The organism is Lacrimispora sp. 38-1 (assembly GCF_049890855.1).
Taxonomy (GTDB): Bacteria; Bacillota; Clostridia; order Lachnospirales; family Lachnospiraceae; genus Lacrimispora.
Genome location: NZ_JBANEW010000048.1, coordinates 1 through 50,626, shown reverse-complemented (window position 1 = coordinate 50,626; position 50,626 = coordinate 1). Strand labels below are relative to the sequence as shown.

At 40.8% G+C, this 50,626-nt stretch carries 50 protein-coding genes, 1 tRNA gene and 3 pseudogenes; 19 read left to right on the top strand and 35 right to left on the bottom strand.

All coding sequences use genetic code 11. From position 1 onward, the window contains the following. Positions 1 to 563 (bottom strand): annotated as a pseudogene (locus tag V7D18_RS10835) (hypothetical protein); the annotation flags it as partial. Positions 564 to 603: 40 nt separating this feature from the next. Beyond that, the gene (locus tag V7D18_RS10830; RefSeq protein WP_426154227.1) at positions 604 to 1,938 is read right to left on the bottom strand and encodes an FAD-dependent oxidoreductase; all 1,335 of its coding nucleotides are present in this window, start codon (positions 1,936 to 1,938) and stop codon (positions 604 to 606) included. Between the two features lie 173 nt (positions 1,939 to 2,111). On the opposite strand from V7D18_RS10830, the gene V7D18_RS10825 reads away from it, so the two are divergent. After that, positions 2,112 to 3,464 carry an EAL domain-containing protein gene (locus V7D18_RS10825; protein ID WP_426154225.1) on the top strand — a complete coding sequence of 451 codons (1,353 nt, stop codon included), beginning with the start codon at positions 2,112 to 2,114 and terminating at the stop codon, positions 3,462 to 3,464. A gap of 64 nt (positions 3,465 to 3,528) precedes the next feature. On the opposite strand, the gene V7D18_RS10820 is transcribed toward V7D18_RS10825, so the two are convergent. The 13 genes from V7D18_RS10820 to V7D18_RS10760 all read right to left on the bottom strand — a co-directional run bounded on the left by V7D18_RS10820 (position 3,529) and on the right by V7D18_RS10760 (position 18,326). Then, entirely contained in the window at positions 3,529 to 3,978 is a 450-nt protein-coding gene (locus V7D18_RS10820) for a CBS domain-containing protein (RefSeq protein WP_104436368.1), read from the bottom strand. Positions 3,979 to 4,088: 110 nt separating this feature from the next. Continuing rightward, positions 4,089 to 4,844, bottom strand: a complete 756-nt coding sequence (locus tag V7D18_RS10815; protein ID WP_426154222.1) for a peptidoglycan DD-metalloendopeptidase family protein — start codon at positions 4,842 to 4,844, stop codon at positions 4,089 to 4,091. 40 nt (positions 4,845 to 4,884) lie between these two features. After that, the gene (locus V7D18_RS10810) at positions 4,885 to 5,805 is read right to left on the bottom strand and encodes a SpoIID/LytB domain-containing protein (RefSeq protein WP_426154220.1); all 921 of its coding nucleotides are present in this window, start codon (positions 5,803 to 5,805) and stop codon (positions 4,885 to 4,887) included. Between the two features lie 102 nt (positions 5,806 to 5,907). Continuing rightward, entirely contained in the window at positions 5,908 to 8,361 is a 2,454-nt protein-coding gene (locus V7D18_RS10805; protein ID WP_426154218.1) for a glycogen/starch/alpha-glucan phosphorylase, read from the bottom strand. 21 nt (positions 8,362 to 8,382) lie between these two features. Then, entirely contained in the window at positions 8,383 to 11,496 is a 3,114-nt protein-coding gene (gene ileS, locus V7D18_RS10800) for an isoleucine--tRNA ligase (RefSeq protein WP_426154216.1), read from the bottom strand. A 451-nt stretch (positions 11,497 to 11,947) separates the two neighbouring features. After that, the gene (locus V7D18_RS10795) at positions 11,948 to 12,493 is read right to left on the bottom strand and encodes an accessory gene regulator ArgB-like protein (RefSeq protein WP_426154214.1); all 546 of its coding nucleotides are present in this window, start codon (positions 12,491 to 12,493) and stop codon (positions 11,948 to 11,950) included. Between the two features lie 13 nt (positions 12,494 to 12,506). After that, a complete protein-coding gene (locus V7D18_RS10790) occupies positions 12,507 to 12,653 on the bottom strand; it encodes a cyclic lactone autoinducer peptide (protein WP_117420181.1) in 147 nt (48 codons plus the stop codon). 87 nt (positions 12,654 to 12,740) lie between these two features. After that, on the bottom strand, positions 12,741 to 13,397 hold the full coding sequence (locus V7D18_RS10785; RefSeq protein WP_426154212.1) for a 3-oxoacid CoA-transferase subunit B: 657 nt from the start codon (positions 13,395 to 13,397) through the stop codon (positions 12,741 to 12,743). Positions 13,398 to 13,399: 2 nt separating this feature from the next. Continuing rightward, positions 13,400 to 14,056 (bottom strand): CoA transferase subunit A, encoded by a 657-nt coding sequence (locus tag V7D18_RS10780; RefSeq protein WP_426154210.1) that lies wholly within the window; start codon positions 14,054 to 14,056, stop codon positions 13,400 to 13,402. 18 nt (positions 14,057 to 14,074) lie between these two features. Then, complete coding sequence (locus tag V7D18_RS10775) at positions 14,075 to 14,818, bottom strand: acetoacetate decarboxylase (protein ID WP_426154208.1); 744 nt, start codon at positions 14,816 to 14,818, stop codon at positions 14,075 to 14,077. 29 nt (positions 14,819 to 14,847) lie between these two features. Further along, positions 14,848 to 16,032: an acetyl-CoA C-acetyltransferase gene (locus V7D18_RS10770; protein WP_426154206.1), complete on the bottom strand. Its 1,185-nt coding sequence runs from the start codon at positions 16,030 to 16,032 to the stop codon at positions 14,848 to 14,850. 234 nt (positions 16,033 to 16,266) lie between these two features. Further along, positions 16,267 to 17,574 (bottom strand): ATP-binding protein, encoded by a 1,308-nt coding sequence (locus V7D18_RS10765; RefSeq protein ID WP_426154204.1) that lies wholly within the window; start codon positions 17,572 to 17,574, stop codon positions 16,267 to 16,269. Positions 17,575 to 17,582: 8 nt separating this feature from the next. Then, positions 17,583 to 18,326, bottom strand: coding sequence for a LytR/AlgR family response regulator transcription factor (locus V7D18_RS10760; protein WP_426154202.1), 744 nt, complete (start codon positions 18,324 to 18,326; stop codon positions 17,583 to 17,585). A gap of 856 nt (positions 18,327 to 19,182) precedes the next feature. On the opposite strand from V7D18_RS10760, the gene V7D18_RS10755 reads away from it, so the two are divergent. Beyond that, positions 19,183 to 20,646, top strand: a complete 1,464-nt coding sequence (locus V7D18_RS10755; RefSeq protein ID WP_426154200.1) for a nicotinate phosphoribosyltransferase — start codon at positions 19,183 to 19,185, stop codon at positions 20,644 to 20,646. A gap of 228 nt (positions 20,647 to 20,874) precedes the next feature. On the opposite strand, the pseudogene V7D18_RS10750 reads toward V7D18_RS10755, so the two are convergent. From V7D18_RS10750 to V7D18_RS10730, 5 genes and pseudogenes are all read right to left on the bottom strand, one after another. Further along, positions 20,875 to 21,190, bottom strand: a pseudogene (locus tag V7D18_RS10750) (DNA helicase RecQ); the annotation flags it as partial. Positions 21,191 to 21,229: 39 nt separating this feature from the next. Then, on the bottom strand, positions 21,230 to 22,183 hold the full coding sequence (locus V7D18_RS10745) for a DUF4062 domain-containing protein (RefSeq protein WP_426154229.1): 954 nt from the start codon (positions 22,181 to 22,183) through the stop codon (positions 21,230 to 21,232). Positions 22,184 to 22,458: 275 nt separating this feature from the next. Then, positions 22,459 to 22,705, bottom strand: a pseudogene (locus V7D18_RS10740) (transposase); the annotation flags it as partial. Positions 22,706 to 23,068: 363 nt separating this feature from the next. After that, on the bottom strand, positions 23,069 to 23,251 hold the full coding sequence (locus V7D18_RS10735) for a DUF6472 family protein (RefSeq protein WP_426154198.1): 183 nt from the start codon (positions 23,249 to 23,251) through the stop codon (positions 23,069 to 23,071). Positions 23,252 to 23,263: 12 nt separating this feature from the next. Further along, on the bottom strand, positions 23,264 to 24,322 hold the full coding sequence (locus tag V7D18_RS10730) for an acyltransferase (protein ID WP_426154196.1): 1,059 nt from the start codon (positions 24,320 to 24,322) through the stop codon (positions 23,264 to 23,266). 146 nt (positions 24,323 to 24,468) lie between these two features. Here V7D18_RS10730 and V7D18_RS10725 point away from each other — a divergent pair. After that, positions 24,469 to 24,540: transfer RNA gene (locus tag V7D18_RS10725), tRNA-Glu, on the top strand. Positions 24,541 to 24,788: 248 nt separating this feature from the next. Beyond that, the gene (locus V7D18_RS10720) at positions 24,789 to 24,989 is read left to right on the top strand and encodes a cold-shock protein (protein WP_426154194.1); all 201 of its coding nucleotides are present in this window, start codon (positions 24,789 to 24,791) and stop codon (positions 24,987 to 24,989) included. 217 nt (positions 24,990 to 25,206) lie between these two features. Here V7D18_RS10720 and V7D18_RS10715 read toward each other — a convergent pair whose 3' ends face one another. Together V7D18_RS10715 and V7D18_RS10710 are read right to left on the bottom strand one after the other, a co-directional pair. After that, positions 25,207 to 25,629: a flavodoxin gene (locus V7D18_RS10715; protein ID WP_426154192.1), complete on the bottom strand. Its 423-nt coding sequence runs from the start codon at positions 25,627 to 25,629 to the stop codon at positions 25,207 to 25,209. A gap of 32 nt (positions 25,630 to 25,661) precedes the next feature. Further along, on the bottom strand, positions 25,662 to 26,216 hold the full coding sequence (locus V7D18_RS10710; RefSeq protein WP_426154191.1) for a DUF3793 family protein: 555 nt from the start codon (positions 26,214 to 26,216) through the stop codon (positions 25,662 to 25,664). 584 nt (positions 26,217 to 26,800) lie between these two features. Between V7D18_RS10710 and V7D18_RS10705 the strand changes: the two genes are divergently transcribed. Genes V7D18_RS10705 through V7D18_RS10640 form a run of 14 tightly spaced genes read left to right on the top strand, consistent with a single transcriptional unit; the run spans position 26,801 to position 37,020 of the window. Next, on the top strand, positions 26,801 to 27,085 hold the full coding sequence (locus V7D18_RS10705; protein WP_426154189.1) for a hypothetical protein: 285 nt from the start codon (positions 26,801 to 26,803) through the stop codon (positions 27,083 to 27,085). A gap of 53 nt (positions 27,086 to 27,138) precedes the next feature. Then, positions 27,139 to 27,441, top strand: coding sequence for a hypothetical protein (locus V7D18_RS10700; protein ID WP_426154188.1), 303 nt, complete (start codon positions 27,139 to 27,141; stop codon positions 27,439 to 27,441). Between the two features lie 24 nt (positions 27,442 to 27,465). Then, positions 27,466 to 29,196 carry a motility associated factor glycosyltransferase family protein gene (locus V7D18_RS10695; protein WP_426154187.1) on the top strand — a complete coding sequence of 577 codons (1,731 nt, stop codon included), beginning with the start codon at positions 27,466 to 27,468 and terminating at the stop codon, positions 29,194 to 29,196. A gap of 30 nt (positions 29,197 to 29,226) precedes the next feature. Next, positions 29,227 to 29,391: a hypothetical protein gene (locus V7D18_RS10690; protein WP_426154185.1), complete on the top strand. Its 165-nt coding sequence runs from the start codon at positions 29,227 to 29,229 to the stop codon at positions 29,389 to 29,391. Between the two features lie 30 nt (positions 29,392 to 29,421). After that, positions 29,422 to 29,730 (top strand): hypothetical protein, encoded by a 309-nt coding sequence (locus V7D18_RS10685; RefSeq protein ID WP_426154183.1) that lies wholly within the window; start codon positions 29,422 to 29,424, stop codon positions 29,728 to 29,730. 14 nt (positions 29,731 to 29,744) lie between these two features. After that, positions 29,745 to 30,041 (top strand): hypothetical protein, encoded by a 297-nt coding sequence (locus V7D18_RS10680; RefSeq protein ID WP_426154181.1) that lies wholly within the window; start codon positions 29,745 to 29,747, stop codon positions 30,039 to 30,041. A gap of 15 nt (positions 30,042 to 30,056) precedes the next feature. Beyond that, positions 30,057 to 30,281: a hypothetical protein gene (locus tag V7D18_RS10675; protein ID WP_426154179.1), complete on the top strand. Its 225-nt coding sequence runs from the start codon at positions 30,057 to 30,059 to the stop codon at positions 30,279 to 30,281. Next, positions 30,278 to 31,258, top strand: coding sequence for an NAD-dependent 4,6-dehydratase LegB (locus tag V7D18_RS10670; protein ID WP_426154177.1), 981 nt, complete (start codon positions 30,278 to 30,280; stop codon positions 31,256 to 31,258). The genes V7D18_RS10675 and V7D18_RS10670 overlap by 4 nt, the downstream gene beginning before the upstream one ends. Positions 31,259 to 31,280: 22 nt before the next feature. Further along, on the top strand, positions 31,281 to 32,429 hold the full coding sequence (locus V7D18_RS10665) for a LegC family aminotransferase (RefSeq protein WP_426154175.1): 1,149 nt from the start codon (positions 31,281 to 31,283) through the stop codon (positions 32,427 to 32,429). A gap of 21 nt (positions 32,430 to 32,450) precedes the next feature. Continuing rightward, complete coding sequence (locus tag V7D18_RS10660) at positions 32,451 to 33,497, top strand: nucleotidyltransferase family protein (RefSeq protein ID WP_426154173.1); 1,047 nt, start codon at positions 32,451 to 32,453, stop codon at positions 33,495 to 33,497. After that, positions 33,494 to 34,141: an acetyltransferase gene (locus V7D18_RS10655; protein ID WP_426154171.1), complete on the top strand. Its 648-nt coding sequence runs from the start codon at positions 33,494 to 33,496 to the stop codon at positions 34,139 to 34,141. Before V7D18_RS10660 ends, V7D18_RS10655 begins: the two co-directional genes overlap by 4 nt. Continuing rightward, complete coding sequence (gene neuB / locus V7D18_RS10650) at positions 34,134 to 35,141, top strand: N-acetylneuraminate synthase (RefSeq protein WP_426154169.1); 1,008 nt, start codon at positions 34,134 to 34,136, stop codon at positions 35,139 to 35,141. Before V7D18_RS10655 ends, neuB begins: the two co-directional genes overlap by 8 nt. Next, positions 35,138 to 36,301, top strand: a complete 1,164-nt coding sequence (gene neuC / locus V7D18_RS10645; RefSeq protein ID WP_426154167.1) for a UDP-N-acetylglucosamine 2-epimerase — start codon at positions 35,138 to 35,140, stop codon at positions 36,299 to 36,301. Before neuB ends, neuC begins: the two co-directional genes overlap by 4 nt. Next, positions 36,301 to 37,020: a cytidylyltransferase domain-containing protein gene (locus tag V7D18_RS10640; RefSeq protein ID WP_426154165.1), complete on the top strand. Its 720-nt coding sequence runs from the start codon at positions 36,301 to 36,303 to the stop codon at positions 37,018 to 37,020. Before neuC ends, V7D18_RS10640 begins: the two co-directional genes overlap by 1 nt. Positions 37,021 to 37,022: 2 nt before the next feature. Here the strand turns inward: V7D18_RS10640 and V7D18_RS10635 are convergent, their stop codons facing one another. From V7D18_RS10635 to V7D18_RS10600, 8 genes are all read right to left on the bottom strand, one after another. Continuing rightward, complete coding sequence (locus V7D18_RS10635) at positions 37,023 to 37,859, bottom strand: pyridoxamine kinase (protein WP_426154163.1); 837 nt, start codon at positions 37,857 to 37,859, stop codon at positions 37,023 to 37,025. A gap of 34 nt (positions 37,860 to 37,893) precedes the next feature. Further along, positions 37,894 to 39,036 carry a M20/M25/M40 family metallo-hydrolase gene (locus tag V7D18_RS10630; RefSeq protein ID WP_426154161.1) on the bottom strand — a complete coding sequence of 381 codons (1,143 nt, stop codon included), beginning with the start codon at positions 39,034 to 39,036 and terminating at the stop codon, positions 37,894 to 37,896. Between the two features lie 148 nt (positions 39,037 to 39,184). Beyond that, complete coding sequence (gene cysK, locus V7D18_RS10625) at positions 39,185 to 40,117, bottom strand: cysteine synthase A (RefSeq protein WP_426154159.1); 933 nt, start codon at positions 40,115 to 40,117, stop codon at positions 39,185 to 39,187. 183 nt (positions 40,118 to 40,300) lie between these two features. Further along, positions 40,301 to 41,485: a MalY/PatB family protein gene (locus V7D18_RS10620; protein WP_426154157.1), complete on the bottom strand. Its 1,185-nt coding sequence runs from the start codon at positions 41,483 to 41,485 to the stop codon at positions 40,301 to 40,303. Further along, the gene (locus V7D18_RS10615) at positions 41,478 to 42,632 is read right to left on the bottom strand and encodes a trans-sulfuration enzyme family protein (RefSeq protein WP_426154155.1); all 1,155 of its coding nucleotides are present in this window, start codon (positions 42,630 to 42,632) and stop codon (positions 41,478 to 41,480) included. Before V7D18_RS10615 ends, V7D18_RS10620 begins: the two co-directional genes overlap by 8 nt. Before the next feature lie 129 nt (positions 42,633 to 42,761). Further along, a complete protein-coding gene (locus V7D18_RS10610; RefSeq protein WP_426154153.1) occupies positions 42,762 to 43,670 on the bottom strand; it encodes a LysR family transcriptional regulator in 909 nt (302 codons plus the stop codon). A gap of 73 nt (positions 43,671 to 43,743) precedes the next feature. Beyond that, positions 43,744 to 45,051, bottom strand: coding sequence for an O-acetylhomoserine aminocarboxypropyltransferase/cysteine synthase family protein (locus V7D18_RS10605; protein WP_426154151.1), 1,308 nt, complete (start codon positions 45,049 to 45,051; stop codon positions 43,744 to 43,746). Between the two features lie 122 nt (positions 45,052 to 45,173). After that, positions 45,174 to 45,626 (bottom strand): HIT family protein, encoded by a 453-nt coding sequence (locus V7D18_RS10600; protein WP_426154149.1) that lies wholly within the window; start codon positions 45,624 to 45,626, stop codon positions 45,174 to 45,176. Positions 45,627 to 45,783: 157 nt separating this feature from the next. Between V7D18_RS10600 and V7D18_RS10595 the strand changes: the two genes are divergently transcribed. Then, complete coding sequence (locus V7D18_RS10595; RefSeq protein ID WP_426154147.1) at positions 45,784 to 46,425, top strand: superoxide dismutase; 642 nt, start codon at positions 45,784 to 45,786, stop codon at positions 46,423 to 46,425. Positions 46,426 to 46,496: 71 nt separating this feature from the next. On the opposite strand, the gene V7D18_RS10590 is transcribed toward V7D18_RS10595, so the two are convergent. From V7D18_RS10590 to V7D18_RS10570, 5 genes are all read right to left on the bottom strand, one after another. Further along, positions 46,497 to 47,066, bottom strand: coding sequence for a Fic/DOC family protein (locus V7D18_RS10590; RefSeq protein WP_426154145.1), 570 nt, complete (start codon positions 47,064 to 47,066; stop codon positions 46,497 to 46,499). After that, positions 47,067 to 47,399, bottom strand: coding sequence for a type II toxin-antitoxin system RelB/DinJ family antitoxin (locus V7D18_RS10585; protein ID WP_426154143.1), 333 nt, complete (start codon positions 47,397 to 47,399; stop codon positions 47,067 to 47,069). It abuts the gene before it with no gap. Between the two features lie 407 nt (positions 47,400 to 47,806). Next, on the bottom strand, positions 47,807 to 48,697 hold the full coding sequence (locus V7D18_RS10580; protein WP_426154141.1) for a metallophosphoesterase family protein: 891 nt from the start codon (positions 48,695 to 48,697) through the stop codon (positions 47,807 to 47,809). A 358-nt stretch (positions 48,698 to 49,055) separates the two neighbouring features. Continuing rightward, positions 49,056 to 49,754 (bottom strand): SHOCT domain-containing protein, encoded by a 699-nt coding sequence (locus tag V7D18_RS10575; protein WP_426154139.1) that lies wholly within the window; start codon positions 49,752 to 49,754, stop codon positions 49,056 to 49,058. A 78-nt stretch (positions 49,755 to 49,832) separates the two neighbouring features. Beyond that, a complete protein-coding gene (locus tag V7D18_RS10570) occupies positions 49,833 to 50,534 on the bottom strand; it encodes an SHOCT domain-containing protein (protein ID WP_426154137.1) in 702 nt (233 codons plus the stop codon). Positions 50,535 to 50,626 lie beyond the last annotated feature (92 nt).

Here is a 50,626-nt window from a genome sequence, read left to right as displayed (position 1 = left end):
CGGCACGGGGGCATCTCAGGACATTTCATTACCGCGGGAGAGACTGCCTGCTCCGGGCATTTCATTGGCTTATGGGGCATCTCAGGACATCTCATTACTGCGGGAGAAACTGCCTGCTCCGGGCATTTCATTCGGCACGGGGGCATCTCAGGACACATCACGGCTGGAGAGACTGCCTGTTCCGGGCATTTCATTGGCTTGGGAGGCATCTCCGGACATCTCATCATCGCAGGAGAAACGCCCTGCTGAGGACATTTTACCGGCATCTGGCATACCGGTTTTTCCGGACATTTCATTGGCGCGGAAGCAGCCGCCCTCTCCGGACATTTTACGGGCTCCGGGCAGTGTGGATTATCCGGGCATTTCATGGATCCATAGTAAGAGGGACATCTGGATAAATCCTGCTGTGTCATTGGAATCGGTGCTGACGGATTTTGTAAGTTCTTTGCAGGACCGGAACCCAGAGGCATATCCGGACGAATCACTGTACCCGGACACACGGACATATCAAGTTCCATCGGGGAAGACCAGCCGGAACACCGTTGTTTCGTATTACCATCCATAGGATGTTTGACTCCTTTCATACTTGAAAAGTTTCTAATATCAATCTATGAATGGAATACTCTGTTGTGCAGGATTAGAAGATATTTTTCCGTTTATTTCAAAAGAAGATCCATGACATGGACATTCCCAGCGCTTGTCATGACGGTTCCAGACTAAACGGCAGCCCATATGCGGACAGTTAACGGCGCCTTTTAAAACTCCGCCGGAAAGTCCCTTTACAGACTTAAGGCTGTGAGAAACCAGCGTACCTGCTCCAGCCCTGATGTGATGCCTCCGGGGCGTAAAAACCTCATCAAAAGGAGTTTTCTTACCCAGAATCTGCATACTGAGTATTTTTGCAGCAGCCATGGAAGTGCTCATGCCCCATTTGCCAAATCCGGTCGCCACATACCAGTCAGGCTTGAAAACGGAATAAGTGCCTATATAGGGGATTCCATCAAGAGTCATGCAGTCCTGGGCAGACCATTTTCTAACTTCCTCTGCCTCTGGGAACAGATGCTTTGCTGTCTGCTTCATGACCATATATGGATTTTCTTTTGGAATGCTTCCAGTTCTGTGGCTGCCATATCCCATAAGCAGCTTATCTCCTGCATTCCGAAAGGAATAGGATTTGGAATCAACTCCCAGATACATTCCGTGAACAGATGGAGCAGAACCCAATTCCATTACATAGCTTTTCTCCTGGTACATTTTTGCAAAATAAAATCCCGGAACATTGATAAATGGATAATGAGTTGCAAATACTACCTTTTCCGCTTTGACCACTCCTCTGTCAGTCACGACTTCGTGTCCCTGTACCTTCAAAACTCTGGTCCGTTCATAAATTGGAAGTCCTGATGAAATATCTCTTAAAAATTCCAGAGGATGAAACTGTGCCTGTCCTGTAAACCGGACTGCTCCAAAAACCGGAAAAGGAAGACTGGTTTCTCTTACAAATGATGCCGGAAGGCCAAGCCGTTTTGCACATTCCGCTTCTTTTAAGAGCTTTTCTGATTCCTGTACAGAATAAAGATAGGCATCTGTTTCTTCATAATGACAATTAATGCCATATCGTCTGATCAGCTTTCCATACTCCTCTACTGCCAGCTGATTGGCTCTTCCGTAAAGTCTTGCAGTCTCTTCTCCCACTGTTTTTACCAGTTTTCCATAAATCAGATTATGCTGGGACGTGATCTTTGCTGTGGTAAATCCAGTCTGACCGATTCCGATCCGGTCTGCCTCCAGTACCATCACATGAACACCATGCCTCTGTAAATAAAAGGCAGTTAAAATCCCTGCCATTCCTGCCCCGATCACCACCACTTCTGTCCTCCTGTTTCCAGGCAGAGGATTTCTCCCCGGTATGCGGGCTGTTTCCGTCCATATTGAATTCATTATTTTTCACCTCTGTTATTTGCCTTTCCACCGCTGTATCTGTGTGCATATTTCCTATTATTCTCACAATTGACAGAAGTAATGCCTGTTTTTTTGTTTCCAATTATTTCTTGCTTTCCTACCTTATATATAATAAAATAATACCAGACAGCCAAGAACAGGAGGCAAGCCCAATGCACTGGTTTCAAAAAAAAGATATTAGAATTCCAGATGATAATCTGGCGCTTAAGCTGGAACAGAATCGTGATTTTACGGTTAAACTGGAACGAGATGCCTGCTTAAAGCATCTCAGTCATGCACTCGGCTCGAATGAACGGGGTGTTGTTTTAAAACTATACATAGAGAATTTTAAACAGCTCAACCAGTTGTTGGGCTACGAATACTGCGAAAATCTCCTGAATCAGATTCTTGCCTATTTGAAGGAAACCTGCGGGAACAACGTCTATCATTATATCGGTGTGGAATATATGGTCATTTTAGACCAGTTTTCCCAGGGCCAGGCCATGTCTCTGGCGGACGAAATCGCGGGAAGATTTGATCGTGCATGGAAGATTGACGGGACAGACTGCTTATGTTCCGTGCAGATGGGACTGTGTGCATATCCAGGTCATGCAGTTACCTCTGAGCAGATGCTCAAGTGCCTGGATCTGGCAGTGACAAAAGCCGGTGAGGGCGGCCCCAATCAGGCAGTGATTTTTGACAGTAACTTACAGAACCAGCTTCTGCGGCGCCAGGCCATCGCTCTGTATTTAAAGACCGCCCTTGAAAAAGAAGAAGTGGAAATCCTTTACCGGCCCACCTTCTCCACTGAGGCGGATACATTTACCAGGGCAGAACTATCCATGCGTATTTTTATTAAGGGCCTGGGGTTAATCGGAGCCAGTGAATTTATGTCTGTGGCAGAGGATTCCGGGCAGATCCGGGCTTTGCTTTATTATGCCCTGGAAAAGGTCTGCCAGTGCATCAGGCAGGCAGAAGATGCCGGCTGCGAATTTCAATCCATTACACTTCCCGTATCTCCCGTTCTTTTTTTACAGGAGGACTTTATTGACGAGGTTACACGGGTTATAAAGGCTTACCGTATTCCCCGGGGGAAGCTTGCTTTAGAACTGAAAGAAAGCACACTGACTATGGGATATTTAAACTTCAACATCATGCTGCAGAAGCTTGCAGATATGGGAGTGGAACTGATACTGAGTGAATTCGGCTCCGGATGTTCCAGTATTTCAGCCAGCCTGGATCTTCCCGTTCACACAGTGAAGCTGGAGCGCCTCTTTATCTGGCAGCTGGAAACCAATGAGAAATCCAGACATATCATACAGGGTCTGATTCGGATAGCGAACGATCTTAATCTGTCCATAATTGCAGAAGGCGTGGAAACGGAAAACCAGGTTTCTGTCTTAACAGCAGCCGGATGCAGCTGCCAGCAGGGATTTTATTATTCTCATCCATTAAAGCAGGAAAACCTGATCCGGATTTTGGGTAAAAACAGAGAGGAATCCGCTTCTTACCTTTCTGAACAATAGATATTGGGGGATGAAAAAAGCGTTTCCGGTCACTAAACCGGAAACGCTTTTACTTAACATCTGCTTAATTACTTACTATAGTCCTGACCTTGATCTCGTCGGACTTTTTCACTTCCTGGGACTTCTTGTAAAAGTAGCGTATGATATCCTTACGGGTTACTAACCCAATAAAATTCTTCTGATCATCCACCACCGGTACAAAATTCTGGTTTAAAGCCATATCAACCAGGTCTTCCATCGTGGAATCTGCAAAAACGGGGCGGTTATCCGATCTTCTGTCAATAGCGGCTACCGTCACATTCTCCGCTTCCTTCAGACTTAAATTGAATTTATTCTTTATTCCCCAGAGCATGTCCCCTTCGGTTATGGTTCCAACATATTTGCCGTTCCTGTTGATTACAGGTATGGCGGAGTATTTGTGATACTCCATCTTCTCCAGCGCCTGACGCAGAGAATCATCTTCGTAAATATAAGCCACTTCATTCTTAGGTGTTAAAAAAAACAATATGTTCATAGCCACACTCCCCGTTTGATGTACGGACTTAGTATAGCAGATGACTCTTAATGACGTATGAACAAATTATTATTTTTTTATAACTTTTTCCTAATATTTCATGAGTATGATCATTGCATATAATCAATAGGATCAATGGCCTTGTCTTCGTGGGTCAATTCAAAGAATATGTTGGCTCCTTCTACGGAATAATACTTAGTGGGTTCTGCAATATAACCCAGTACCTGGCCTTCTTTCACATATTCATTGGCTGTTACTTTCAGTTCTTTTAACTGACCGCAGACAGCAGTGTACTTGTTGCCCATGTTCAAAACAACGTAGTTGCCAATTTCTTCATTGGAACCAATTTCCTGCACTTTTGCATTGGCAGGTGCGACTACCGGTGTACTTACATCTCCCTGAATTACCACGCCCGGATTGCATTTATACTGATCCAGGGTTGGGAAGTAGATGGTTGTATCCATGCTGTAGTCCAAAATAACGTTTCCGCGTACCGGCCAGGTCATTCTGGTGGAGTCGTTAAAATTAAGTGCCAGTGACTTAGCTGCATTTTTGTCTGCTGCGGCTTTTGCTGCCTGTGTTTCTCTTTCGGCTGTGGCTTTGGCTGAATCAACAGCCTGCATTTCATCTTCAACATTTTTTGTCGCATTGGAATCTCCTGCAACAGCTACCTGTGTATCCTGGGGGACTGATTCTTCAACAATCATATCGCTCTGATCCGGTACTTTCAGATAAGGGCTTTCTCCTCCACCATTTCCTCTTTGAACGGTAATGACTCCTGCTGCAGCTACTATAGTCAGCAGGCCTAGAACCAACAGGACAAGGAATACTTTATCCTTGAACAATTGACTTATTTTCTCCTTCACGTTTATCACCTCGATAATATTCTTACCAAGAGTGAAAGAGTTATTCAGATTTCAAAACAATATTTTTATAAAAATAAGCAAGAATTTTTTCAGCCGTCCATCCTTCCTCACTTTTACATTTTGCCCCGTACTGGCTGAAGCCGTATCCATGTCCGATTCCCCGGCAGACAGCTCTTACTCCGCCTTCATAATCCTCAAATTCATAGGAAGGAGACGGCAAGGAAAGAGCATACTGAACTTCATCTCCGGTGAACGTGCGGGTGCCGATCTGGATTTGTAACACGTACCCGGAATCATCTCTTTGAACAATTTGAATGCTCTGGGGAATCTGATCTGCCTTTACAGAACCATCTCCTGAAATCTTATTGATTTTATCTGCAAAATCATCTTTGCTGAACTGGACAATTGTTAAAAAGCCCTCTGCTTCCACATCTTTTTTGCATTCCACCGGCTGTAAGTATGGATGATTTTCATCTCCTGCCCTTGTCATTCCGCTGCTGGCACGGTGAAACAGCGGCTCAATTAAGTTTCCGTTGCAGGTAATAACAGTGCCTGCGGTAGAACGCACCGCTTCCTCAACCGCCTGATAGCTGGTGACAAAGGCTTCGCTTCCCCACATCTTTTCCATCTGCTTCTGCTCTAAATAATCCATATGAAGATCAGATTCTTTCACTTCCTTCTGGCCATTCATTTTTCCGTAAATGTAGGTCCTGGCTATAATCGCCTGGGCCCGGAGCGCTTCTTTTCCGTAATCAGCCGGCATCTGCTTTGCTACCACACCAGGAAGATACTCCTCAACATCCATGGCAGTCTCCCCGCCCTTTCTGTCCAGTATCACACGTTTTCCGCTGAGTGTAATGGGCATTTCTTTTTTCTCCTCCACTTTCCCTGTCCACGCCAGAGTAATGATATATGGAAATAAAAATGCCAGTATACATGCCATTAAAATCTTCTTTCCCATGTTCCCGCCGCCTTTCTTCTTGTCTCAAATCCTTGTTCAATATATGCGAAAAAGCGCCCCGGAATCACTTCCGGAACGCTTTTCCTGTAACGTTCATCTATTCTATAGTTCTACTTTTACCTTTTCTAAATGCCAGATATCATGAACATATTCAAGAATGGTACGGTCTGAGGTAAATTTACCGCTGTTTGCCACATTTAAAATGGCCGCTTTTGCCCACCAGGACTCATCCCTGTATGCCTGATCGATCCGCTTCTGGGCTTCCCCATAAGAAGGAAGGTCCTTTAAGATAAAATACGTATCGGCCCGGTCACTGCTCATGGTATTAAGCAGGGAATTATAAATATCGCGGAACAGCTCCGGATCCTGGGGCGAATAATAACCGTTGATCAGCTGCATCAAAACTCTGCGGATTTCATAATTATTGTTGAAAATCTCCATGGGATCGTATCCGCCTTCCCGCTCATAACGGATTACCTCATCAGAAGTCATGCCGAAAATAAATGCATTCTCCGCTCCCACTTCCTCAACGATCTCCACATTGGCGCCATCCATGGTTCCAAGAGTCAACGCACCATTTAACATGAATTTCATGTTGCCGGTTCCGGAAGCCTCCTTGCTGGCTGTGGATATCTGCTCACTGACATCCGCCGCAGCAAAGATGATTTCTGCATTGGATACTTTGTAATCTTCAATAAATACAACCTTTATTTTTCCGCCGATGCTTCTGTCCTGGTTGACCACCTCTGCCACGGAATTAATCAGCTTGATGGTAAGCTTTGCTCGGCGGTATCCGGCAGCAGCCTTGGCTCCGAAGATAAATGTCCTGGGAACCATATCTAAATTAGGATTATCCTTCAGCTGATTATACAGATACATCACATGAAGAATATTCATCAGCTGGCGTTTATACTCGTGAAGACGCTTCACCTGTACATCAAATATGGATCTGGGGTCCACCTCTATGCCGTTATGTTCCTTAATATATTTCGCCAGCCGGACCTTGTTCTGGTATTTGATATCCATAAATTCCTGCTGACACTTTGGATCATCTGCGTAAACAGCCAGGCGGTGAATATGAGGCAGATTGGTAATCCACTCATTTCCGATTTTCTTCGTCACCCACTCTGACAAAAGAGGATTCCCATGTAAGAGAAAACGCCTCTGGGTAATACCGTTGGTCTTGTTATTGAATTTCTCCGGCATCATCTCATAGAAATCCTTCAGTTCCTGATTCTTTAAGATCTCCGTATGAAGTCTGGCTACACCGTTGACAGAAAAGCCACCCACAATGGCAAGATTGGCCATCCGCACCTGACCGTCATAAACGATGGCCATTTTGCGCACCTTATCCTGATTTCCCGGATACATCTCACCGATCTTCTGCTGAAATCGGCGGTTGATCTCTTCCACGATCTGATAGATTCTTGGAAGGAGCCTGGAAAACAGCTCGATGGGCCATTTTTCCAGAGCCTCTGACATAATGGTGTGGTTGGTATAAGCACAGGTCTTAGTGGTAATCTCCCAGGCTTCATCCCAGCTTAATCCATAGTTATCAAGAAGAATCCGCATCAGCTCCGGAACAGCCACGGTCGGGTGGGTATCGTTTAACTGAAACACGTTTTTCTCATAGAATTTATGAATGTCATCGTGGTTTTCCATGTACTTTAAGACTGCTCTCTGCACACTGGCCGAGATAAAGAAGTACTGCTGCTTCAAGCGCAGCTCCTTGCCTGCATAATGGTTGTCATTGGGATAGAGGACTTCAACAATGGTTTTTGCCAGGTTCTCCTGCTCCACAGCTTTTTGGTAGTCCCCTTTATCAAAGGAATCCAGACTGAAGGTGTTAATAGCCTGCGCATCCCAGATGCGCAGAGTATTTACCACATTATTTCCATATCCTATAATGGGCATGTCGTAAGGAACTGCAAGGACGGACTGATAACCCTCCTGTACAAAACGTTCCTTTCCATTCTCACGAACCACCTTTACGTATCCCCCGAACTTAACCTCTGTGGCATACTCTGCCCTGCGGATTTCAAAGGGATATCCGTTTTTCAGCCAGTCATCAGGAATCTCAACCTGGTAACCGTTCTCGATCTTCTGTTTGAACATACCGTAACGATAGCGGATTCCGCAGCCGTAAGCCGGATATCCCAGTGTCGCCAGTGAATCGAGAAAGCATGCCGCAAGGCGGCCAAGCCCTCCGTTTCCAAGAGCCGGATCCGGCTCCTGGTCTTCAATTGCATTTAAGTCAAACCCAAGTTCCTCTAACACTTCCTTCACATCCGGCTGTGCCATGAAACTTATGATGCTGTTGCCCAGAGCACGGCCCATTAAAAACTCCATGGATAAATAATACAGGGTTTTCACATCCTGCTTTTCGTACTCTTTGTGGGTTGCGATCCATTCATCGATGATCACATCCTTTACTGCATAGGCGACTGCCTGGTACATCTGCTCTTTCGTTGCCTCATCTACTGTTTTACGAAACACGTTCTTCATATTAAACAAGACACTCTTTTTAAAGGTTTCCTTATCAAATCCCATACTCATTTCACAAGACCTCCTGACTGTTTACTGGATCTTCTCCACGCCTAAGGTTACATTCTCGCCGTTAATATTCCATTCCTTCACATAGCCGGCCGCTTTGTTTAATATGATATCGTCTGCAAGGACCTCGTTCTTAACGTCATTTTCATGAGCCTTTAAAATACTCTCGATTTTCTCATTGTCTTTGCTGTATACGATGATATGGTCAACGACCTCAAAACCGGCTTCTTTACGCATGGTCTGGATCTTACTGATCAGCTCGCGGACAAATCCTTCTGCTAAAAGCTCCGGAGTTAAATTAGTATCCAGAACAACGGTAATGCTGTTGTCTCCCTCTGATACATATCCTTCTGTCTGCGCTGTGTCAATGAGTAAGTCTTCTTTGGTAAGCACCACTTCTGTTCCGTCAAAATTAAAGGTAAGAGCACCTTTTTCATTCAGGGTATCCATGGCCTCATTGCCGTTTATTTCTGCCAGGGCATTTTTAATGCTGCCTAACTGCTTTCCGTACTTCGGACCAACCGTCTTTAACTGAGGTTTAAAGCTGTAAGAAGTGAAGTCTCTTACATCATCTTTAAATACCACCTTTTTCACATTCAGCTCTTCTTCAATGATTTCCTGATAGAAGACAGGAAGTGCATGAGGAGCTTTTACAAACATCTGGCCGATTGGCTGGCGGTTCTTGATATTTGCAGTATTTCTGGCTGCACGGCCCATGACTACGATTTTTAAAACTTCATCCATATCTTCTTCTAACTGTTTGTCAATGAAGTTTTCTCTTGCCACCGGATAGTCGCAAAGATGAATGCTTTCCGGTGCAGAGGAATCCACACTGCAGACCAGATTCTGATAAATCTGTTCTGTCATAAACGGAATAAGAGGAGCGGCAATCTTGCTCACATCCACAAGGGCAGTATAAAGTGTCATATAGGCGTTGATCTTATCCTGCTCCATGCCTTTGGCCCAGAAACGCTCTCTGCTTCTGCGCACATACCAGTTGCTCATATCATCTACAAATTCCTGCAGCGCTCTTGCCGATTCCGGAATCTGGTAATTACCCAGGTAAGAATCCACCTGTTTTATTAACGTATTTAACTTGGATAACAGCCATTTATCCATAACCGGCAGCTTCTCATAATCCAGTTCGTATTTTGTGGGGTCAAATTCATCAATATTCCCGTAGAGAACAAAGAATGCATAAGTATTCCACAAAGTACCCATGAATTTACGCTGTCCTTCCATGACCGCTTTTCCATGGAACCGGTTAGGAAGCCAGGGAGCGCTGTTCACATAGAAATACCAGCGGATGGCATCGGCTCCGTATGTCTTAAGTGCTTCAAACGGATCTACTGCATTGCCCTTGGATTTGCTCATCTTCTGTCCGTTTTCATCCTGCACATGGCCAAGTACGATAACATTCTTATATGGTGCCTCATTAAAAATCAGAGTTGAAATGGCAAGAAGGGAATAAAACCAGCCTCTTGTCTGATCCACCGCTTCTGAGATAAAATCTGCCGGGAACTGTTTCTCAAATAAATCTTTGTTTTCAAACGGATAGTGATGCTGCGCAAATGGCATGGATCCGGAATCGAACCAGCAGTCAATTACCTCCGGCACACGCTTCATCTGTTTTTTGCACTTTGGACAGGCAATGGTAACTGCGTCGATATATGGACGGTGAAGCTCAATTTCATCCGGGCAGTTGTCAGACATACTCTTTAATTCCTCAATGCTGCCGATGGAATGCTGGTGGCCGCATTCGCATTCCCATACATTTAAAGGAGTTCCCCAGTAACGGTTTCTGCTGACACCCCAGTCCTGAACATTCTCCAGCCAGTCGCCGAAACGGCCTTTTCCAATGCTCTCAGGAATCCAGTTAATGGTATTGTTGTTGCGGATTAAATCATCTTTTACAGCCGTCATCTTGATAAACCAGGATTCTCTTGCATAGTAGATGAGTGGAGTATCACATCTCCAGCAGTGAGGATAGCTGTGTTCAAATACAGGAGCCGCAAACAGCAGTCCTCTCTCTTCCAAATCTGTCAAAATCAGCGGATCCGCTTTCTTGCAGAACGTACCTGCCCATTTGGTTTCTTCTGTCATCTCTCCTGCGCCGTTTACCAGCTGAACGAAAGGAAGATCGTATTTTCTTCCGACCTTGGAGTCATCTTCACCGAAAGCAGGGGCAATATGAACGACACCGGTACCATCTGTTAAGGTAACGTAATTGTCGCAGGTAACATAGAACGCCTTCTTGCTTGGTTTTACAAAATCAAAGAGGGGCTCATATTCCTTAAATTCCAGATCTTTACCCACAAACTTCTCTAAAACCTTGAATTCTTCTCCCAATACCTTCTCACAGAGAGCCTCTGCCATATAATAGGTATAAACACCGCTTTGTACCTTAACATATGTTTCAGACGGATTGACACAAAGTCCTACGTTGGAAGGAAGTGTCCACGGAGTTGTGGTCCATGCAAGAATATAGGCATCTTCATTTTTCACTTTAAATCTTACAATGGCGGAACGTTCTTTTACATCTTTATATCCCTGCGCAACCTCATGGCTGGATAAAGGAGTTCCGCAGCGGGGGCAATAGGGTACGATTTTAAAGCCTTTGTATAAAAGTCCTTTCTCCCAGATCTGTTTTAATGCCCACCATTCGGATTCAATAAAATTGTTATCATAGGTAACATAGGGATCGTCCATGTCTGCCCAGAAGCCGACTGTCTTTGAAAAATCTTCCCACATGCCTTTGTACTGCCAGACACTTTCCTTACAGTACTTGATAAATGGTTCCAGACCATATTCCTCAATCTGCTCCTTGCCGTCAAGTCCCAGCTTCTTTTCAACTTCCAGTTCTACCGGCAGTCCGTGGGTATCCCAGCCTGCTTTACGGGGAACATCATACCCTTTCATGGTACGGTATCTGGGAATCATATCTTTTATAACGCGGGTTAAAACGTGGCCGATGTGAGGCTTCCCGTTGGCGGTAGGCGGTCCGTCATAGAAGGTATAGGTTTCTGCTTCCTTCCGGTTATCCATGCTCTTCTGGAACACGTCATGTTCTTCCCAAAACTTTTCAATCTCTTTTTCTCTCTCCACAAAATTTAAATCTGTAGGGACTTTTCTGTACATCTTTATAACCTCCATTTAAATTTTTAATCAAAAAAACCTCCATCCTGTAATCAGGACGAAGGCTGCTCTCATTCTTCGTTATACCACCTAATACCGCATACTATCATATGCTGTTCTTTAACGCAGAAATTACGTCCTGACCTACTAAATGTATTCAGCCGGAAACTCCGGAGTGATGTTCGAATCCATCATACTCTCACCAGGTTTCCACCCTCCCCGGCTCTCTGTAGATTTCATATGGTTCTACTGTCTCCATCAAAGTCTTTCTTCTTATTATAAGGAGGTTAACACCTTATATGTCTACTAATTATAGGGATCAAAAAAAGAAATGTCAAGGTTATTTTTGTATTCCGCTGCCGCAGACTCCTTTTATCAGCGTTCCTTCTATATTTAAAGGAGCCATTGCTCCATAAGTGACTGAATCACTTATTTTGCAACGGCCCCTCCTGCATTATGAAAGTACCAGTAAAAATGCCGCTGCCAGGACCCCGCATCTGATAAGATTTCCCATGTAATAGAAATGCACCGCGGTCAGTGCCAGGCAGCCTGCATTGGCCAGAAGCAGCAAATATCTTGCTTTTCTTCTGAAATGTACCACTTCTTCCCGGTCCAGTTTTTTATTTTCATTATCTACCGGACTCTTAAAAAATATAACCGCGTCAGATAAAGCGAATGCTCCCCACAAGAGGACCTGGTCGATTTCAGCTTTTGATATAAAAAGAATTATGGCTATATAGCAACAGGAAAATATGTAACATCCCATTTTAGTCTTCGCATGATAACCGCCTGCACTTCTTCTAAGCGGTATAAGGGTACAGCCAATCACGATTAATTCCGGTACCATTTTAAAGCAGGCAGCAATGCATAAATAGGAAATACAGTGGACTGTTTTTAAAACCAGACACTCTATTCCGAACTTATATAGATCTGCCTCTTTCGCATTGATCATTTCATTGGATACCAGTTTTTCTACAAATGTTTCTTCCCATCTTATCATCTGGATTTTCATCCTAGAATTTTCTTAACTTTTTCGCGTTGTCCGGTAATTTAGGCTGGTAACCGATAAAAAAGCAGGAACTGTTAACCTCTGTTTTTGCGGAATTTAAAATGGCCTTTGATGCTATTTTAAATGATAATTTTTTCAATTCGGATCTCATAGGAATGCCTTCTTTCTATTTTTTTATTTTTATTACTATATGACCGGTTATTCTGTATTATACGATTTTTGAGACCGTTACAGGATTTTATACATGAATCACCTTTAAATCCGGGGATACGTTCAGATGGGCTTCTGTTGCATTCTGGACATCTTCTACTGTCAGACCCGGGGCAATTTCCTTTAACAACAGCCCCTTGTCCGGAACCACATCGATCACAGCCATATCCGTGACAATGGTCTTTACCACATTCACTGCAGTCAGCGGAAGCTTACATTTTTTCAGTATTTTGGGAGCCCCGTCTTTGTTTACATGTTCCATGGCTAAAATCACCTTTTTCGCTCCAACCACCAGGTCCATGGCGCCTCCCATTCCAGGTACTTTTTTGCCCGGAATCATCCAGTTGGCCACGTCACCTTTCTCATCAACCTCCAGAGCCCCCAAAACGGTAACATCTACGTGGCCTCCGCGGATAATGCAGAATGAAAACGAGCTGTCAAAATAGCTTGCGCCTTTTACGGTTGTGACGTAATTTCCTCCTGCGTCAATACAGTCAAGGGTTTCCTCCTTCTGATCTGCATTTGGTCCTACTCCCAGAATTCCATTTTCAGCCTGCAGCATAATATGTATATTGTCCGGAATGTAGTTTGCCACCATAGTAGGCATCCCGACTCCAAGATTTACAACATCCCCGTCTTTTAGTTCCTTCGCAATTCTTCTTACAATGGATTCTCTCTTATTCATACTTAATGGCCCACCTTTACAATTTTATCAATAAAAATTCCGGGAACCGTCACGTCATTGGGATCAATTTCCCCCGCCTTTACGTATTCATCCACCTCTGCGACGACATAATCCGCGGCGGTAGCCATCACCACATTAAAGTTGCGGGAGGAGCCGTTAATGATCAGATTTCCTGTTTCATCCGCTTTTTGGGCTTTAATAAATGCCACATTTGCCTTGAGCGGCATTTCAAGCAGATAATTCTTCTCACCGATCTCTATTTTTCTCTTTCCTTCTTCAACAACGGTACCTAAGCCAACCGGTGTTAAAACCCCGCCCAGACCGGCGCCGCCTGCACGTATTTTTTCAGCAAGAGTGCCCTGTGGAAACAGCTGGACCTTTGCTTCTCCAGTCATGAGAAGCCTTCCGGTTTCCGGATTGGAACCGATGTAGGAGGCAAAAATCCGCTTTACTCTTCCGCTCTTTATCAGTTGATAGATGGATAGCTCCTTTGTTCCGGTATCATTGGATATAATGGCAAGGTCACTGGCCGTACTGGTATTTAAAAGTGCATTTACCAGTTTTTCAGGATGGCCTCCCGCAAGAAATCCCCCAATCATAATTGTATCCCCATCTTTTACTTTTTTCACCGCTTCCCCGGCTGATATTAATTTGTTCATATAAGATAGCCCCCTTTCTTATTCACTCAGGTAATCGTGGATCACGCGTCCATACGGTAAGGTTAAATCTGAAATGATATGTGTTCCGCCCATGCAGGCTCTAACGGGTAAATCTGCCACAGGAGCATTAACATGGGGAACCAGATGAAGTCTTGCAGGCCCGGACCATGCCTCCTTTACCAGAATGTCCTCCAGATTGTAAGCCACCAGCTGGGCAATCTTCGGACTGCCGTCTGCATCCGGAATCAGTTTTAAATTAACCTGCATTTTTCCCAGATTCTGTGCAACTGCCTTTTTATCAAGAACATTATATTTAAATGTCATGGTCCCCATTGCCACAAGGATGTTATTATAAATTAAGGTGCCGGTTAATGTCTCAGTATCTTCAACCCTGAGACAGGGCTGTCCCCACTTCTTTGGAAATCCCCAGATTTCACGTCCTGCAAGAATGGCAGGACCGTTATTTAAATACATTTGTGCGGTAAAATTACAGGCTTCCCCATGGAACGTACAGGGAATTACAATCCCGCTTTCTTCATAGGCGCCCAGACCTGAGGAATCAGGCATCCGGATCCATTCGTATAAAACAAGATTGCTGCCATCTGGTTCCAACGGTTCCGGCACGGCCTCTTTAATCAGATCCGGGTCTGATTCATAGCTGACTGTAAAATATTCCCTGTTTATAAAACGGCACGGAGGGCGTCCATAACTGGCGCTTGCTGCAGGCATGGACTGCAGGGAAATAATCGTTTCTGATTTCATGAACATCTTCCTTTCTATGTAAAAATTGTTTATAAGTAAGCATTCTCAACCAGCATGGCAATTCCCATACCTCCGCCGATGCATAACGATGCCACACCCAAATGAGCGGATCTGCGCACCATCTCATGGACCAGAGTAACCAGTACCCGGGCACCGCTTGCTCCAAGAGGGTGTCCGATGGCAATTGCACCGCCGTTCACATTCACCTTTGATTTGTCAACACCAAGCTCCTTTGTTACTGCCACGGACTGTGCCGCAAATGCTTCATTTAACTCCAGTAAATCGATATCATGAATGGTTAATCCCTGTTTTTCCAAAAGTGTGGAAACTGCCTTCACCGGTCCAATTCCCATATATGCAGGATCAACACCAACCAGCGAATAACCTTTTATATAGGCCATTGGTTTTAAATCATACTCTCTGCATTTATCTTCTGAGACCACAAGCACTGCTGCCGCACCATCACTGATCGGGGAAGCATTTCCGGCAGTGACTGTTCCGTCTGTTTTAAATACAGTTCTTAACCCGGAAAGCTTTTCCATTGTGGTATCTGCTTTGATGTGTTCATCTTCTGAGAAACAGATTTCTTCCTTCTTCTTTTTGACCGTTACCGGGACAATCTGATTATCAAAAATCTTTGCTTTTTTTGCTTCTGCTGCCTTCATATGGCTGTTATAGGAAAACTCATCCTGCTCTTTCCTGGTCACTTTGTATTTTTCTGCTATATTTTCTGCCGTAATTCCCATATGATAATGATTTATGGCACATGTGAGCGCATCCGTAACCAGACTGTCCACCAGCTCTCCATTTCCCATTCGGTAACCATTTCTTGCTTTCTTCAGAAGATAAGGTGCGTTTGACATACTCTCCATTCCACCAGCTAAAATGATGCTGTTTTGTTCCGCCAGAATAGAATCGTATGCCAGCGCAACCGTATGAAGTCCGGAGCCGCAGACTGTGTTCACGGTAGATGCAGGTATCTCAACCGGAATACCCGCGTTTAATGCAGCCTGTCTGGCAGGGTTTTGTCCAATTCCTGCCTGAAGCACATTACCAAGATATACCGCATCAATAAGAGAGCGGTCTAATTTACTTTGATCAAGACAGGACTGAGTGACGGCTGTTCCCAATTCCGAAGCACTTAAGGTTGAAAGAGTACCGTTAAAGGAACCGACAGCAGTTCTTACGGGGCTTACTAAAGCTATTTTTTTCATATTATTTGCTCCTTTCTGTTCTCATTTCTTGTTTACAGCCACATTCTCCTACTTCTTCTTCTGATTTTCAACAAAAGTCGCACAACTTACAGTTTTTATGTATAATCTACAAAATTTTGAGTGTTTCAATAATGAAACACTCATAGTAATAAATTTCTGGCAGCGAAAAGAAAGCACTCCCAATTGATTTTTATAAACCAGTCAGGGTGCTTTCATTTCAGCAGATGATACAATTTAATTGAAAATTATTTTACAGGAAAATATCCTGTTTTCTTCTTCCAATACCATACTTCCATTATACTTTTTAATTACATTTTCCACATTCAAAAGACCAATTCCATGATTTTTACCTTTCTTTGATACCGGCTTGCCATGATGCCACTTTTCTATGGGAACAGTGCTGTTGGAAATATTTATAACTGTAAAATCATGATACTTATCAAGTTTCATTTTAATAAATCTGTCCCCGGGTACCAGATCGCATGCATCAATGGCGTTGTCCAGCAGATTTCCAAATATGGTTGTCACTTCAATCGGCTCCATAAAAGAAAGATCGACAATACCTATTTCCAGATTGAACTCTATTTTATGGTAAATGGCTATTCTCTTCTTATCATTTAATATGACATTTAAAATAGGATTATTGGTATATTCCTCCAAAGACAGCGGAATCAGCATTTTTCCTATTTCCTTCGCGTAAGTAAGTGCTGTTTTATGCTCATTTGCCTGATACATCACCTCGATCAAGTTCAGATGCTTATATACATCGTGCAGTATTTTAATAGACTCATTATACTTTTCTTTCTGCTCTTCATAAAACTCATACTGCAGCAAAGACTGCTGCTCCAGCAATTTTAATTTCACTTTTAACTGGTTGTTTTCTTCTACAAATCTTGCCAGATATAAAAAATACAGATCTGAAAATAAGATACACCCTATATTAATGAGTATCAGTATATGTTCTGTTTTACTTGTTATTTTCGGTATTACCACAATGATTACGGCTAAATTGGCCATACTGAATAATATAATTATTATTTGTATTAAGCATTGGTTAATTGTGTACTTTACGGTGAAATCCTCCCGCCAGAGTCTCGTAATGACCAGATAATAAAAGATAAGGACAACTAACTTTGAAAAAGTAATTTCCATACTTTTTATCATAATTGACTGAATATTGTGAATCTGAAATTTCAGTAGTATGTATTCCAGCATTTCCACGCCCACAGTTTCGCAGACAGATAATATTAAGATCAAAACCGGTATTTCAAACAACCGGTATATTAATTTTTTGTTGTTATTTCGGTATAAAATATTATTTATTAAACTAAACAGTACAATCCAGATCACTATATTAAGGACTGGCTGCCCCAATCCATTTACCATTACAACCATAAGAAATGCGGCTGTTTTCAATAACATGTTAAAAAAGCGGTTATTAAATTTCGGTTCATTTCTTTCTTCTATAAATTGAAATAGAATAATGATATTAATCATACATGAAATGAAGGTTCCGAATGTAAGAATCATATAATTTTCCATTTTTTCTCCTATACATTACTCTGTATGAATTTATTCAGTTTTTTCCTGAAATCCGCTGATTTTTTCTGGGAGACAGGAAGCTTATCATTATTATTTAACAGAACTTCGTAACCTTTTATATTTTTTATATGTCTTAAATTAACCAGAACACTTTGATGGCAGGCTTCAAAATTATACTTTTGCATCCTTTCTGCCAGATTTTTCATTTTATCTATAAAAAAATATTCTTCATTTAGAAGTTTAATTTTTATTTTTCTATTTATATATTCGAAGTAAAAAATATCATTTACTTCAAAACTTTTTATTCTGCTTTCTAATTCTCCTGCTTCTGTGACTTCTAAAATCTCAAAATTTACAATCTCTATTTTGCCATGTTCTTCCTGAATATATTGTATAATTTCCTGAAGCTGACGTTCCACATTGTTTTTTGTAACAGGTTTTTCCAAAAAAGCAAATGCATGAACATAATTGACGGCTTGTCTGCAAAATTGTTTATAACTGGTGGTATAGATGACTTTGACATTTCTGTTCATCTCCCATATCGTCTTACCAACCTGAATTCCATTGATTCCGGTTAAGGCAATATCAAGAAATATCAAATCAAACTTTCCCTCAAAACGAAGTAACTCTTCTCCTGACTTAAAAATATTGATCTGAAATGGAATAGATCCTGATTTCATATAACTTTTAACAAATTTCGCAATTCTGGCAGAATCTTTTTTATTATCATCACAAATGGCGATAAAAAGCATTAATACCCTCCTCTCTAAAACGCTTTCATTCTATATCCTTTTTATGTGTATTACAACCCAACTGCCAAAATTGTACATACTGAGTACTAATATTTGCACATTCACCTTTAAATCGTAACTTTTATAAAACAAAAACAGAGCGGGTACCGAATCCTTTCCTCAATTCGATACCCGCTCTACACGTTTTCATCCATTCGTTACTTAATACCTCTCTTTAGATTTTTGGTGGTGCTTTTCTGGATGATTCTCTATATGAACTTGTTTTCGCTTCCCTTGCTGATCCCTTGTGCAATATCAATTATTCTGCATCTTATTTTCATTCTTCTATGCTGTCATGGAACCATTGGGTTTCAATCACTGGAAAGAACCAGCGAATAATTCTTAATATTGTCCTGACCAGTCATAGGCACATCAATGAATTGCCGGATCGTTCTGCCATGTTCCACATCAGTGAATCTGCTGGAATCGTCTGGCTGATTATAATGCGGGGAAACCTCTTATCTTTTGCCTGAGCGCTTTGTCAGTCAACAGGCGATACTACTGTTTTTGGTGGAATCGACCTCCTTTGGCTCTTTCTTATGAATTATTTTTAAAAATCAGGTGTAACTGAATATCTTTTGTAGATGATATTATTATAAAACATAGCGCCGAATTTTGCAATATATTTTAGATAATATTTATTATTTATTTTTCAATTGTAAAATTGTATATGTTTATTCTGATAATTATGTTTTTTAAAACATTTTAATTGTTTATTCTTATTTTGTCGATATTGTTATTTTTTTGTCAATGCAATTGTATTTTTGTAAACATATGGTATAATGTGCGAAAAGGATTTGTAAAAAGGAGAAAAACTATGAGCCAGCGCAATTTAACTTTATTAACAGATCTCTATGAGTTAACCATGATGCAGGGTTACTTCAAAGAGAAAGATGCCAACGAGACCGTAATCTTTGATGCTTTTTACCGCAGTAATCCAGGCGGAAACGGTTACGCAATCTGCGCTGGTCTGGAACAGGTAATTGAATATATTAAAGAACTGGAATTTAACAGTGCGGATGTGGACTACTTAAGATCTACCGGACTGTTTGAGGAAGACTTTTTAGAATATCTGCTTCATTTTAGATTTTCAGGCGATATCTATGCCATACCGGAAGGAACCGTCATATTTCCTCGGGAACCCCTGGTAAAAGTCATCGCTCCCATTATGGAAGCACAGTTAGTCGAGACGGCACTTCTCACCATCATTAACCATCAAAGCTTAATTGCCACAAAGACTGCCCGTGTGGTGTATGCCGCTGAAGGTGACGGGGTAATGGAGTTCGGTCTGCGCCGCGCTCAGGGTCCTGATGCGGGAATCTATGGCGCCCGTGCCGCCATGATCGGAGGCTGTGTGGGCACCTCCAATGTCCTCGCAGGAAAGATGTTTAACGTTCCGGTTAAGGGTACACATGCCCACAGCTGGATTATGAGCTTTCCTGATGAACTGACTGCATTTCGCAGCTATGCGAAGCTATATCCAAAAGCATGCATTCTGCTTGTGGATACGTATGATACGCTTAAATCCGGTGTTCCGAATGCCATTCAAGTATTCAAAGAGATGAAAGAGGCTAATATTCCTCTGACCAGCTATGGAATCCGGTTAGACAGCGGAGACCTTGCCTATCTTTCTAAAAAAGCCAAGAAAATGCTTACGGAAGCAGGTTTTCCTGATGCCATTATTTCCGCCTCCAACGACCTTGACGAAACCCTGATCAACAGCTTAAAGATCCAGGGTGCAGCCATCAACTCCTGGGGAGTGGGGACAAATTTAATTACTTCCAAGGATTGTCCTTCTTTTGGAGGAGTCTATAAACTGGCGGCTGTACTGGATCGTAAAACCGGAGAGTTTAATCCGAAAATAAAGCTTTCAGAAAATGCTGAAAAGATTACAAATCCGGGCAATAAAGCCATCAAACGTATTTACAGCAGAGAGACCGGCAAGATTATTGCTGATTTAATCTGTCTGGAGGGCGAAGTATATGATGAAAACCACTCTCTTCTTCTCTTTGATCCCATTGAGACCTGGAAAAAAACACACCTTGCCCCAAATACTTATACCATGAGGGATTTACTGATTCCTGTATTCCAGGGTGGAGAATGTGTCTATGAGTCTCCTGCCGTTATGGATATCAAGGCTTATTGTAAAAAAGAGCTTGATACGCTCTGGGATGAATCCAGGCGTCTGGTAAATCCTCATGAGGTCCACGTTGACTTATCAAAGCCGCTCTGGAACATGAAAAACCAGCTGCTGGACAATTACCATTTTCAGGAATCCTGATTTTATTAAGATAAAAAAGCTGTATCTCCGGCGTAATGAATTCCCTATCGCTGGATGTGAAGCCGGAGGCATACAGCATCCCCTCAGAAGATTTGGTAAGATTACATGTTCATGGTCATGCCATGGTTTTCCGATTGGGAAGGATCGTCCGGCTCCATAGGACCTTCCGGCATGGCGCCCGATTCCGAAGCGGCTTGTTCCCTCTGACGGCGGGTCTGCCGCGGGGCTCTTTGTTACCAACCGCTTCGATGCTACATAAATAATGGGATATCGCCCTTCCCGTGCATAGGTCAGAGCCTTGATTTGTTGTTAACGAACTGTTTAGATATGCGGCGTGAATGCCAGCCTGATTCAGAGTTGTTACCTGATCTTTCATCAATGAAATCAATGGAGATATAACAAGCAGGTATCTGAAAACACAAGATCCGGTTGGCATGATTCCCAGAGCGTCCCGTCCTGCTAAAATACTGTCAATTAATTTCTTCTGCCCCTCACGAAAGCTGTCATAACCGAAATAATGTTTTAATGTTTGAAATTTATTTATTTAGAATATGTATCTGCTCCTTTTCTTTAGTTTCTGTATTTAATATAACTTATTATGCTCTATCATATTTAGCACCTGTTCTTTTGTGTACTTATTTTCTTTCAAAATCTCTAAAATATTATTTTGTATTTTATTATAGTTACACTCTAATTGATGATACATATGAGTTGTTATATACTTAACATTGTCTCCAATGATAACTTTTGTAATTCTATCTCCATCTACTGATACATAAATATCTTCTTCAACTTTATATATATCACTGAGCTTTTTAACATTTAAAACAAATTTTGGTGATAATTTTATTCCAAACTCTCTTAAATCTAAAGCATAAGAATTATCCATAATTGTTTCATAGACAAGATTTATAAAATTTATATCTTTATCTCCTACTTTTTGAGATAACTGTTTCGTAAAGTATTCTATTTTGTTGGTTGTTATACGCAATTCATCAAATAATTGTTTTACTTTTTTCGTTTCTATTGTTTCCGTTAAAAAATTGAACATCATACTAGCCCATTGTTTTTTTAAATTATCTTCAATATGTTTATAATTTGAAAATGTAAAAAAACCATTATTTGTACAGTTTTTTCTTACTGAATCAATAAAATTGAAGATTTTTATATTGTCTACACTTGGATAAATTATTTTACCACGTGTGTTATAAATATTTTTTTGATATACAACATGTTCTCCCCAAACATTATCTTCAACAAATGTAATAACCGGTATTTTAAATTTAATCGCTTCATCATATTCTTTGTTTATTATGGATTTATCCGTGTCTTTATATTTCCCGCTCAATCTGCCGCCTATTATTAAAACAAAAATCTGACAAGTAGATACTTCTTGAATACGAGTTTTATGTGCATAATCTGAATTATAAAAAATATTTCTGTCTTCACTTAAAATTGTTTCATATCCCATATTAGTAATGAAATATTTTAAATTTTCCTTAATAAATCTCAAATCATAGCAAGTGGAACTAAAAATACTCTGGGTATAGCCATATTATTTTCTCCTTTGTAAAAACAAAATTCAGCATATTTTTGTAATATTACTTGTTTATTATTTTTATTCAAGAAATACTTTGGGCATCAAAGTATTGACACTAAATTAATTATAATACGTATTGTAATCTAAAAACTAGTAACTATCAATCCTAATTTTTCAAAATACGACATTTTTTGCATTTACTTTAACCTTTTGGTCACCATATATGTTGCCATGGAAACTAGACTTATACATGAAAATAATAATAAAGGAGTATATCCTCGACACCAAAAATGTCTATTTCCATACTTATAATTTAAATTTGCATGTCGTTCGAAAATCATTAGCATACTTTTTCTTTTTCTCTATTATTTCTACACCTTTTCTCTTACATAACATACTCAAAATATTTGCTATATCTTGTTTTAATTCTCCATATGCTATTTTTCTTCGATATTTTGGCGCAAATACAATATAGTATTTACATTCCCATTTTGAATGTGATAAACTATTCATATCCATTTGGATAACCTCCTTTGATTAATTTGTGCGGTTGTGAACCCACACTTATTATATCACTGGAGGTTTTTTACTTGAAGCTGAAGCTGACTGTGGTCACACCTGCATAGCAGGTGGTTTATTAAAAGACTGCCATACAACGAAAAAAACGGCGGTCCTCTACAGACTGCCGTTTTCCTTTTATTGTTCACATTCTGGTCACAATAATGTTACAAGCCGGACAAACTCTCTTCATATTTTACCGATATACTGAAATCATCAGAAAAAGATGTTGCCAACATACTTTGAGATAAGAATTTTTTTCATAATTGCCGGTATTCCTCGTAAGGGATACCGGCTCCTCCCTTTTTAAGGAGTATTTATTTTTTACATCTGCTTCTTCACTACAGAATAATCGTCACCATATTTAAAGTGAGGACAGCTTTGATGGGAATCACTTAGAAAACGCATCATTTCATCCTCGTCTAAATTTATTGCACACTCGTAATATTCATATTCTTCATTGTATTGATAATACATACAATATTCACAACTGCTTTTCTTTGCCATTATTTTTCTCCTTTATCTGTCATTTCCCCGTTTCCATATCAGTTTTGGAATCCTTTTTAACAGTTTCAGAACCGTTTCATCCAGTAACCAGGCCACGACCAGAGATATGAAAAATGTCAGCGCCGTCAGGCATAGGATTTTAGGAATATAAAAATGTCTGATCCAGGTTTTTTCTATAATTACAGCGGATAATTGTCCCAATACCAGATAATGGATTAAATACACGGAGTAACTGTGTCTGCTGATAAATCCGCATGCTTTTGTTATTAATGGAAATGATACGTTTCCATAAAACTCAAAAAACAGAAAGATGGATGAAGCCATGGCTATCACAGCAGGAGCCAGATCATGAATTCCCGGCGTATAGGAAGGCGTAAAACACTTCTGAAACATCGTCAGCGCAAATCCTGCAAGACCTGCTGCTGCAAAAGGCAGATAGCTACTGTTATGATATAATCGCTTTAAGGAATACCCCAGCACAAAGTAAATCAGCCAGCCTTTAAATATCATATACTGAAAAGACTCTTCCGCGAAAAGCCCAAGCGGACCCATATAGACCAAAAGGCTTTGAATAATCAGCATCACGGTCAGAAAAATCTTTAGCTCATGGTCATTCATGGCACGGAGCATACGTGCCAAAAATGGTGCGCATATATATAACGCAAGAATCACATACATAAACCACATATGGGGAGCCATAGGTGTGGTTTCCGTCAGCCATCCCAAAAACCAGGCTTTCATATGTTCAAAGGCAGTGAGTTTTTCCTGCCCCAGATATACGTTATAATAGAAGTAATAGATCCCGGTATAAAAACCAAATGGTACGACAATGGTTCGAATCCTGTTTTTATAAAATTCCAGAATGTTCTCTGTGCCATGATCAAGGATAAACAAACCGCTGAGCATAAAATAGATACCTACAAAGGACAAAAGCACAGGCATGAAAGCAGCAGAAAAAAACCACTGTTTGTCATTGGCTGCTTCAGCCGGAATGGAATGCACCATAATAATTGCAATAACTGCAATTACCCGCAGATAATCAAACTGTACTTCCCGATTTTTCCGTTCCATACGTCACCTTAAGCCTCCTTTTTTTCTATTGCAAAGTATATCATAAAAAATCTGCTTTTGACAATTTTTTTATTTTTACAAAAAAACAGTAGACAAACGGGGATACCTGTGATATTATAATGAAGCTGTCAGAGATGACAGGCAACGGCCTATTGGTCAAGCGGTCAAGACGCCGCCCTCTCACGGCGGAAACCCGGGTTCGATTCCCGGATAGGTCATAATTTGGATACTGTATAATCCTTATATTTACTGGGATTGTGCAGTATTTTTTATTTTAACTAGTAATACAACTTCTTCTTTTATTTCTCTATTGACATATACTAGTTAATGTGTTATGTTGAAACAGTATTTTAATAAAGTCTTGATTTCGCATGTATACGTAAGTCATAATTCTATTGATGATTTACGTATATATGCGATTTTTAGTTTTTAGCTAATATAATTATAATTTAAGGAGGTATCTTTCATGAATAAAGGTACAGTAAAATGGTTTAATGCACAAAAGGGATTTGGATTTATCAGCGACGGGCGTGGCACCGAATACTTCGTTCATTTCTCAGGTCTTGCTATGGACGGATATAAATCATTAGATGAAGGGCAGTCTGTAACATTTGATATAGCAGAAGGAACCCGTGGCCCACAGGCTGTTAATGTTCGTCTTGCATAAACTAAGCGATAAAAAGGACTGCTTATAAAGTGGTCTTTTTTTATGTCTTTTCTTACACAAATAAAAAAACTATTAAATGGCCGGCTACCGTGAAAAAAGTGTTTTAGTTCGGAATTAGATCAGATATATGCAAAACTTAACAATTCAAAATTATTTCTTAGTGAATTAAAAGACATGGGTAAGACATCAAGAATGTGTCATACCCATGTCTTTTCTATTATGCAAGTGCCTTTCCAAGCTCAACGCACTGGGCAGCTCCAATTTCATCAGGCTCATTGTTACAGATCACGCTGTCATGAACCAGTACTGCGCCCAGCGATTTCACAGAATCTTCCCAGCTGCGCATCCACTCACCATCTCCCCAGCCATAAGAACCGAACAAAGCGATCTTTTTTCCACTCAGTTTTGACTCACAACTCTTAAACATGGGTTCAAATTCACCATCTTCCAGTTCTTCGCTTCCCATGGAAGGACAGCCGAAGGAAATCGCATCGTATTCGTCCATCTGATCTGCTCCAAAATCGGAAGCCGTAAATAAAGAAGCATCTGCCCCAGCAGACTTCGCTCCTTCCAGTACTTTATTCGCCATAGCTTCCGTATTACCGGTTCCACTCCAATATACAACTGCGACTTTACTCATCTTATCCTACCTCTTTCTTTCCTTTTATTTGCTTAAGCAGCTACTGTAAGCTGCCAGACCGTCCTTCCATTTCTCCAGAGCCGTGAATATATGGTCCTGCATTTTTGATATCTGGCAAAGGTTTTCACCGCTTCACATTCATTGCAATAAACTTTCCAGCAGCCTAAGCACTTACAGTTTTTTCCTGAATTGCGGATAAATCCAATTACGTCTCCAAGTGGATATCCAAGAAATAACCCGATTTCATGAGGAAAACCTCCCTCCTCTTTCAGGCGGATTTTTAATCTGGCAAGAGCAAGGTCCGCATCCATCGTTTCATATCCGTAATTTTTTAAAAATCTGCTTACTCCCGGCCGGTTTAAATCCTTCATTAAATAAGACTTTCTATATACATAAATCAGAGCCTTATTTCCGCGTCTGTATAATTCAATCAGGGATATTCCTTTTTCTCCCAGCTGCAGGTTTAAATATTCCAGCTGACAGTTCAGTTCCTCTTCCGATGTAAAGGAATGATTGAACAGATTTGCGGTTTTCAAAGAAGCCAGGGTTGGGGAACAATGTTCAATTAAACGCTTTTCCAGTAACATATCCATACCTCCATCTTGAAATTTGTTTCCCACTTATCATTTAAAAACTGTAAACCGCCTGTTTAGTATGGCGCATTGGTTAGTTTTAACTAACAACTATATAAATACCATATTTTGAACTGCCAGGCAATACTGTTTTTGCTTAATGGGAATTTTTCTACTATATGATAGTATCTGCAGACAGGATTTTGTTACTGTACCAATTTCTGTCATAATTTCTTCATTGTTTTCATACTATTTTTAGATCCTGGTCAAAATTCCTTCACATTTAACATGTATGATACTATCATAAACATGAAAGATCCCACAAAGTGGTCAGAGTGCTTTCTACATATGTTTTCTAAGTCGGCAGAGTTGCTCTGAAAAGCTTCTTTGCCGGCTCAACCTAAAAAATGTGATTAAAAATCGTCAATATTGCATTCCTGAATCCAGGGATTTTATATATATTCTAAAAAGGAAGCTGCAGCCATTAACGGGCTGCAGCTTCCTTTTTGTTACCATTTCCAGATTTCACACTTATCAGACAAGTACATATGATATATTAGAAATACGTATTTCTATTCAAACGCAGAGGAGGCGTTTTCATGGCTAACTATAAACCAATTGCTAAAACAATCACACTGGCTTCCGCTGATTCAGGAATTGTTCTTCCTGTTAAACTCTCTACAACAAGCTGGGGGCTTCTTTTAACCAGAGGTACTGCGGTCTTTAGCAATACCATCTTACGAAGCGGCGCTGTTGCTGTCTGGGAAAGTACGAATCCCACAACTGCTACACCAAACGGTTTGACATTTACAGATGCAAATGCTGTTTATGGTATTACCACCAGAGCTGGTGTTCAGCTGAGACTTATATTTTACGCTCAGTAAATACTCCGGAGGTGTTCATTTTTTTGGGCACCTCCTATTTAGGAGGCAATATTATGTCATCTAAATTATGTTTCACCGGCTGCCAGCTGATCTGCTCCGAAATCGTAACCGCAAATCTGACCTTGCCCTGTGATTCATTTCTGCTCATTACAGGAACCGTGTACAGTCCGGACGGAATCCCCTTACCAAATGCAGCAGTAGAGGTCCGCATCCTGGATGCTTTAAATCCCTCCCATTTTATCCGGGCAGGTGTGACTTTTTCTCTTTCCGACGGTACCTTCGGATTCTCTTTGCCCAAAATCCAGGGCAGACAATATCAGCTGCTTGCCTTTTCACCTTTAAAGGTAAAAGCTTAGACCAACCTTCTTCTGGAGGCAACTATGAAAAAATTTAAAACTTCTGACGGATACCAGGTCTGCCGTATAAAAAAAGAGGGGACATATGAGTATCTTGCAGACAGGATACATTATGAAGCCCAAATCCAAAAGCTTTTGGATACACTGGAGGGAATCAGATTTGATTCCCTGATATTTCTGTTCGGCATTGATACAGGAGCTTATTTGGACCAATTAAAAAAATGTCTTTGTGCCAAAAACATGGTTATAATCTTTGAACCCAACCGATCTGTTTTTAAACAGTTTCCTGCACATTTAGGTGATAACATCCACCTTGTCTTTTATGAAGAAGAACTGATAAAACAAATTTTTGATGAAACCATTTCCTATAAGAATATCAATAATATTTATTTTCATGCATTTGGAAACTACGAAACAATTTATAAAAAAGAATATGACCGGTTGATTGAGCACCTGGACTGGACTATTATGAATGCCGCTTCTCAGATCCATTTGGCAAAACGGTTTAAAAATATTTTTATCAAAAATATGATAGCAAACATGAAAATGATTGATGAGGCCACCCCCATTCACCGGTATTTATCAACCAACACGGATGTCCCTGCAATTATAGTATCCGGCGGATCATCGCTGGATCAAAATATAAAGGATATGTTGAAGTACAAAGACAAATTGAAGGATTACTTTATTATTACAGGAAGCAGAACGGTGAACGCTCTCGTCAATAATGGAATCATGCCAGATATGATTGTAACAGTTGACCCGGTTGATGCCAATTACGAAATGATGAAAGACCATTTGGATTTAAACGTGCCGCTGGCCTTTTATGAATACAGCAACCGTTATCTTCTTAAGGATTATAAGGGAGAAAAAATACTTATCTCTCTCCTGTTTTCTCATACCATTAAGGGGATGGAGCACTTAAAAGCGGTGTACTGCGGAGGTTCCGTATCACACGCATGCATAGACATTGCAAATATGCTTGGCTGCTCTCCTATTCTCCTGGCCGGACAGGATTTTGCACACACAAATAATAAGCATCACGCAGACAGCGCACTGTTTCCTTATGACAGCAGTGTCAGATATGACACTCAGATATTGATTAAAGATATCCACGGCAATCCGACGGCAACTTCCATAACTCTGGATTCCTTCCGCCGGAATCTGGAGTATTATATCAGCCGTTATAAAGACCGGCCCCGTGTCCGTTTTATCAACTGTTCCTATGGAGCTGAGATAAACGGTGCTCCTCACCGGGAACTGAGTGAAATACTGGAAAAAGGTTCCTATGCAGGCCAAAAAAAAGCCTGCCTGCCAGATCATGAGCTGAGGCTGAACCCAGAGGAGACGATTGGTGCCATTCTGGAATTCCTCAATGAATATCTGATAAGAACAAGTGAAGGACTGGAATTGTGCAAAATTATTATTTCTGAAAATAATACGAAATCACTTGTGGAAGTTGAGGAAGATGATATTGACCTTCAGAGAATCCTATATATTTTGCAGATTGTTAATAATTTTGAGAATCACCCCATGAGCCGATATTTAGGGGGATATGTTACCGAATTTCTCTATGAAATGAAAGAAAGAAACGATCAAATGTACGCAAAGGATTATGACAAACTGACCTCTGATCTTCAATACCAGGCGGCTTTTTTCATGGAGTATTTAGAACGGCTGTATAAAATACTTGCAGAGGTAAGGGATACCGTTCGTTCAACGGTATCAGAATTCTATCCATCGCATATAGTTTAGTAAATCCAATGGGAATTTGAGGAATTGAAAATGGAAACCGAAAATAAATTCGAAACAATCAAGAACAGCTATAAGGAAATGAAAGTGTCCAAAATGATCGTAAACGGAAAAGAGCAGGCTGGAAATATTATCAGCGCTGAGGATACAAAGGACACTCAGCAATTAAATGTGACCATTTATACCAAGAACGATTAAGGAAAAAAGAAAGGGGGCGTTACTGAAACCATGAACTGTAATAAAAATGCCTCTTTTACCATAGAAGGTTCCAGTCTTCTGCCCTGCAGCAAAAAACATTTTAACTTTCATCTTAGCCGAATGAACTTTCAAATCATTAAAGGGACTGTTTACCGCCTTGATCACACCCCCTGCTGCGGAGCTGTCGTTCAGATTACGCAAGTGGACATAGCAACTCACGCAGCAACGCCTCTTGGATATGCAATTACAGATAAGGCAGGACGCTATGTCTTTTCACTTCAGGCACAGCCTGATATGAAATATGAGCTTTCCGTCTTCGCCCCGCTAATTACTGACTAAAAGGAGGATATTTTATGAGCAGCTATACGGAACTTATTATTGAGCCAAAAAACTTTAATGACCAGAATATAGCCCAGGCTGCCATCACTCTGGAATCTTCTTTTGAGGTTCTGCTCACCGGTACTGTTTTTAATTCCCGCTGTGAAACCCTGGAGGGTGCCGTCGTCATGATTACAGCAGCGGCCCCCTGGGGCGAAAAGGACCTTGGTTATGTCATAACCAATCAGTATGGAGAATTTGCCATTGTAGCAGAAAAAAATTCTGAGATCGATTACCGGTTCGATATCTATGAACCGGTTCTTACCAGTTAGGTAAAGGTGAAAATCATGGCACATGGAATCATAAAAGGAATGGTCAGCTACAAAAACTGCGGCCCTGTGGGAGGAGCTGTTATTATTCTGGAACGAATGGACAGCGAGCACTTAAAAAGCGTTTATCTGGATTATACTGAGACAAACAGGTGTGGGGAATTCTGTTTTCCCGTCTCTGACACTACCGCAACTTACCGTATAAAAGTCTTTGATAATCATCATGAAGGGGGCAGATCATGAAAAAGGTATTGGTCACGGGAGCTGACGGCTTTATCGGAAGCCATCTGACCGAGGAGCTTGTCAGGCGCGGATATCAGGTGAGAGCATTTGTCTATTATAACTCTTTTGGTACCTTTGGCTGGCTTGATACTCTTCCGGAACATATAAAGGAAGAAATCGAAATAAAAAGCGGAGACATCAGAGACCCCAATGGGGTAAGAACTGCCGCCGCCGGGGTAGATTCCATCTTTCACCTGGCAGCACTGATTGCCATTCCATACAGTTATGAGTCTCCCGATTCTTATGTTGATACCAATGTGAAAGGAACTTTAAATATCCTTCAGGCTGCAAGAGCCTTAGAAACAGGTAAAGTATTAATTACCTCCACTTCAGAAGTCTACGGAAGTGCCGACTACGTTCCCATTGATGAATCCCATCCGTTTAAAGCCCAGTCCCCTTATTCTGCCACGAAAATAGGCGCAGACCGCCTCGCGGAATCATTTTACAGAAGTTTTTCACTTCCTGTTGCAATTGTCCGGCCGTTTAATACCTATGGTCCAAGACAGTCAGCAAGGGCAGTCATTCCCACGATCATCAGTCAGCTCCTGGCGGGTAAGGAAGACATCCATCTGGGAAGCCTCTCCCCGACCAGAGATTTTAATTATGTAAAAGATACCGTCAATGGCTTTATTGAAATCGAAGCGTCTGAGCATACCGTAGGTGAGGAAATTAATATTGCCAGCGGTACGGAAATTTCTATCGGCGAACTTGCTTTAGAACTGATTCGGCAAATTAATCCAAAGGCAGAAATCATTTGCGAAAACGAGAGACTGCGTCCGGAAAAAAGCGAAGTGACAAGACTTCTGGGATCAAATGAAAAGCTGAAAGCCTTAACCTCCTGGAAGCAGCAATATACGTTATCACAGGGCCTTAAAGAAACCATTCTCTGGATGGAAAACAATTTGAACCGCTACCGGACGGACCGGTATAATATTTGACAAAAACGGCAGGAGGCGCCCCATGATTCCCCTATCTGTGCCTGTTATAAAAGGCAATGAAAAAAAATATGCAGAAGAAGCAATTTCAAGCGGCTGGGTCTCTGCTTCGGGCAGTTATGTGACCAGATTTGAAAATGAAATGGCTGATTATTTAAAGGTGGAAAAAACGGCTGCAGTTCAAAGCGGTACGGCTGCTCTCCACCTGTCTTTGCTTCTTTCCGGTGTAAAACCAGACCAGGAAGTGATCGTTCCTGCCCTGACTTTTATTGCAGCGGTGAATCCAGTAAAATATCTGGGTGCAGAACCTGTTTTCATGGATTGTGATGATTCCCTGAATATTGACTGCAGAAAACTGGAAGATTTCTTAAAAAAGGAATGTACGAAGAGTACTCTGGGTCTTCGAAATAACAAATCAAAACGTATGATCACGGCAATCATAGCCGTTCATATCTTTGGAAACATGGCGGATATGGAAACCCTTGTCCGGCTGGCTGATGAGTATGGCTTAAAGCTGATTGAAGATGCTACGGAAGCGCTTGGAACGAAATATACAGATGGGAAATATCAGGGGAAATTTGCGGGTACTATGGGTGATTTTGGGGCTTATTCCTTTAATGGCAATAAAATCATCACAACCGGCGGCGGTGGAATGGTGACTGCAAAAAATGCTGCAGACGTGGAAAAATGCACCTATCTTGCTGCCCAGGCAAAGGATGATCCTCTTGTCTATGTCCACAATCACATTGGTTACAATTACCGGATGACCAATTTGCAGGCTGCTCTCGGAGTGGGGCAGCTGGAATGTCTGGAAGATTATATCCGCATCAAGATACAAAATTATAATTATTACAGGGAAGGACTGAAGACAATCCAGGACGCCGCACTTATGCCCTTTAACGAAAAAGCCAGGAATAATCACTGGTTCTACTCTCTTCTTCTAAGAAGCAAAACGGGAAAAAGAGATTCTCTTATTAGACAGCTGAAAGAAGCAGGAATCGAGACCAGACCCATCTGGAAATTAAACCACACCCAGACCATGTATCAGAACTGCCAGACCTATTTTATAGAAAAAGCGCCCTTCTATCAAAGCCGCATTATAAACCTGCCCTGCAGCGTTAATTTATCCGAGGCAGATATGGATTTTGTGATAGAAGCTTTAAAGAAAAGCTGACATATGGAAGGAGGGATTGGCATGGACGTGGAAAAATTCTTTGTTGCACCGGACCTTCCAATCAGAGATGCAATCCGGCAGCTGGATGAGACTGCAAAAAAAATACTGATGGTTATAAATGACGGGAAGCTGGCAGGAGTCATTACAGACGGAGATATCCGTCGATGGATTCTGCAAAATAAAGATCTGGCAATGCCGGTGCACCATATTATGAACCCCTCCCCCATTGTCATAAAAGAGGTGGAAGTTTCTGAAGCGCTGAAAATAATGAGGGAAAAGCAGATTGAAGGTCTTCCCATCGTTAATGATGACGGCCAGGTCCTTGATATTGTCTTCTGGAATGAGCTGGAGCCGGATAAAAAACGGGTTTTAAGAAAAAAGAAAACTCCGGTAGTGATCATGGCAGGCGGGAAAGGTTCCAGGCTTTACCCTTATACAAAGATCATCCCAAAACCATTAATTCCCATCGGCGATACCCCGATTGTGGAACGGATCATGAATCAGCTGATCTCCTATGGATTCACAGAATTCTATTTAACTGTCAATTACAGAAAAGAACTGATTAAAGCATATTTTAACGGCGACCGGCGCTATGACCTTCACTTTGTTGATGAGAAGGAACCACTTGGAACCGCAGGTTCCCTGACTCTTTTAAAAGACCAGATCACCGGAAGCTTTTTTGTCAGTAACTGTGATATCCTGGTTGATGTAAATTATACCAAACTTCTTCTTTATCATAAGAAAAGCAGGAATCAGATCACGGTTGTGACTGCCATGAAAAATTACGAGATCCCATACGGTGTGATCTCCTTAGATGAAAACGGCTGTATTCATTCCATGAGCGAGAAACCAAAGTATGAATTTCTGGTCAGCACGGGGCTTTATGTTCTGGAGAAAGATATATTAAAGTATATTCCCCGGGATTTGCCGTTTGATATGCCTGATTTAATCCGCCTGTGCATGAAAAATGGAGAAAAAGTGGGTGCATACCCGGTTATGGACAGCACATGGCTTGATATGGGAGAGTTCAGTGAAATGAGAAAGATGGCTGAGAGAATGAAACTATGAAAAAAAAGCTGATCCTCCTGGGAGGAGGCGGTCATGCAGAAAGTGTGATTGATACCATTCATTCAAAAGAGGAATTCCAGATCATGGGTATCCTTGACAGCAGTAAAAGCCGGGGCATAACTGTCTCCGGCATCATGGTGCTAGGGTCTGACGAGCTGCTGCCCGATATATACCGGAGAGGAGTTAAGTATGCCGCAATTGCAATCGGAAGCGTTGGAAAGCCCCAGACGAGAATCCGGCTCTTTGAAGAATGTAAAGCCATTGGTTTTCATATGCCGTGCATCATTGATAAAAGTTCTGCATTATCTGGTGATCTTCTTATGGGGGACGGGATCTTTATCGGAAGAGGTACTTCCATAGGTCCGGGAGTCACTCTGGGAGACGGCTGCATTATTAACAGCGGAGCGGTCGTGGAACACGGCTGTGTTATCGGCAGTTTTGTTCACGCAGCCCCCGGCTGCATTCTCTGCGGAAATGCTAAAATCGGAAATAATACCCATATCGGCGCAGGAAGCACTGTGATCCAGAACAGAACCATTGGGAGCAATTCCATGATCGGAGCAGGGAGCCTGGTTCTGTCTGATATTTCTTCAAACAGGCTGGCTTATGGAAGCCCTGCAAGGGAGGTAGGTCGTTATGAATAAGATTATGATAATCGCGGAAGCCGGAGTAAACCATAATGGAGATTTAAATATTGCCAGACAGTTAGTTGATGCTGCATGGGCCGCAGGCGCAGATGCGGTCAAATTCCAGACCTTCCGCGCAGAACTTCTGGCTGCCCCAAGTGCGAAAAAGGCAGAATATCAGTCTCGCAATACAGGAAATAATAACTCCCAATACGAGATGTTAAAGGATCTGGAACTGTCCTGGAAGGATTTTAAGGTTCTCTCTCAGTACTGTGCCCTTCGTGGTATCCAGTTTCTCTCCTCCCCCTTTGATGAAGAAAGCATGGAGTATTTAGTCAGCCTGGGCATGGAGATAATTAAGATCCCATCTGGTGAGATTACAAACTACTGCTATTTAAAAAAAGCGGCAGAATTAAAAAAGCCAGTTATCCTGTCCACAGGAATGTCCTCTCCGGAAGAAATCGGGGAAGCACTGAATCTTCTTGATACAGGCGGACAGGATATTACTCTTCTGCACTGCTCCAGTATTTACCCCACTCCCCTGGAGGATGTTAATTTAAACGCCATGCTTACCATGAGAGAAGCATTTCACAAAAAGACAGGGTATTCTGACCATACTGCCGGAATCGAGGTGGCTGTGGCTGCTGCTGCCCTTGGAGCCTGCGTCATTGAAAAGCATATGACTCTTGATAAAACCATGCCTGGGCCTGATCACCGGATGAGCCTGGAGCCGGATGAATTCAAGTGTATGGTTGACAGTATAAGAAATATCGAAAAGGCTATGGGAAGCGGGATAAAAGCTCCTGCTTTAGAAGAACTTAAAAACCGGGATCACGTTAGAAAGTTTCTGATAGCTGCAAAAGATATTCAGATGGGTGAACCCTTTACCATGGAAAATCTCTGTGCCAAACGCTGCTCTCCCGGGATATCTCCCGGGATATCTCCCATGAAGCTTCCCCAGATACTTGGCACCTGCGCAGACAGAGACTATCGAAAGGATGAAAAAATAGCGGAATGATAAAACTATGTGTGGTAACGGGCAGCCGGGCGGAATACGGGCTGCTGTATTCATTAATCCGCAGTATTATGGAAGACCGTGACTTTAAACTCCAGCTTCTGGTCACAGGAACTCATCTGGATACCAGATTCGGACTTGATTACCGGGAAATGGAACAGGACGGAATCGTAATTGATGAAACTGTGGAAATGAATCTGGCCAGCGATTCTTCCTATGGCATCTGTAAATCCATGGGGCTGGAGCTGATTGGTATCTCCGGTGCCTTTGAACGGTTAAAACCGGATATGATACTGATTCTTGGAGACCGGTATGAGATTTTTACAGCAGCAAGCGCTGCCGTTATCTGTAAGATCCCAATTGCCCACATCCATGGAGGGGAACTGACCCAGGGCGCCTACGACGACTGCATGCGTCACGGAATCACAAAAATGAGCTATCTCCATTTTACGAGCACAGCGGAATACAGAAAACGGGTGATACAGCTTGGCGAATCGCCTGACAGAGTTTTTTACGTTGGCGCACTGGGTATTGAACGGCTTAAAGAACTCACTCTTCTGACGAAACAGCAGCTGGAAAGGTCTTTAAATATCGCTCTGCCAGCCCCTCTTTCCCTGGTCACATACCACCCGGCGACTCTGGATCCTTCCAGTACTGCGGATCAGTTTCAGCCGCTTTTAGATGCTCTGGATTCATTTCCAGGGCTATTTGCGGTATTTACCGGAAGCAACTCCGATACAGGGGGAAATCAGGTCAATGAAATGGCAATCTCCTATGCCAGGCAGCATCCGGAGCGGGCGGTATACGTTTCTTCTTTAGGCTCCCTTCGTTATTTAAGCCTGATGAGCTTAAGCAGGCTTGTAATCGGCAACTCCTCCAGCGGAATCCTGGAGGCTCCCGCTTTCCATGTGCCGACAGTGGATATCGGGATCCGGCAAAAAGGCAGAATAAAGCCAGATTCTGTCATCAGCTGTGAAGCCTCAGCTGAAAGCATTTGTAATGCAATCTCCCGGGCAATAAGTCTGGATATGAAACACCTTGTATCCGATAATCCCTATGATTGCCCGGGTACCAGCAAAAAAATCCTCAGTTATATTAAAGAGGCTTTTGAAAAGGGGATTCATTTAGAAAAAGAATTCTATGATATTGATTGGAGACTGTAATGGTTCAGAATAAAAGGTTTCTTGCAATTATACCGGCCAGAAGCGGTTCAAAGGGAATCAGGGATAAAAACATAAAACAGATAAACGGGAAACCGTTAATGGGATATACCATTGATGCCTGCAAAAAGGCAGGATTTTTCGATGATATCCTTGTGTCTACGGATTCAGTGATTTATCAGCAGATAGCTGTAGGGCTTGGTGCCCAGGCTCCATTTTTAAGACCGACCCAACTCTCCGGTGATGAAGCAGCCTCCGGTGATGTGATCCTTCACGCACTTAGTGAAATGAAAAGGCTTGGGAAAGAATATGACTATTTTATGCTGCTTCAGCCCACGTCTCCTCTCAGAAACGAAGAACATATAAAGGAAAGTGTGAAGCTTCTGTTTGAAAAGCAGGCGGATTCTGTGATCAGTGTCTGTCCTTACGATTGTATGTGTTATCTGTCTGTTGCGATCAATGAAACTGGTGAAATGAACGTGCCCGACTCCTTAAAAAAGCAAATAAGGAGACAGGATGCAAAGTCCGGCTGCCGGATCAATGGCGCCATCTATCTTACATCTGTCCCCTGTTATTTGAAATACGGTAATTTTTACAGCGGAAAAACTTATCCATATTTTATGGATCCTGTGGATTCCATCGATATTGATAATAACAGTCAGTTCTATCTGGCAAAACTCATTCTGCGTGACAGAGGTAATCCGGAGGAATCTTCGGACTGATCCTATTTTTTTAAAGCTTCGATGAGACGGGGAATGACTGATTCAAAATTAACACCATACCAGGTTTCTTTTCCATCGTTTAAGGTTTCACGGATACATTCCAGTGTATAGTCTGCCGCGATCTTTAAGGAATCCTGCAGACTTTTCCCGTTCATCAAAGCGCCTACGCAAGTGCTTGCAAAGATATCACCGGTTCCGTGGTAGCTGGTATCAATCTTTTCGTGATCATAGTTAAAATATTCTCCGCTTTCCACATACAGGCCAGCGATTCCCGTTCTGCCCTTTTTCAAGCTGACTCCGGTCAGGACAACTGCTGTTTTTGTACCCAGGGCTTTTAATTTCTGAAGGAGATCCCTGATATACACTTCATCATACTCCGTCTTGTACTGGGTTCCCGTCATCAGACAGGCCTCTGTGATATTGGGGACAATGACATCTGCATATCCGCAAAGTCCTGCCATCTCTTTGGCAAATGCCAGATCAAATGCAGGATAAAGCTTTCCGTTATCTGCCATAACCGGATCTACAAAGATCAGATTTTCATCCGTTTTATAATCTTTGAAAAAGTCTTTTATAATTCCGATTTGCTCCATGGAACCTAAGTATCCGGTATAAATGGCATCAAACCGGAACTTTTCCTGTTTCCAGTGATTTGATATAGGAACAATCTCGTCTGTTAAATCCCGAAAGGTAAAGTTCTGAAACATGGTGTGGGTGGAAAGAACAGCCGTCGGTATAATGGCTGTCTCAACTCCCATGGCTGATATGATGGGCAAAGCCACTGTTAATGAGCATTTTCCCAGACACGAAATATCCTGAATTGTTACAACTCGTTTCATATTTCTTTTCTCCTGTTTTCTGAATCCAACTGCTTTAATTCTGGTCTGTCATAAGCCCCAGAGCCAAAAGAGCGCTTTTTTCCAGTTGATGTACAGTCGTATATTCGCTTGTGGTATGCACCTCATTCATACCGCAGGCGACCACAATCCCCCTGATCCCGTTGTGTACAAAATGGTTGTTATCGCTGCCTCCCAGTGTCTTATGGGTAACGGCCTTCACGCCAATTTCGTCGCAGACTCTTTTAAAGCGTTTTACCACTTCTTCATCCTCACCGATTTCATAGGCCTCAATCTGCTTCTCAAACAAAAACTCTATGTTTCCTCCCCGGCAGGCTGCTGCTTCTTCAAAGACTTTTTTTATCTTCTCCCATTCTTCCATGGCGCGATCGTCCTTTAAGCTTCGGATCTCACCGATTAAAATACACTCATCAGAAACAATATTGCCCTGCTTTCCACCGCTTATCTTACCGATGTTAACCGTAGTCTCTTCGTCTGCCCACCCCTGCTTTATGCGGGATATGGCTGTTGCTGCAACCTCTATTGCATTGATTCCAAGCTGGGGACAGAAACCTGCATGGGCATTTTTCCCCTTTACCCTGATTTCAAAGGACAAAAGGGTGGGGGCTGCCAGCGCTGCATTTCCAATCTCACCGCTTAAATCGAATACATACGCCTGTCTGGAATGGATGGCAGAATAGTCTGCAAGCTGACTGCCTTTTCCGTAATTTTCTTCTGCAACGGGAAATAAAACTTCGATATCCGGATGGGGAATATTGTGTTCCCTTATGGTATGAACTGCTTCCAGTATTGCTGCAATGCCGGAAAGATCATCTGCTCCCAGCACCGTATCTCCCCTGGAAGTGATCACACCATTCTCATCCTCTGCAGTATGCTTCCCCACCCCCGGTCTGACCGTATCCATATGGGCGGATAAAAGAACTGGCTTGCCAGCTGTATTTCCTTTTAAAAAACCGTACAGATTACCTGTGGGGATTGCGTCTCCATATTCTGCTATCCGTTCTTTCAGGCGGATACCAGCATCATCTTCCGTCACGGCAAAACCAAGCTGTTTCATCTCTTCTTTTAAATAATCCGCAATTTCTCTCTCATGATACGTCTCTGAATCAAATTCCACCATTCTTTTAAACTGGCTGACCAGCCTGTTCCTGTTAATCATTCAATCACCTGCCTGTATTTATTTTGTCACTGATTCCTGTCTGTCAAACTACATTTTGTGTTTATTATATAGTTAATATTTACAAAAAACAACTGGCAATAAGAATATCTTATAACCAGCTGCTTTTCAACATATAATCTTATAATTTTTATGCGAATAATGGTGTAGATAAATAACGGTCACCAGAATCAGGAAGCAATACAACAATGGTTTTTCCTTTATTCTCAGGTCTGTCTGCAATCAGCTTAGCTGCCTTTAATGCAGCTCCCGACGAAATACCAACCAGAATTCCTTCTGTGACTGCAAATGACTTGCCCTCTTTAAATGCATCTTCATTTTCAACAGTAATTACTTCATCATAAATTGCAGTATTTAATACATCCGGCACAAAACCGGCTCCAATTCCCTGAATCTTATGAGGCCCTGGTTTGCCTCCGCTAAGCACGGGGCTGCTTGCCGGTTCCACCGCCACGATCTGTACATTCGGATTCTTTTCCTTTAAATATGCACCGACTCCAGTCACAGTTCCGCCTGTACCTACACCTGCAACGAAGATGTCAACGGTTCCATCTGTCTGATCCCAGATCTCCGGCCCGGTTGTTTCTTTATGCACTTTGGGGTTGGCAGGATTTACGAACTGCCCTAATATTACGGAGCCTTCAATGGAAGCCTTTAATTCATCTGCTTTTTCTATGGCACCTCTCATACCCCTGGCACCATCCGTAAGAACCAGCTCAGCACCATAAGCTTTTAAAAGATTTCTTCTTTCCACACTCATGGTATCAGGAAGTGTCAGGATTGTTTTGTATCCCTTCGCTGCCGCTACAGCTGCAAGACCGATTCCCGTATTACCGGAAGTTGGTTCAATAATGGTAGCTCCCGGCTTTAAAATTCCTCTTTCCTCTGCATCTTCAATCATCGCTAAAGCAATCCGGTCCTTTACTGATCCGGCTGGATTTAAATATTCCAGCTTCGCCAGAAGGGTAACCCCTTCTACTCCCTCTGCTGCACCGTAACGGCTGATCTTCAGTATCGGTGTTCCTCCAATAAGTTCTACTGCGCTTTCTTTAATTGATCCCATATCCTTATCCTCCATATTGTCATTTTATTGTTTCATTATTATTGTTTTAAAATTGAAAAGAAGCAGCTGCTCTGTTATTCCTCATATTGAGCCGCTCCTTTATACCTACAATATTAATATGTTTATATGTTATAATTATATTAATGCAGAAAGAGGAATGTGTCAATACCTTTTACAAATATTCTATAAATTTTTAATTGCCGCTCTTAGTTTATCCAAAGCTTCTATGATTAGTGAGCGGGGACAGGCTATATTGATCCGTTCAAAACCTTCACCTATCGGCCCAAACATGGCTCCGCTGTCAAGCCACAAACCTGCTTTTTTAACAATCAGTTCTTCTCTTTCCTGTTCGCAGAGCCCTAATCCCCGGAAATCCATCCATATGAGATAAGTACCTTCCGGTTCAATCAGTTTAATTTCTGGCAGCTTGTCCTCCAGATAAGTTCGGACAAGCTGGATATTTTCTTTCAAATACTCCATCAGCTGGTCATGCCAGTCCTCTCCATACCGGTATGCAGCTTCGCAGGCTGTTAACCCCAAAGCGTTTAACTGACTGTAACCGGCGGCTGCGATTTCTTTTTTGAATTTACGCTTTAGTTCCGGATTTGATATAAAAATGTTTGAGATCTGCAGTCCGGCAACATTAAACGTCTTACTTGGTGCGGTGCAGGTAATTGTCCGATTTTTAAGTTCTTCACTAATCGCTGCGAACACCTGATGCTCTCCCTTAAACACAAAGTCCTGATGTATCTCATCACTGACAACAATCATATCAAGGCGCTCGCAAATCCCGCCAAGCTCAGTCAGCTCCTCTTTCGTCCATACTCTTCCCACCGGATTATGAGGGTTGCAAAGGAAAAACAGTTTTACCTGATTTTCTGCAGCCTTTTTTTCAAAATCCTCAAGATCCATATGATAGATTCCATCTTCCCCCAGATATAAGGTATTATCTACAATCCTTCTGCCGTTATCTTCTATTACTTCACGAAATGGATAATAAACCGGCTGCTGAATCATGACGCCGTCCCCTGGCTTTGTGTATGCTTTCACTGCCATGGCAAGGGCGAAAACAACTCCCGGCGTTTTTATAAGCCAGTTTCTCTCAACTGCCCAGCCGTGGCGGCGATTCATCCAGTCCTTCACCGCCTCAAAGTATTCCTCTTTTCCCTCACTGTAGCCGAAAATCCCATGCTCCACACGGGCTTTCAGTGCATCGAGAACAGGCTGGGGAGCTTTAAAATCCATATCTGCTACCCATAGAGGCAGGATTCCTTCCGGTTTTCCCCTTTGAACAGTAAAATCATATTTGATACAGCTTGTATTTTTTCTGTCTATCCGTTCATCAAAATTAATTCGTTCTTTACTCATGAAATACCCGCTCCAATTCGTTTATTAAATCCTGTACATCCTCAATTCCCACGGAAAGTCTTAAAATCCGGTCTGTGATCCCATTGGCAGCCTGGACCTCCGCCGGCACATCCGCATGTGTCTGAGTAATGGGATATGTGATCAGCGTTTCTACTCCTCCAAGACTCTCTGCAAAACGGATCAGACGTACATTCTTCAGTATACTATACGCAAGCTCCTTTGATTCCACTTCAAAGGTCACCATACAGCCAAAGCCTCTCGCCTGTTTTTTACAGACTTCATGTCCCGGATGGTCCTTAAGACCAGGATAATAGACCTTCCTTACCTTTTTCTCATTTTTCAGCCAGTCCACCAGAATTTCCGCATTCTTTTCTGCCTGATTCATACGAATCGCAAGGGTCTTGATTCCCCGCAATATGAGCCAGCTGTCAAAGGGAGCCAGTCCGGAACCCACTGTTTTTATGATAAAACGGAGTCTTTCGGCTATTTCAACAGAAGAGGTAACAAGAAATCCGGCTATGGTATCGTTATGTCCTCCCAGGTACTTGGTTCCGCTGTGAACCACCAGATCTGCGCCCAGTTTTAAAGGATTCTGAAAATAGGGAGACATAAACGTATTATCCACAATCAGTAGAATGCCATGCTTTTTAGTAATTTTAGCAAGTTCTTCGATGTCGGTTACATTCATCATGGGATTGGTAGGGGTTTCAATAAAAACAGCCTTTGTGTTTTCACCGATCAGTTCTTCTACTTTTTCGTACGCGGAACCGGAGCAGTCTACGGAATCAATTAAGATACCGTTTTTTTTGCTGATGTTATCAAACAGCCGGATGCTGCCTCCATATAAGTCGCAGTCTGTAATAATGTGGTCTCCAGGCGCAAAAAGCTCCATAAGAGCTGTAATTGCCGCCATTCCGCTGGAGAAAGCCAGGGCATCCACACCGCTTTCCAAAGAAGCTACAATGTTTTCCAAATGCTCTCTGGTAGGGTTTTGCAGACGGCTGTAGTCGTAGCCGGTACCCTCTCCCACTCCTTTATGTGCAAATGTGGCAGTCTGATAGATGGGAAAGCTGATTGCTCCCGAATGATCCACAGGTATCTCCGCTCCGTCACCATATAAACATTTTGTTGAAATTCCATATTCCATATTATGTCACCGCTTTCTTTTCTTTATCGTGATTCCTATAGAATAAGTATACCATCCCGGTAGGCAGAAGGGATATGATTGAAAAGCAATAGCCTGCTATTTATTATTTCTATAACAACAAAATGGTTTCTACAATACCTGTTTCTCGAATTTCTTCAATTCCGCTATATACTTTTCTCCCAGAATGCTGAGAGGCATTTTTTTCTTTTTAATATAACCAATCCGCATCCGGTCGCTGGTATTAAGAGGAATGGCACAGTATTCGTCTCCATTTAGATCTTCGCAGATAATCCCGGAACAAAGGGTATAGCCGTTTAGTCCCACCATTAAGTTGAGCAGCGTAGCTCTGTCATCTGCCTTAATGATCTGCTTATATTCATAGGTGCTGAATACCTCTTCCGCAAGATAAAACGCATTATTCGTTCCCTGTTCAAAGGAAAGACAGGGATAATTTTTTAAATCCTCAAATTCGATCAGTTCCTTCCTGGCCAGAGGATTTCCTTTCCAAAGATATACATAGATCTTGCACTGGAACAGCTCTGTAAATTCAAGATCACTATCATGGATCAGCTTTTCCATGGATTTCTGATTAAATTCATTCAGATAAAGAATTCCCAATTCACTCTTCTGATTTTTTACATACTCAATGACATCGTATGTTCTGGTTTCATGAACCGCAAATTCGTAATCATCCATGCCAAACTCTCTTGCCATGTGAATAAATGCCTGTACTGCGAAGGTATAATGCTGCATGGACACGCTGAATTTTTTCTTGAATTTCTCCTTTTTTACAAATCGTTCTTCCATCTGACGGTACTGCTCCAGCATTTGTCTTGCGTATCCTAAAAATTCTTCCCCCTCCGGCGTGATCACAATTCCCCGGTTGGACCGCAAAAACAGCTGAAGACCGATTTCTTCCTCTAAATCACGTATTGTACTGGATAAACTGGGCTGGGTAATAAATAACTCCGCAGCCGCTTTATTCATGGATTTCTGGTTTGCAATACATATGGCATAACGAAGCTGCTGTAATGTCATAGATCCTCCTTTTTTCTGCCTGCGCAAAAGCTGCCATAGAACCCTATGGCAGCCTGCATATAATCTGATTTAGTTATTTTACCGCCTGAAATGCTTCTTCCAAGTCTTCGATAATATCTGATGCATGTTCTGTTCCGATAGAAAGACGGATGGTATTGGGCTTTATTCCGGAATTCTCCAGCTCTTCTTCTGTCATCTGTGAATGAGTGGTGGAGGCCGGATGAATCACTAAGGACTTCACATCTGCAACATTTGCAAGAAGTGAGAATAATTCCAGCTGGTCAATAAAATCCTTGGCTTTTCTTGCATCTCCCTTGATTTCGAAGGTAAAAATGGATCCGCCTCCATTGGGGAAATATTTGGCATATAATTCCTTCTGGCTCTCATCATCTGAAACAGATGGATGATGAACCTTTTCAACCTGTGGGTGATTTTTCAAATATTCCACAACCTTCAGCGCATTTTCTACATGACGCTCAACTCTTAATGATAAGGTCTCAAGTCCCTGTAAAAAGACAAATGCATGGATTGGGGATAAGCAGGCTCCTGTATCACGTAATAAAATCGCACGGATTTTTGTCACATAAGCGGCAGGTCCGGCTGCCTTTGTAAAGCTGACTCCATGATAACTTGGGTTTGGTTCAGTCAGTGACGGGAATTTTCCAGATGCTTCCCAGTCAAATTTTCCGCTGTCAATAATCACACCGCCGATGCTGGTTCCGTGGCCGCCAATAAATTTTGTTGCGGAATGTACCACGATATCCGCGCCATATTCGATCGGTCTTACCAGGTAAGGGGTTGCAAATGTATTGTCTACAATCAGCGGGATTTTATGTGCATGTGCTATCTTTGCAAACTGTTCAATATCAACCACGTCAGAATTGGGATTTCCCAGTGTCTCGATAAAGATCAGCTTGGTATTTTCTTTAATGGCATTTTCCACTTCCTCATAATTAAAGGGATCCACGAACGTTGTGGTGATGCCATAATCGGGAAGTGTATGCTCCAGCAGGTTGTAAGTGCCTCCATAGATGTTCTTGGCTGCTACAACATGATCTCCGTTCTTTGCCAGGTTCTCAATGGAATAAGTGACTGCTGCCGCTCCGGAAGCTGTAGCCAGCGCTGCCACACCGCCCTCTAATGCTGCTATTCTCCGTTCAAATACATCCTGGGTCGGATTGGTCAGTCTGCCGTAAATATTTCCCGCATCAGTCAGATTGAATCTTGCAGCTGCATGATCACTGTTATGGAATACATAGGAAGAGCTCTGATAAATGGGAACTGCCCTGGCATCTGTTACGGAATCTGCCTGTTCCTGGCCAACGTGTAACTGTAATGTTTCAAATTTAAGATTTCTTTCTGCTCTGGTTTTCTTGCTCATATTGGTATCCTCCTATGGGTAAAATGCTGTTTCATCTTTTCCTGTTAAGTGGTATTATACAGGATTTGCCGATTCTGTGTTAATATTTATAATTATTATCTGGTTATAGGTAAAACCTATAACTATTGTGCCAGAAGTTTTTCCAGTTCTTCACTCAGTTTTTCTTTCATGATGAAAAGAGTCTCTTCTCCAGGCAGGTACTTATCATTATAAAGTTCTTCCGTGGGCAGCTTCCAGACCGGACCGGGAGTGGGTGTATCGCCAAGAGTTCTTGGATAAAAATGCCAGTGCATATGAGTAAAATTGCCGCATCCTAATAGCTCATAATTTAGTTTATCCGGCCCAAAGGCGCGATAAACTGCCTCTGCAGTCAAAGCCATTTCCTGCAGAAAACGATTTTTAAATTCCTTTTCCAGAAAATGAAGCTCCGTTGCATGTACCTTACATAAAAAAAGAGTATAACCCTGAAATCTCTGATGATCCCCCAGCACCACATATCCTGTTTCCAGTTCCTTTACAAAATACGGGTTTCTGCCTTCTTTAATAAGCTGTATCCGTTCACACACACCGCACATAGCTGCTTCTCTCCTTATTCCGCTTTTTCAATTCATCTTTTGTTATTATACAACAGTTTTTATTTCAGCACACTATTTTTTTATTCCTTGCTTATCCATCATATCTCTTTGGCTTTGGAATATATATATACAAAAATGCAAAAGGAAAAATCTGTCCATGAACGAACATTATCCATTTGTGAATCCACCGCTTCCCTATGCATACGACTCACTTGAACCTTATATTGATTCCCAGACCATGTACATTCACCACGACAGGCAGCTTCAGAGATATGTGGTGGAATTAAATACCATCCTTAGGGATTATCCGGAACTGCAGAATCTTTCCCTGGAAGAGCTTCTGACGAACACGGAAAGCCTGCCGGAAGAGATCCGTCAGGCCATCATCAATTACGGCGGCGGGGTTTACAATCATATTATCTACTTTAACGGTATGATTAATTCCCAGGAGCGCTCTCAGGCAGATACACTCTATCCTATTATATTAAGAGATTTTGGTACAGTGGAGGAATTCTTTAACGAATATAAAAGAAAAGCACTTTCTGTTTTTGGCTCCGGGTATGCATGGCTGGTTGTTGACCAGAATGGTACGTTAACAATTGTAACGACACCCAATCAGAACACACCGATCTCATTTGGATTTTGTGTGATCTCCGCTATTGATGTCTGGGAGCACGCCTATTTTCTGCAGCGTTTCAATGACAGAGCCGCGTACATAGAAGACTGGTTTCACGTCATTAACTGGCAGGTGGCGGATGCAAGGTATAAGCAATGCATGGGTATTGAAGAAGAGCAATAAAAAAAAGGGAGAACCAGGTATCACCTTGGTTACTCCCCTATATGATTATCTTTTATTTCCATCTTATTGTACTATTGCAACATTTTTTCAAATAAAGCTTCCATCTTATCATACTTACATACAAATGAAGCTATGCTTGCTTCTAACATTTCTTGAGCAGTGACTTCAGAAAAATGTATTAAATATCCCTGCTGCATAGCCAATTCACGGATAAACTCCCTTTGAGTCCGTCCATTCCCCTCTCTAAATGGATGCAGTGCATTAATCTCTGAAAAATAATATGCACTCTTTTGAATAAATAATTCCTTAGGGAAAGCAGCTAAATAGTTATCCGCTTTTAAATATCCAAATATTTCATCTGCCTGTTTCTTAATAAACTGTACTTTACAAAACATATTTGATTTCGCAATATCCACAGTCCTGATTTCTCCAGCCCATGAATATAAATCCTGAAAAAGAAATTGATGAATTTTTTGTAAATGACTTAAGTCAAAATTTCCTTTTATTGGTGAACTGATCAAATCATTTAAACGAAGTTGTGTTAGTTTTTGTTCCGCTTCATTTAGCCTGTTTAAATCTCGAATATTTAATTTATTAGTCAAAACATTTGAACCCGGGTAGCAATAAACTCTGTCACTCATTTACTCCTCCGTATATTCAGCTATTAACTGATTTCTGATATTCTCCTTTTCAGAAATAGTTGAGTTCTGATATGTCTCTAGTAAATGAATATCATCTTCTGTAAGCGGCATATTTTCCATGGTCAAAGAAGCCTGAACTTCTTTGATCACCTCATTCATCGAATAATTAGGTGTCATTTTCACTTCAAATGGTATACTTTTAGTCATAATGATTTGCTTCAATAACATATTCACTACAGATGACAGGTTGGTTCCTAAACTTTCCAGAATAGCACTTGCTTTTTCCTTATCCACTTTATCAGTACGCACCTGCAAAAAAGTTTTTTCCATCATTGCACCTCCGTTATTTATATTATATCACTTAGTATTGACAATGTAAATACATTCTGCTTTGTGGCAAGATTTTTTATTTATTGTTATAATTTTCCATTGTTGCGATTTATTATTCATTACTACGCTTGCTTGTCAAATAGCAGATTGTTTAAATGATAATGAATTATCGATATTAGCAGCAGACACTGAGTTGTTAAGTGATTCACTAAGTGCAATTGCTGTTAGACGTTCAATTTCTAATACATGTACAAACAATAGCATTCCAGTAAATACAACCGCTTGTTCCGATGAAGCCAATGAAACAAGTTAGTTAAATTTCAGTTTAATACAATAAAAAAACTACCAACCTAATACTGATAGTTAGTAGTTTTCTTTACATATTAAATAAAAACATTTCTGTATTATGTTCATATTATACTTTCAAAATCTGATACTATTGGTTGTATAGATACCCCATTCCATTGCATATCTTCAATACCCACATCACTAGGAGAAATACTCTGATATTCTCCCTTGATACCTTTAATTTTTAATTTATCTTCATATATTTCGACTATACAATGCAATGCATCTCTATATAATATTAAATCTTTTAGAAAAGGATATTCTTTATATATGTCATGATGATATACTAATGTATCTTTCATACCATGCCAAATATATGACATAGAGTTTAAAGTAAAATATAATATCCCATTAACAACTTTATAATCATCTCCATGATCGTGACCATTCATACACATAAGGATTTTTCTACTTGATAAAATCTTCCTAATATATTCCCTATTTGCAATTCCTCTGTTCATAAAATTATTTATTAAACTATGATGCGAGAAAATAACATAATTCATATCTTTATTATGTAATTCTTCAACTAACCACTCCTGTTCGAGTATAGGAATCACTGGATAAATATCTGCATTTTTCTTATAGTTGTCTTTATAATAAGGAGATTCAACACCATTGCATTTCATATAACATGAATTGAGTACTATAAATTTGGTACCTTCAATAACAAAAGAATAATTTGTCTCTTTTAAATCTAAAAATTCAATTACTTTATCTTGACTAAAACAATCTGAATCATGATTTCCAATTGTGTAATAAACAGGAATATTAAGACTATTAAGCTTTGCGATTATATGCTTATTTTTCTCTGTTGGATAGCATAAATCACCAAGAGATATAATAAAATCTAATCTGTCATTTTTAATGTTATTTAGAAATTCTTCTAAACGTCTATCCCCATCAAATATATGATCATAATGTAAGTCTGTAAAAGCCGCAAACCTTATCATATATCTCCTTTCAAAATGCATTGTTTATAATTTTATCAACATGATACATCAATTTTTACCAACTATCAATATTCAATTGTCAATGTACGGCAAATACTAATTTTGCGGCATAGCGTATTCTGGATTTTTAAAGTTCCAACCTGCAAAGTTCATTTGTGAAAATACTTCTGTTGTCCGCAGCATATCTTGATACTTTCCGCACTCCATTCTTCTACCTAACGGCTGAAATACAATTTGCGAAAAAATCTTGACACTATCAAACAAATTCATACCTGTAAAAAAGGGGAAAGACCAAAAAAAATTGATCTTCCCCCCATATAACATTAATTAATATCTTATATCAATTTTTAAGTTTATACTACATCTTATCAATGATATCTTTTTTCTTATTTTGGAATTCCTCCTCTGTTATATAACCTTTTTCTTTCATAATGGACAGTTCTTTCAGTTTCTCAAGATTTATATTATTACCTTCCTGGCCTAAAGCAGGTGATGAATCACGGTTTATATTATTTGATTTTTCTTTATTTGATACTTCAGCCAAAACAGTATGGATCGTATCTCTTTTAAGATATATAAACAATATAAGTACTGCAAACAAAATCATTACTAAAAGACAGTTAATTAAATTTTGGAGTTTTGTTTTATCCAATTTTACCCAGGTACCATCAAAGTCAGTTATTGATGTAAAGTTATTTTTATAAACTTTTATGGACGTCTCACTCGTTCTTTCATACACATCCATATTTGCAATCTGCATGTCTGATCCATTCAGATCAGTTTCGATAATCAACCATTCGTTTTCTTTTCCATCTATTAGTGCATAGTAATTAACTCTGTATATATTACTTTTTTCATTGTATGTAGTAAATAAATATTTCATTTTACTATAATGAACATCATCATTTTCTAAAGTATTAACATGATAATATAAATTAGCAGTTTTTTTGGTTGGTATTTCATATTTAATTCTTAAAGCAAAATTATTAATTATAAAAATAATTACAAAAATGATTGCAAGAATAAAACTAATGAGAATTTTTATACCTTTTTTCATAAGATTCTCCTTTTTAAGTAAATTAATAATTAAATCAAAATAAAAGCTATACAGGTTCAACAGTTACTCTGGAGTAATCTACATCTTTTCAAGAATATCATTCTTCTTAGATTGAAATTCTTCAGCAGTTATTAAACCCATGTCTAACATACGAGATAATTCCTCTATTTTATTTATATTATTATTGCTATTAATTATTACAGACTTATCATTTTTATATATAATCTTTTTATGCATTGTATCATAGAAACTTTTTATTTTACTCTTGTTAATTAAGAAAAGAATTATCAATATTAAATAAAATGCAGACCAAAGTAATATATTAAAAACACCTTGATATTTCAACCGATCTACCAGTTCCCATTTGCTTTCTTTACCATCAGTTGATGACGGGGATATTATGATTTTTTTAATCGTTTTTTCTTTTTCACCGGCGAAATCGTTAAAGTCATCTACACCCGTGAATATAAGCTTTGAACTACTTAACTCTACCCTCACGAAAAACCATTCAGGTTCTTCTTCCCCGATCCATCTAGCATGATATACTACATTATACACATCTGAATCAGCATTATATATTGTATATCCATACTTTAATCTGCCTATTTTAACACCAAGTTCTTTAAATTCTTCTGCTTTATTCTTTCTAAAACTTTCAGCTATACTTCTGGCTCTCATATCATACTTTAATTTCATACCTGAATTAATAATTAATAAAAGCATAATGAATATAAGAGCAAAACAGCACCCTATAATTGTTATTTTTCTATTCTTATTCATACTATCCCCCTATTATTTTTATATAATTATATACCATATTCCACCCTATGAAAACACTTTACTGTACCAATATAATTTTTATTTATTAATTA

What these genes read in the sequence shown, in the direction of transcription:
- V7D18_RS10580 (WP_426154141.1), bottom strand. Translation starts at nt 48,697, where the DNA reads ATGATAAGGTTTGCGGCTTTTACAGACTTACATTATGATCATATATTT.
- V7D18_RS10615 (WP_426154155.1), bottom strand. Translation starts at nt 42,632, where the DNA reads ATGGAATATGGAATTTCAACAAAATGTTTATATGGTGACGGAGCGGAG.
- V7D18_RS10780 (WP_426154210.1), bottom strand. Translation starts at nt 14,056, where the DNA reads ATGAACAAATTAATATCAGCCGGGGAAGCGGTGAAAAAAGTAAAAGAT.
- V7D18_RS10710 (WP_426154191.1), bottom strand. Translation starts at nt 26,216, where the DNA reads ATGTTACTGGAAAAGCGTTTAATTGAACATTGTTCCCCAACCCTGGCT.
- V7D18_RS10660 (WP_426154173.1), top strand. Translation starts at nt 32,451, where the DNA reads ATGGACGTGGAAAAATTCTTTGTTGCACCGGACCTTCCAATCAGAGAT.
- V7D18_RS10585 (WP_426154143.1), bottom strand. Translation starts at nt 47,399, where the DNA reads ATGATGGAAAAAACTTTTTTGCAGGTGCGTACTGATAAAGTGGATAAG.
- V7D18_RS10665 (WP_426154175.1), top strand. Translation starts at nt 31,281, where the DNA reads ATGATTCCCCTATCTGTGCCTGTTATAAAAGGCAATGAAAAAAAATAT.
- V7D18_RS10590 (WP_426154145.1), bottom strand. Translation starts at nt 47,066, where the DNA reads ATGAGTGACAGAGTTTATTGCTACCCGGGTTCAAATGTTTTGACTAAT.
- V7D18_RS10675 (WP_426154179.1), top strand. Translation starts at nt 30,057, where the DNA reads ATGGCACATGGAATCATAAAAGGAATGGTCAGCTACAAAAACTGCGGC.
- V7D18_RS10795 (WP_426154214.1), bottom strand. Translation starts at nt 12,493, where the DNA reads ATGATAAGATGGGAAGAAACATTTGTAGAAAAACTGGTATCCAATGAA.
- V7D18_RS10715 (WP_426154192.1), bottom strand. Translation starts at nt 25,629, where the DNA reads ATGAGTAAAGTCGCAGTTGTATATTGGAGTGGAACCGGTAATACGGAA.
- V7D18_RS10720 (WP_426154194.1), top strand. Translation starts at nt 24,789, where the DNA reads ATGAATAAAGGTACAGTAAAATGGTTTAATGCACAAAAGGGATTTGGA.
- V7D18_RS10610 (WP_426154153.1), bottom strand. Translation starts at nt 43,670, where the DNA reads ATGACATTACAGCAGCTTCGTTATGCCATATGTATTGCAAACCAGAAA.
- V7D18_RS10640 (WP_426154165.1), top strand. Translation starts at nt 36,301, where the DNA reads ATGGTTCAGAATAAAAGGTTTCTTGCAATTATACCGGCCAGAAGCGGT.
- V7D18_RS10810 (WP_426154220.1), bottom strand. Translation starts at nt 5,805, where the DNA reads ATGGGAAAGAAGATTTTAATGGCATGTATACTGGCATTTTTATTTCCA.
- V7D18_RS10630 (WP_426154161.1), bottom strand. Translation starts at nt 39,036, where the DNA reads ATGATTAACAGGAACAGGCTGGTCAGCCAGTTTAAAAGAATGGTGGAA.
- V7D18_RS10760 (WP_426154202.1), bottom strand. Translation starts at nt 18,326, where the DNA reads ATGCTTTTTATCGCCATTTGTGATGATAATAAAAAAGATTCTGCCAGA.
- V7D18_RS10680 (WP_426154181.1), top strand. Translation starts at nt 29,745, where the DNA reads ATGAGCAGCTATACGGAACTTATTATTGAGCCAAAAAACTTTAATGAC.
- V7D18_RS10685 (WP_426154183.1), top strand. Translation starts at nt 29,422, where the DNA reads ATGAACTGTAATAAAAATGCCTCTTTTACCATAGAAGGTTCCAGTCTT.
- cysK (WP_426154159.1), bottom strand. Translation starts at nt 40,117, where the DNA reads ATGGGATCAATTAAAGAAAGCGCAGTAGAACTTATTGGAGGAACACCG.
- V7D18_RS10785 (WP_426154212.1), bottom strand. Translation starts at nt 13,397, where the DNA reads ATGAATAAGAGAGAATCCATTGTAAGAAGAATTGCGAAGGAACTAAAA.
- V7D18_RS10765 (WP_426154204.1), bottom strand. Translation starts at nt 17,574, where the DNA reads ATGGAAAATTATATGATTCTTACATTCGGAACCTTCATTTCATGTATG.
- V7D18_RS10770 (WP_426154206.1), bottom strand. Translation starts at nt 16,032, where the DNA reads ATGAAAAAAATAGCTTTAGTAAGCCCCGTAAGAACTGCTGTCGGTTCC.
- V7D18_RS10700 (WP_426154188.1), top strand. Translation starts at nt 27,139, where the DNA reads ATGTCATCTAAATTATGTTTCACCGGCTGCCAGCTGATCTGCTCCGAA.
- V7D18_RS10775 (WP_426154208.1), bottom strand. Translation starts at nt 14,818, where the DNA reads ATGAAATCAGAAACGATTATTTCCCTGCAGTCCATGCCTGCAGCAAGC.
- V7D18_RS10600 (WP_426154149.1), bottom strand. Translation starts at nt 45,626, where the DNA reads ATGTGCGGTGTGTGTGAACGGATACAGCTTATTAAAGAAGGCAGAAAC.
- V7D18_RS10820 (WP_104436368.1), bottom strand. Translation starts at nt 3,978, where the DNA reads ATGAACATATTGTTTTTTTTAACACCTAAGAATGAAGTGGCTTATATT.
- V7D18_RS10690 (WP_426154185.1), top strand. Translation starts at nt 29,227, where the DNA reads ATGGAAACCGAAAATAAATTCGAAACAATCAAGAACAGCTATAAGGAA.
- V7D18_RS10830 (WP_426154227.1), bottom strand. Translation starts at nt 1,938, where the DNA reads ATGAATTCAATATGGACGGAAACAGCCCGCATACCGGGGAGAAATCCT.
- V7D18_RS10730 (WP_426154196.1), bottom strand. Translation starts at nt 24,322, where the DNA reads ATGGAACGGAAAAATCGGGAAGTACAGTTTGATTATCTGCGGGTAATT.
- V7D18_RS10605 (WP_426154151.1), bottom strand. Translation starts at nt 45,051, where the DNA reads ATGAGCAAGAAAACCAGAGCAGAAAGAAATCTTAAATTTGAAACATTA.
- V7D18_RS10570 (WP_426154137.1), bottom strand. Translation starts at nt 50,534, where the DNA reads ATGAATAAGAATAGAAAAATAACAATTATAGGGTGCTGTTTTGCTCTT.
- V7D18_RS10705 (WP_426154189.1), top strand. Translation starts at nt 26,801, where the DNA reads ATGGCTAACTATAAACCAATTGCTAAAACAATCACACTGGCTTCCGCT.
- V7D18_RS10595 (WP_426154147.1), top strand. Translation starts at nt 45,784, where the DNA reads ATGAACGAACATTATCCATTTGTGAATCCACCGCTTCCCTATGCATAC.
- V7D18_RS10620 (WP_426154157.1), bottom strand. Translation starts at nt 41,485, where the DNA reads ATGAGTAAAGAACGAATTAATTTTGATGAACGGATAGACAGAAAAAAT.
- V7D18_RS10670 (WP_426154177.1), top strand. Translation starts at nt 30,278, where the DNA reads ATGAAAAAGGTATTGGTCACGGGAGCTGACGGCTTTATCGGAAGCCAT.
- V7D18_RS10635 (WP_426154163.1), bottom strand. Translation starts at nt 37,859, where the DNA reads ATGAAACGAGTTGTAACAATTCAGGATATTTCGTGTCTGGGAAAATGC.
- neuB (WP_426154169.1), top strand. Translation starts at nt 34,134, where the DNA reads ATGAATAAGATTATGATAATCGCGGAAGCCGGAGTAAACCATAATGGA.
- V7D18_RS10755 (WP_426154200.1), top strand. Translation starts at nt 19,183, where the DNA reads ATGAGCCAGCGCAATTTAACTTTATTAACAGATCTCTATGAGTTAACC.
- neuC (WP_426154167.1), top strand. Translation starts at nt 35,138, where the DNA reads ATGATAAAACTATGTGTGGTAACGGGCAGCCGGGCGGAATACGGGCTG.
- V7D18_RS10695 (WP_426154187.1), top strand. Translation starts at nt 27,466, where the DNA reads ATGAAAAAATTTAAAACTTCTGACGGATACCAGGTCTGCCGTATAAAA.
- V7D18_RS10735 (WP_426154198.1), bottom strand. Translation starts at nt 23,251, where the DNA reads ATGGCAAAGAAAAGCAGTTGTGAATATTGTATGTATTATCAATACAAT.
- V7D18_RS10805 (WP_426154218.1), bottom strand. Translation starts at nt 8,361, where the DNA reads ATGAGTATGGGATTTGATAAGGAAACCTTTAAAAAGAGTGTCTTGTTT.
- V7D18_RS10790 (WP_117420181.1), bottom strand. Translation starts at nt 12,653, where the DNA reads ATGAGATCCGAATTGAAAAAATTATCATTTAAAATAGCATCAAAGGCC.
- V7D18_RS10825 (WP_426154225.1), top strand. Translation starts at nt 2,112, where the DNA reads ATGCACTGGTTTCAAAAAAAAGATATTAGAATTCCAGATGATAATCTG.
- V7D18_RS10575 (WP_426154139.1), bottom strand. Translation starts at nt 49,754, where the DNA reads ATGAAAAAAGGTATAAAAATTCTCATTAGTTTTATTCTTGCAATCATT.
- ileS (WP_426154216.1), bottom strand. Translation starts at nt 11,496, where the DNA reads ATGTACAGAAAAGTCCCTACAGATTTAAATTTTGTGGAGAGAGAAAAA.
- V7D18_RS10655 (WP_426154171.1), top strand. Translation starts at nt 33,494, where the DNA reads ATGAAAAAAAAGCTGATCCTCCTGGGAGGAGGCGGTCATGCAGAAAGT.